The sequence below is a fragment of the Claveliimonas monacensis genome, from assembly GCF_014982975.1.
In the GTDB taxonomy this organism is placed as follows: domain Bacteria; phylum Bacillota; class Clostridia; order Lachnospirales; family Lachnospiraceae; genus Claveliimonas; species Claveliimonas monacensis.
Genome location: NZ_JADCKL010000001.1, coordinates 115,343 through 173,013, shown reverse-complemented (window position 1 = coordinate 173,013; position 57,671 = coordinate 115,343). Strand labels below are relative to the sequence as shown.

51 protein-coding genes (1 of these 51 cut by a window edge) are annotated in these 57,671 nt (G+C 52.5%); 9 read left to right on the top strand and 42 right to left on the bottom strand.

What is annotated here, in order from left to right; genetic code table 11:
* The first annotated feature begins 215 nt into the window (after positions 1-215).
* On the top strand, positions 216-1,970 hold the full coding sequence (locus tag INF30_RS00780; protein ID WP_226393923.1) for an IS1182 family transposase: 1,755 nt from the start codon (positions 216-218) through the stop codon (positions 1,968-1,970).
* A 179-nt stretch (positions 1,971-2,149) separates the two neighbouring features.
* Here INF30_RS00780 and INF30_RS00775 read toward each other — a convergent pair whose 3' ends face one another.
* The 7 genes from INF30_RS00775 to ylxM all read right to left on the bottom strand — a co-directional run bounded on the left by INF30_RS00775 (position 2,150) and on the right by ylxM (position 6,962).
* Positions 2,150-3,028, bottom strand: a complete 879-nt coding sequence (locus tag INF30_RS00775) for an RpnC/YadD family protein (RefSeq protein ID WP_076777609.1) — start codon at positions 3,026-3,028, stop codon at positions 2,150-2,152.
* A 229-nt stretch (positions 3,029-3,257) separates the two neighbouring features.
* Entirely contained in the window at positions 3,258-4,070 is an 813-nt protein-coding gene (gene trmD, locus INF30_RS00770; RefSeq protein ID WP_226394180.1) for a tRNA (guanosine(37)-N1)-methyltransferase TrmD, read from the bottom strand.
* Positions 4,070-4,582: a ribosome maturation factor RimM gene (rimM, locus tag INF30_RS00765; RefSeq protein ID WP_191383951.1), complete on the bottom strand. Its 513-nt coding sequence runs from the start codon at positions 4,580-4,582 to the stop codon at positions 4,070-4,072. Before rimM ends, trmD begins: the two co-directional genes overlap by 1 nt.
* Before the next feature lie 84 nt (positions 4,583-4,666).
* Positions 4,667-4,897, bottom strand: coding sequence for a KH domain-containing protein (locus INF30_RS00760; RefSeq protein WP_076777611.1), 231 nt, complete (start codon positions 4,895-4,897; stop codon positions 4,667-4,669).
* Positions 4,898-4,915: 18 nt separating this feature from the next.
* Positions 4,916-5,161, bottom strand: a complete 246-nt coding sequence (gene rpsP, locus INF30_RS00755) for a 30S ribosomal protein S16 (protein ID WP_033125421.1) — start codon at positions 5,159-5,161, stop codon at positions 4,916-4,918.
* 63 nt (positions 5,162-5,224) lie between these two features.
* The gene (gene ffh / locus INF30_RS00750) at positions 5,225-6,577 is read right to left on the bottom strand and encodes a signal recognition particle protein (protein WP_226393922.1); all 1,353 of its coding nucleotides are present in this window, start codon (positions 6,575-6,577) and stop codon (positions 5,225-5,227) included.
* A 40-nt stretch (positions 6,578-6,617) separates the two neighbouring features.
* A complete protein-coding gene (ylxM, locus tag INF30_RS00745) occupies positions 6,618-6,962 on the bottom strand; it encodes a YlxM family DNA-binding protein (protein WP_076777613.1) in 345 nt (114 codons plus the stop codon).
* Positions 6,963-7,103: 141 nt separating this feature from the next.
* Here ylxM and INF30_RS00740 point away from each other — a divergent pair, with 141 nt between their 5' ends.
* The 3 genes from INF30_RS00740 (at position 7,104) to INF30_RS00730 (ending at position 8,241) form a co-directional block, all read left to right on the top strand.
* Complete coding sequence (locus INF30_RS00740) at positions 7,104-7,343, top strand: chorion class high-cysteine HCB protein 13 (protein ID WP_076777614.1); 240 nt, start codon at positions 7,104-7,106, stop codon at positions 7,341-7,343.
* Between the two features lie 123 nt (positions 7,344-7,466).
* A complete protein-coding gene (locus tag INF30_RS00735) occupies positions 7,467-7,997 on the top strand; it encodes a hypothetical protein (RefSeq protein WP_226393921.1) in 531 nt (176 codons plus the stop codon).
* A complete protein-coding gene (locus INF30_RS00730; RefSeq protein WP_226393920.1) occupies positions 7,954-8,241 on the top strand; it encodes a hypothetical protein in 288 nt (95 codons plus the stop codon). The genes INF30_RS00735 and INF30_RS00730 overlap by 44 nt, the downstream gene beginning before the upstream one ends.
* 63 nt (positions 8,242-8,304) lie before the next feature.
* Here INF30_RS00730 and INF30_RS00725 read toward each other — a convergent pair whose 3' ends face one another.
* On the bottom strand, positions 8,305-8,769 hold the full coding sequence (locus tag INF30_RS00725; protein WP_226393919.1) for an acyl-CoA thioesterase: 465 nt from the start codon (positions 8,767-8,769) through the stop codon (positions 8,305-8,307).
* Positions 8,770-8,887: 118 nt separating this feature from the next.
* Between INF30_RS00725 and truA the strand changes: the two genes are divergently transcribed.
* Complete coding sequence (truA, locus tag INF30_RS00720; protein WP_076777618.1) at positions 8,888-9,628, top strand: tRNA pseudouridine(38-40) synthase TruA; 741 nt, start codon at positions 8,888-8,890, stop codon at positions 9,626-9,628.
* Here the strand turns inward: truA and INF30_RS00715 are convergent.
* The 3 genes from INF30_RS00715 to INF30_RS00705 are packed head-to-tail and all read right to left on the bottom strand — an operon-like array spanning position 9,622 to position 13,234.
* The gene (locus INF30_RS00715; protein WP_226393918.1) at positions 9,622-10,980 is read right to left on the bottom strand and encodes a YjiH family protein; all 1,359 of its coding nucleotides are present in this window, start codon (positions 10,978-10,980) and stop codon (positions 9,622-9,624) included. The two genes, truA and INF30_RS00715, sit on opposite strands and share 7 nt — an antisense overlap.
* A complete protein-coding gene (locus INF30_RS00710; protein ID WP_226393917.1) occupies positions 10,980-12,059 on the bottom strand; it encodes an iron-containing alcohol dehydrogenase family protein in 1,080 nt (359 codons plus the stop codon). The genes INF30_RS00715 and INF30_RS00710 overlap by 1 nt, the downstream gene beginning before the upstream one ends.
* Positions 12,056-13,234 (bottom strand): pyridoxal phosphate-dependent aminotransferase, encoded by a 1,179-nt coding sequence (locus INF30_RS00705; RefSeq protein ID WP_226393916.1) that lies wholly within the window; start codon positions 13,232-13,234, stop codon positions 12,056-12,058. The genes INF30_RS00710 and INF30_RS00705 overlap by 4 nt, the downstream gene beginning before the upstream one ends.
* Positions 13,235-13,334: 100 nt before the next feature.
* On the opposite strand from INF30_RS00705, the gene INF30_RS00700 reads away from it, so the two are divergent.
* Positions 13,335-14,195, top strand: a complete 861-nt coding sequence (locus INF30_RS00700) for a MerR family transcriptional regulator (RefSeq protein ID WP_076777622.1) — start codon at positions 13,335-13,337, stop codon at positions 14,193-14,195.
* A gap of 49 nt (positions 14,196-14,244) precedes the next feature.
* Here the strand turns inward: INF30_RS00700 and INF30_RS00695 are convergent, their stop codons facing one another.
* From INF30_RS00695 to garR, 6 genes are all read right to left on the bottom strand, one after another.
* Positions 14,245-14,991, bottom strand: coding sequence for a DeoR/GlpR family DNA-binding transcription regulator (locus INF30_RS00695; protein ID WP_076777623.1), 747 nt, complete (start codon positions 14,989-14,991; stop codon positions 14,245-14,247).
* Between the two features lie 32 nt (positions 14,992-15,023).
* Entirely contained in the window at positions 15,024-16,427 is a 1,404-nt protein-coding gene (locus INF30_RS00690) for a GntP family permease (protein WP_076777624.1), read from the bottom strand.
* A 30-nt stretch (positions 16,428-16,457) separates the two neighbouring features.
* Entirely contained in the window at positions 16,458-17,456 is a 999-nt protein-coding gene (gene pdxA / locus INF30_RS00685) for a 4-hydroxythreonine-4-phosphate dehydrogenase PdxA (RefSeq protein ID WP_076777625.1), read from the bottom strand.
* 51 nt (positions 17,457-17,507) lie between these two features.
* On the bottom strand, positions 17,508-18,812 hold the full coding sequence (locus tag INF30_RS00680) for a four-carbon acid sugar kinase family protein (RefSeq protein ID WP_076777626.1): 1,305 nt from the start codon (positions 18,810-18,812) through the stop codon (positions 17,508-17,510).
* A 236-nt stretch (positions 18,813-19,048) separates the two neighbouring features.
* Entirely contained in the window at positions 19,049-20,473 is a 1,425-nt protein-coding gene (locus tag INF30_RS00675) for a four-carbon acid sugar kinase family protein (protein ID WP_226393915.1), read from the bottom strand.
* 14 nt (positions 20,474-20,487) lie between these two features.
* Positions 20,488-21,375 carry a 2-hydroxy-3-oxopropionate reductase gene (gene garR / locus INF30_RS00670; RefSeq protein ID WP_076777628.1) on the bottom strand — a complete coding sequence of 296 codons (888 nt, stop codon included), beginning with the start codon at positions 21,373-21,375 and terminating at the stop codon, positions 20,488-20,490.
* 378 nt (positions 21,376-21,753) lie between these two features.
* Between garR and INF30_RS00665 the strand changes: the two genes are divergently transcribed.
* Positions 21,754-22,398: a GntR family transcriptional regulator gene (locus tag INF30_RS00665; protein ID WP_226393914.1), complete on the top strand. Its 645-nt coding sequence runs from the start codon at positions 21,754-21,756 to the stop codon at positions 22,396-22,398.
* Here INF30_RS00665 and INF30_RS00660 read toward each other — a convergent pair.
* From INF30_RS00660 to INF30_RS00650, 3 genes are read right to left on the bottom strand one after another with little or no spacing between them, the layout of a single operon-like run.
* On the bottom strand, positions 22,395-22,961 hold the full coding sequence (locus INF30_RS00660; RefSeq protein WP_311135984.1) for an HD domain-containing protein: 567 nt from the start codon (positions 22,959-22,961) through the stop codon (positions 22,395-22,397). The two genes, INF30_RS00665 and INF30_RS00660, sit on opposite strands and share 4 nt — an antisense overlap.
* A gap of 6 nt (positions 22,962-22,967) precedes the next feature.
* A complete protein-coding gene (locus tag INF30_RS00655; protein ID WP_076777631.1) occupies positions 22,968-23,372 on the bottom strand; it encodes a secondary thiamine-phosphate synthase enzyme YjbQ in 405 nt (134 codons plus the stop codon).
* 16 nt (positions 23,373-23,388) lie between these two features.
* Entirely contained in the window at positions 23,389-24,246 is an 858-nt protein-coding gene (locus INF30_RS00650) for a patatin-like phospholipase family protein (protein ID WP_226393913.1), read from the bottom strand.
* Positions 24,247-24,416: 170 nt separating this feature from the next.
* On the opposite strand from INF30_RS00650, the gene INF30_RS00645 reads away from it, so the two are divergent.
* Positions 24,417-26,051, top strand: coding sequence for an ABC-F family ATP-binding cassette domain-containing protein (locus tag INF30_RS00645; RefSeq protein ID WP_226393912.1), 1,635 nt, complete (start codon positions 24,417-24,419; stop codon positions 26,049-26,051).
* 55 nt (positions 26,052-26,106) lie between these two features.
* On the opposite strand, the gene INF30_RS00640 is transcribed toward INF30_RS00645, so the two are convergent.
* From INF30_RS00640 to INF30_RS00595, 10 genes are all read right to left on the bottom strand, one after another.
* Positions 26,107-27,579 (bottom strand): polysaccharide deacetylase family protein, encoded by a 1,473-nt coding sequence (locus tag INF30_RS00640; RefSeq protein ID WP_226393911.1) that lies wholly within the window; start codon positions 27,577-27,579, stop codon positions 26,107-26,109.
* Between the two features lie 176 nt (positions 27,580-27,755).
* Entirely contained in the window at positions 27,756-28,919 is a 1,164-nt protein-coding gene (locus INF30_RS00635) for a phosphoglycerate dehydrogenase (protein WP_226393910.1), read from the bottom strand.
* 2 nt (positions 28,920-28,921) lie between these two features.
* A complete protein-coding gene (gene serC / locus INF30_RS00630; RefSeq protein ID WP_076777637.1) occupies positions 28,922-30,004 on the bottom strand; it encodes a 3-phosphoserine/phosphohydroxythreonine transaminase in 1,083 nt (360 codons plus the stop codon).
* Between the two features lie 37 nt (positions 30,005-30,041).
* Complete coding sequence (ilvB, locus tag INF30_RS00625; protein ID WP_226393909.1) at positions 30,042-31,724, bottom strand: biosynthetic-type acetolactate synthase large subunit; 1,683 nt, start codon at positions 31,722-31,724, stop codon at positions 30,042-30,044.
* A 48-nt stretch (positions 31,725-31,772) separates the two neighbouring features.
* Positions 31,773-33,452 (bottom strand): dihydroxy-acid dehydratase, encoded by a 1,680-nt coding sequence (ilvD, locus tag INF30_RS00620; protein WP_076777639.1) that lies wholly within the window; start codon positions 33,450-33,452, stop codon positions 31,773-31,775.
* A 142-nt stretch (positions 33,453-33,594) separates the two neighbouring features.
* Positions 33,595-34,680 (bottom strand): 3-isopropylmalate dehydrogenase, encoded by a 1,086-nt coding sequence (leuB, locus tag INF30_RS00615; protein WP_076777640.1) that lies wholly within the window; start codon positions 34,678-34,680, stop codon positions 33,595-33,597.
* 183 nt (positions 34,681-34,863) lie between these two features.
* On the bottom strand, positions 34,864-37,917 hold the full coding sequence (locus INF30_RS00610) for a glucosaminidase domain-containing protein (protein WP_226393908.1): 3,054 nt from the start codon (positions 37,915-37,917) through the stop codon (positions 34,864-34,866).
* Positions 37,918-38,088: 171 nt separating this feature from the next.
* A complete protein-coding gene (gene yajC, locus INF30_RS00605; RefSeq protein ID WP_076777642.1) occupies positions 38,089-38,394 on the bottom strand; it encodes a preprotein translocase subunit YajC in 306 nt (101 codons plus the stop codon).
* A gap of 102 nt (positions 38,395-38,496) precedes the next feature.
* Positions 38,497-39,627, bottom strand: coding sequence for a tRNA guanosine(34) transglycosylase Tgt (tgt, locus tag INF30_RS00600; RefSeq protein WP_226393907.1), 1,131 nt, complete (start codon positions 39,625-39,627; stop codon positions 38,497-38,499).
* 22 nt (positions 39,628-39,649) lie between these two features.
* Positions 39,650-41,314: a L,D-transpeptidase family protein gene (locus INF30_RS00595; protein ID WP_226393906.1), complete on the bottom strand. Its 1,665-nt coding sequence runs from the start codon at positions 41,312-41,314 to the stop codon at positions 39,650-39,652.
* Between the two features lie 175 nt (positions 41,315-41,489).
* Between INF30_RS00595 and aroC the strand changes: the two genes are divergently transcribed.
* A complete protein-coding gene (gene aroC / locus INF30_RS00590) occupies positions 41,490-42,593 on the top strand; it encodes a chorismate synthase (protein ID WP_226393905.1) in 1,104 nt (367 codons plus the stop codon).
* Here the strand turns inward: aroC and INF30_RS00585 are convergent.
* The 12 genes from INF30_RS00585 to INF30_RS00530 all read right to left on the bottom strand — a co-directional run.
* Positions 42,588-44,258, bottom strand: a complete 1,671-nt coding sequence (locus INF30_RS00585; protein WP_226393904.1) for a nucleoside kinase — start codon at positions 44,256-44,258, stop codon at positions 42,588-42,590. The genes aroC and INF30_RS00585 overlap by 6 nt on opposite strands.
* Before the next feature lie 41 nt (positions 44,259-44,299).
* Positions 44,300-45,079 (bottom strand): Nif3-like dinuclear metal center hexameric protein, encoded by a 780-nt coding sequence (locus tag INF30_RS00580; protein WP_076777710.1) that lies wholly within the window; start codon positions 45,077-45,079, stop codon positions 44,300-44,302.
* A gap of 23 nt (positions 45,080-45,102) precedes the next feature.
* A complete protein-coding gene (locus tag INF30_RS00575) occupies positions 45,103-45,804 on the bottom strand; it encodes a tRNA (adenine(22)-N(1))-methyltransferase (RefSeq protein WP_076777711.1) in 702 nt (233 codons plus the stop codon).
* 13 nt (positions 45,805-45,817) lie between these two features.
* A complete protein-coding gene (rpoD, locus tag INF30_RS00570; protein WP_076777712.1) occupies positions 45,818-46,930 on the bottom strand; it encodes an RNA polymerase sigma factor RpoD in 1,113 nt (370 codons plus the stop codon).
* 39 nt (positions 46,931-46,969) lie between these two features.
* Complete coding sequence (dnaG, locus tag INF30_RS00565) at positions 46,970-48,745, bottom strand: DNA primase (protein ID WP_226393903.1); 1,776 nt, start codon at positions 48,743-48,745, stop codon at positions 46,970-46,972.
* Between the two features lie 84 nt (positions 48,746-48,829).
* Positions 48,830-49,837 carry a deoxyguanosinetriphosphate triphosphohydrolase gene (locus tag INF30_RS00560; RefSeq protein WP_076780896.1) on the bottom strand — a complete coding sequence of 336 codons (1,008 nt, stop codon included), beginning with the start codon at positions 49,835-49,837 and terminating at the stop codon, positions 48,830-48,832.
* On the bottom strand, positions 49,837-51,348 hold the full coding sequence (gene pap / locus INF30_RS00555) for a polyphosphate:AMP phosphotransferase (RefSeq protein WP_226393902.1): 1,512 nt from the start codon (positions 51,346-51,348) through the stop codon (positions 49,837-49,839). The genes INF30_RS00560 and pap overlap by 1 nt, the downstream gene beginning before the upstream one ends.
* Positions 51,349-51,472: 124 nt before the next feature.
* On the bottom strand, positions 51,473-53,125 hold the full coding sequence (locus INF30_RS00550) for an amidohydrolase (protein WP_226393901.1): 1,653 nt from the start codon (positions 53,123-53,125) through the stop codon (positions 51,473-51,475).
* A 2-nt stretch (positions 53,126-53,127) separates the two neighbouring features.
* On the bottom strand, positions 53,128-53,877 hold the full coding sequence (locus INF30_RS00545) for a gamma-glutamyl-gamma-aminobutyrate hydrolase family protein (RefSeq protein WP_226393900.1): 750 nt from the start codon (positions 53,875-53,877) through the stop codon (positions 53,128-53,130).
* Entirely contained in the window at positions 53,870-55,255 is a 1,386-nt protein-coding gene (locus tag INF30_RS00540; protein ID WP_076777717.1) for an APC family permease, read from the bottom strand. The genes INF30_RS00545 and INF30_RS00540 overlap by 8 nt, the downstream gene beginning before the upstream one ends.
* Positions 55,256-55,309: 54 nt before the next feature.
* On the bottom strand, positions 55,310-57,082 hold the full coding sequence (ade, locus tag INF30_RS00535; protein ID WP_226393899.1) for an adenine deaminase: 1,773 nt from the start codon (positions 57,080-57,082) through the stop codon (positions 55,310-55,312).
* 44 nt (positions 57,083-57,126) lie between these two features.
* Positions 57,127-57,671, bottom strand: partial view of an NCS2 family permease gene (locus INF30_RS00530; RefSeq protein WP_076777719.1) — the 3' portion only. Its footprint extends 781 nt past the window's final position; 545 of the gene's 1,326 nt are visible here — the last part of the coding sequence; the start codon falls outside the window, past its right edge; the stop codon is at positions 57,127-57,129.

Genomic DNA, 57,671 nt, shown 5'->3' with positions numbered 1-57,671 from the left:
ATTGATACCTTGCGGTTTATTTTATGAGTGTAACACCGCAAGGAAGCAAGACCGCAAAAGTATAAAAGAAGGGGCTGTCGGGAAATAGATAGTCCAAATCAGGGGCAGACGTGACTCGCATGAGTCACATCTGCCCCTGAAATTTATCCTCTAAAAAGAGAAAAAGATGGCTAACGACAACCATCTTCCTCTCCGCTCCATGTTATAATGGAACTATGCTAAAACAAGATTATTATAACGATTTTTTTGAGTTTGGGCAACAGAAAATTAACTTCAGTTTCTTCGAATTGAGTTTACCCGACGACGATCCAGTCTATACCCTGAAAAACGTGATGGAGGAGTTGGATTTTTCGGGCCTGCTGGCCTGTTATTCAGATAAGGGAAGAACCGGGTTTAACCCAATCATGCTGTATGCTGTTGTGACCTATGCAAACATGCGCGGAGTCAGGGCTGTTGACCGTATTGTTGACCTGTGTCAGCGAGACCTTGCATTCATCTGGCTGACCAGAGGGCAGAAACCCCAAAGGGATGTCTTTTACGATTTTAAAGGGAAAAAGCTGACAGGAGAAGTCCTGGATGAATTAAATTATCAGTTCATGCGCCGTCTGGAAAAGGAAGGCCTTATTACGCTGAAAGAGCTCTACATCGATGGGACCAAGATTGAAGCAAACGCAAACAGATATACGTTCGTCTGGCGGGGCAGCCTCAACTATCACCTTGCGGGGCTTCTGGACACCATAGATGCCCTTTATGCAAAGTACAATGCCTTTCTGTCCGAGAATGGGTATGGCCCCAGATATGACCTCGGGGATGCCCACATGTTCGTGATCGAAGGAATGGGGAAAGTCAGGAAAGTCATTAACGAAAACAGGAGACGGAAACTGACAAAGCATAAGAAGATATCCAATAACACCGTCATTGAGATCGATCACTGCTCTCCGCTTGAGATCCTGAAGCTGCAGAAGAACCTGGAACGGATTGCAGAAGGGGAAGGGATCGGATTCGTTTACGGAAAAGGAAAGCATAAACCGGAAATCCAGAAGCTCTACGAGGAACTGGAGGAATGCGGGATTCGTCTGATGGAATATAAGGAATGTTTTGAGATCATGGGGAAAGACCGCAACAGCTATTCCAAAACAGACCTGGAAGCGACATTCATGCGGATGAAAGAAGATCATATGATGAACGGACAGTTAAAACCGGCATACAATGTCCAGATCGCAGTAGAGAATTACTTCATCGTCCACGGATATGTGAGCAATGACCGGACAGACTATAATACGCTGATCCCGGTTCTGGAAAAGCACCAGAACGCGTTTGGGGATATGTTGGAAGCGGTGACTGCCGACAGCGGCTACTGCATCGAAAAGAACCTGCTGTATCTCAAAGAGAATGAGATCAAAAGCTTCGTCAAACTCCAGGACCATGAGAAACGGAAAACCCGTGCTTACAGAGAAGAGATCGGAAAGTATTACAACATGACATACGCGGTCTTTGAAGATGAGCATTATTACATCTGCCATGACGGAAGGGAGCTCCGCCATATCCAGACGGAAAGCAAAGAGCAGGACGGCTATACCCAGACGGTGGAGGTCTATGGCTGTGCGGACTGCAGCGGCTGTGAGCATAAATCCAGATGTCTTTACAGATACAATGCGGAAAAGGATTCCGATCGGAATAAAGTGATGAAGATCAACGAACAGTGGGAGGAGCTGAAGGAAGAGTCCCATGCGAACATCCAGAGTGAAGAAGGGATCATGAAACGGCAGACACGTTCAATCCAGACAGAAGGACACTTTGGAGATATCAAAGAGAATGAACACTTCCGGCGGTTTAACTACCGTTCGGGGGAAAAAGTGTATAAAGAGTTCATGCTGTATGTGATCGGTCGTAACATCTTGAAATACCATCGCTTTTTGCATCATGAAATCGAGAAATACGAAGGGAAAAAGGATCAGAAAGCCGCTTAAGAGATGGAGCGCTCCTCAAAATCCAAACAAGGGACTTTTGCGTCCTAAAATATGAAGAAGAAAAAGGAAGAGACAGTCTGACAGAGGATCGGTTCTTAAAAAAGGCCGAATTCTCTGGGATTGTCTCTTCCTTGCATGTCAGGGATTAAAATTCGGTATTAACCGACAACCCCTTTTATTTATCTGCAGTGTAGTTCTTCTATCAGCCTGGTGAGCTCACTCTCCTCCATCTCCAGATCCTCAGCAATCTCCGATATACTCTTTCCCCTGGATAGTTTCTTGCCAATCTGCTCCTTTAGTAAAGACACTCGTCCTGCTTCTCTTCCTTCCTCCCAGGCCTCCTGCCGCTCCTGGCGGATATGCTTTGCCTGGTCATATTCGTAGATACTCATTCTCTTCGCCTCCGCTCGGTTCTTCATCAGAAACTCTGCAAGGATCCCCTCCCGGATACATTCTGTGATCGCATTCTCAACTGCCTCTTCTATAGACTGCTCTTTTGCGTATCTTCGCACCCTGGATGTATAGGCAGCATAATCTGCCAGTGTTCTGCTGGCGTTCATCAGCTCCGGATTATGTCCCGCGTTAATGTTCAGCATCAACACAGTAAGCTCCAGCTTATGCTCGTCCTCCTCTGCCTCGTAGAGATCTGACATCTTAAGTATCTGCCTGTCCGGCTGCTCTTCCTCTCCATTATAAAAAATAATGAACTGAGGCGAAGGGATCTTTACTGCTTTCATTCCGTACAGATTTTCATCTCTTGTCATGTCCGCGTACAGATCCGAAAGATACAAAAGCATTCTGAGAGGGAGGTTGGGACTGTAGGTGGACTGGTGCTCATAGAGGGACAGCCGGGAGTCGATCACAAAGGACAGGTCATTCTTGATGGCCATGTAGATCGCATTCTCCAAAGTATTGATCTCCAAAAGCTCCGGATCCTTATAGTCGGTTCCTCTTACTGCATTATACAGCTCCAACAGTCTCTCTTTTTCGCTGAACAGCATCGTAAATATGGATGACTTGTAATTCCGGTTCGGAATCGGGTAGCTTCTTTTCCTCATATGTACCTCCTTCTTGTTAAGATCTGCAGGAGGTATCCTGCCTGGAAAGAAGCATTTTGCTCAGGAAACCTCTCTGCTTTGTGTAATGGAAACAAAAGCATTGAGATTTCTTTTGAATTTTGTAGAACTTCAGATGCGGCAGACGCCGTAAGAGAAAAACTGCCAGAAATATAATGCTTTACATATATACTAGCACATATTCCTGACAGTTTCCATAAAAATTTCTGTTTTATTCTTCCTCTTCTTCCATTTCCTTCTCCCTCAGGATCTCCGCCGCCAGCTTCTTCTCGTCCGCTGTCAGCTCCGCCTTCTCAAGAAGGTCCGGCCTTCTCCTGGCCGTGCGGATGACAGACTGCTCCCTCCGCCACTTCTCGATATTGGCGTGGTGTCCGGACAGGAGGATGGGGGGCACCTGCTTGTCGTGCCATACCTCCGGCCTGGAATACTGGGGATACTCAAGGAGGTTGTCCTGGAAGCTCTCAAATTCCGCGGACACGTCATTGTGAAGGACTCCCGGCACAAGGCGGGAGATGGTATCTACCATGACCATGGCGGGGAGCTCGCCGCCGGTGAGCACGTAGTCTCCGATGGAGACATAGTCTGTCACGATCTCCTCCAGCACCCTCTCGTCGATGCCCTCGTAGTGGCCGCACAGCAGCACCAGATCTTCCTCTTCTGCCAGCTCCTGGGCCATCTCCTGGCTGAATGTCTGCCCCTGGGGGGAGAGGTAGATAACCCTTGTCCTCTTAGGCTGGGCAGATGCGGCGCCTTCCGCTTCGTGCGCCTCCGTGTCTTCTTTTCGCTTCTGGATCTGCTCCTCAATGGCCTGGTAAGCCAGATATACCGGCTCTGCCTGCATCAGCATGCCGGCTCCGCCGCCGTAGGGATAGTCGTCCACGCTGTTGTGTTTATTGAAAGCATAGTCCCGGATGTTGACAGCCTCGATAGAGAGAAGGCCCTTCGCGATGGCCCGCCCGGTGATGCTGGTGCCAAGGCCGGCCATCACCATGTCCGGGAATAGTGTCATAATATGAAAATGCATCATGGCAGAAGTCCCTCCATCAGATGGATGTGCATCTCATTTTTTTCCGTGTCCACACGGAGGATGCACTGGCGGATGGCCGGGACGAGGACTTCCCCGTGCCGGTCCGAATCGATGATGTAGACGTCATTGGCCCCGGTCTCCAGCACGTCCCGAAGGACGCCAAAGTGCTCTGCCGGATCGTCCGTGTAGACGTCCATGCCGATCATGTCGCCGATGTAGTACTCGTCTTCGCCCAGGGGTGAGGCGTCCTCCCTGTCGATCATAAGGCTCTTCCCTTTGTATTTTTCTATGTCGTTTATGTTATCGATCCCCTTGAATTTCAGGATAGCGAACTGTTTGAAGAATTTTACATGTTCGATCTCCAGGGGGATCTGTTCTTTTCCTGTGTCAAGATATACTTTTTTCAGCTCTCTGAAATACTGTGCGTCATCTGTGGTGGGAAATACCTTCACCTCGCCGCGGATGCCGTGGGTGGAGGTGATGACGCCTGCCTGCAGTTGTTTTTCCATCTTTATTCTCCTTGTAAAGAAAAGCGTGTCCCGGAAGATCCCGACATACTGTCTCTTTGTCCCTTCCTGGACCCGCTCTTTTTCTTAGCCAGCGATATCTACTACCACTTTCTTATCTTCTTTTGAGGCTGCTGCTTTCACGACAGCGCGGATTGCCTTGGCGATACGCCCCTGCTTGCCGATGACTTTACCCATATCTGAGTCAGCCACTTTCACTTCCACTATGGTTGTGCGGCCTTCTTCCTTCTCTGTCACAACAACGCTCTCGGGATCATCTACAAGTGCTTTGACGATGACTTCCACTAGTTCTTTCATACTGCGCACCTCCCAGTATTATTTTTCAATGCCTGCTGCCTTGAAAATCTTTCCTACTACCTCTGTAGGCTGCGCACCGTTGTTCAGCCATCTCTTAGCGGCCTCCTCGTCTACTTTGAAGACGCTGGGATCCTGATTCGGATCGTAAGTGCCGATTTCCTCGATGAATCTGCCATCTCTTGGGGATCTGGAGTCAGCTACAACAATTCTATAGAAAGGAGCCTTCTTCTGTCCCATTCTCTTTAATCTGATCTTTACTGCCATTTTGTTTCACCTCCACATATTTATTAATCTATATGGCACATGCGCTGTACACGCCTGTGCTGGTTAAAAAGGTAATCTGAATTTTCCCTTTTTACCACCTTTTCCGATCATCTTCATCATCTTCTTCATCTCGTTAAACTGCTTGACCATGCGGTTTACCTCGCTGATGTCCACACCTGCGCCTTTTGCGATGCGGTGCTTTCTTGAAGGATTCAGAAGATCCGGGTCGCGGCGCTCCGCCGGAGTCATGGAATAGATCATGGCCTCCATCCGCGCCATCTTTTTCTCGGCCTCCTCGGCCTGGCTGTCATCTAACTGCATGCCCTTTTTACCGCCCATGGCGCCCATGCCGGGAAGCATGCTCATGATACCGGAGAGCCCGCCCATCTTCTTCATCTGCTTGGTGCTCTCCAGGAAGTCGTCGAAATCGAACTGGTTTTTTTTCATCTTGCGGGTCATCTCTTTGGCCTTCTCCTCGTCGATCTCGGCTCCTGCCTTCTCGATGAGGGTCAGCACATCGCCCATGCCAAGGATTCGGGACGCCATCCGGTCCGGATAGAACTGCTCCAGATCCGACAGCTTCTCTCCCATACCCACGTAGAGGATCGGCTTGCCGGTCACTGCCTTGACAGACAGGGCCGCACCGCCTCTTGTGTCGCCGTCCAGCTTGGTGACGATGACACCGTCGATGCCGATCTTCTGGTTGAATTCCTCCGCCACATTGACCGCATCCTGTCCGGTCATGGCATCGATCACCAGGATCGTCTGGTGTACTTCCACAGTCTCCTTGATCTCCTGGAGCTCTGCCATCATGTCCTCATCAATGTGAAGACGGCCCGCTGTATCCAGGATCACCAGATTGTTGCCGTTCTTGCGGGCATGCTCCAGAGCTGCCCTGGCGATGTCCGCCGGCTTGTGGCTGTCACCCATGGAAAAGACTTCCACTCCCTGCTTTTCTCCATTCACCTGGAGCTGTTTGATAGCGGCCGGACGGTATACGTCACAGGCCACAAGGAGAGGTTTCTTCCCTTTCAGTTTATATTTTCCCGCCAGTTTTGCGGTGGTCGTTGTCTTACCTGCCCCCTGGAGACCTGCCATCATAATAACAGTGATGGCGCTTCCGGGCTGGAGCTTGATCTCTGTGGTCTCGGATCCCATGAGGGCAACCAGCTCCTCATTGACGATCTTGATGACCATCTGTCCCGGGTTCAGCCCGTTCATCACGTCCTGCCCGATGGCACGCTCCTGCACATTCTTAATGAAGCTCTTTACGACTTTGAAGTTGACATCCGCGGCCAGAAGCGCCCGCTTGATCTCCTTCATAGCCTCTTTGACGTCGTCCTCTGTCAGCCGTCCCTTGCTCCGCAGATTGCGGAACACATTCTGAAGTTTTTCTGTCAGACTGTCAAAAGCCATTCTTAACTCCTCTTTGCCTCTCTATTACACATATTACAAATTACAACTCATCTATGATCTCTCTTGCTATCTTTCGGATCTCCCGGGCAAGCTGGCTGTCGTCCTCCGGGTCATACTGATCCAGCACCTGATCGATCCGGTGCACTTTCTCCCGGACTGCCAGGAATTTCTCCACCAGGTGGAGCTTGTCTTCATAGCCCTGGAGCGTCTTGTCGCAGCGCTTTACCAGATCGTGGACCCCCTGCCGGCTGATCCCCGCCGCCTGGGCGATCTCACTCAAAGAGAGGTCCTCCAGCACGGACTGTTCGTAGATCTCTTTCTGGTGACTGGTCAGAAGTTCTCCGTAGAAATCATATAACAATGTCTGCTTTAAAAAATCATCCATCTCAAATCACCTGTGTTATCATATAACAAAGTTTTCTTGCTGTCAAGCATTTTTTCTTGACACCACGCAAAATTTATTTTTCACACATCTCAGCCCCAAGCATATGATGTACTGTAAACAAAATATGTTGGAGGCAATCATATGAGCGACTTATCAGCAAACTGCGGATGCGGATGTGACTCTGGTGTACGTTCCGGCTGTGGATGCGGAAGCGGATTTGGAGGAAACAGCTGCCTGTGGATCATCCTTCTTCTGTGCTGCTGCGGCGGCTTCGGACGCAGCGGCGGCGACTACGGATGCGGATGCGGCAATGACAGCTGCCTGTGGATCATCCTTCTTCTGTGCTGCTGCGGCGGTTTCGGAGGAAACGGCTGCTGCTAATGGCAGATAGGAGGGCTGCGGCCGATGGACATATGCGTCTGTCGGGCGCAGCCCCTTTTAGGTGTCATACTTTTTTCTTTTTTTCCATATATATAGTTACAACACTCAAGACAGGTGGGCTGTATGGATAAACGCACGCCGCTTCCCATGACTCCTTTTGACACCCTCACATCCTCCGGGGAACTGCAGATGGTGAAGCTTTTACTCCCCTATACTCCCCCTGCCATTCAGAGGATGCTGGCCTTTTTCATCAAATTCACTGAGCTTCAGAACACGGTCCGCTACTTCGGCGTCTTCTCCCGCGCACCGGTGCGGGAGGAATTCCAGGGCTCAGCTCCCTCCTTTCCGGAAATACTGGAAGAGCTGAAGCCCTACATGGGGGAAAGCAGTGAGACTGTGGACAGCATCCTCTCCGCCATGAGTATGATGGAGATGATGAAGGACATGGATCTGTCCGGGATGTCTTCCCCCGATCTGTCCGCAGCCGACGGTGGAAATATGGAAGACATCTTAAATATGATGCACATGTTCCAGTCCCCACCTCCGGGCGGGGACACCCGGGAAGACACGGAAGACGGCAATGATCATAGCAGAAAGGAAATGAATGACAATGGCGCAGGAATGGATGGATCATCCGGCAATGAAACATATTGATCCTGTCAAACTGGAACTCATCAAGACAGCTGCCGCCCAGACTTCCGGCAAGAGCGGAAACAGCCTGGCAGCGGCCATGATGGCTCTCATCTCCTCCGCAAACAGGGAGGGCATCCGGTTCTCCCCGGAAGAGACATCCCTTATCCTTGAAATCCTGAAGGAGGGACGCTCCCCAGAGGAGAAAAAGCAGATCGACAGCATGGTCAGCCTTGTGATGGCCCAGATGAACCGCAGGAAAAAATAAGGCCGGCGCATAAGGGACCAGGTCCCCTTGCGCCGGCATGGGCATATCCGGGCGGGTGGCGGATCACAGTCTGTAGTGTTTCCGCATCTCCCGCCTTTTTTCTGCATTTCTCCACTCTTCTTTCTCTTCCTCTGTCTCCAGCTCCAGCCTGGGCACTCTGGTTGGATGGTCATTCTCGTCCAGCGCCACCATGGTAAAGTAGGCCCGGTTGATGAGGGTCCGGTTGCGATCCAGATCCTCCACGCAGGAGTCCACTTTTACTTCCATGGATGTATTTCCCACGTACGTCACCTTTCCCGTGATCACAACCACATCTTTCTGATAGGCGCCCCGCAGGAAGCTTAAGTTGTCCACGGAGGCGGTGATCACATTTTTTCTTGTATGCCGTTTCGCCACAAGCCCGGCCAGCTCGTCCATCCACTGCATGAGGATCCCTCCGAACAGTCGTCCCGCCGCATTGAGGTGGTTGGGACGCACCATGTGGACAGTCTCCGATACGGACTCTGATACTTTTCTGCTCTCTGTCATTTTGCAATCTCTCCTGTCTGTCATTTCTTTGTTCACTGGACAGTATATCAGATAATCTGCTATACTAAAACTGATTTTAGATGTTTTTGTGATTTCATATCGTGATAGGAGGAGAACCATGCGCAATATCAAGCTTACCATAGAATACGACGGCAGCCGCTACCAGGGCTGGGTCCGTCTCGGAAAAAACGAGTCCACCAACACCATCTCCAACAAGATCCTGGAGGTCATCCGGAAAATGACCGGCGAGGACGTGGAGCTCTTCTGCGGCGCCCGCACAGAGGTGGGTGTCCACGCCTACGCTCAGACCGCCAGCTTTAAGACAAACACGGACATGAAAGACTACGAGATCCAGCACTATCTGAACCGGTATCTGCCTATGGATATCGCCATCACCTCTGTGGAAGATATGCCGGAGCGCTTCCACGCCCAGCTGAACGCCAGGTCAAAGATCTACATCTACCGCGCCACCATCAGCGACGTGCCCAGCGTCTTTGACTTCAAGTACACCTACCACTGCTTCCGCAGGCCGGATATGGATGCCATGAAGGCGGCGGCACAGCTTCTTCTCGGAAGGCATGACTTTAAAAATTTCTCCACGGTAAAACACAACAAGTCCACCGAGCGGGAGATGTACCAGATCGACATCTACGATGACGGGGAGGAGATGCAGATCTCCATGCATGCAGACGACTTCCTTCACAACATGCAGCGGACCATCGTGGGCACGCTTCTTGAGATCGGCCTTGGCACAAGGAAGCCGGAAGATATCACCGCCATCTTTGCCGGTGAGCAGCCGGCCAGTGCGCCCTGCGACCCCAAGGGAATGTATCTGCAGGAAGTGCGGTACGATCAATAGATCAGATTGGCAAAAAGCACGATAAACGGTATAGCGATCAGGGTCCTCTCCATGAAGACAGCAAAGAGCTTCCAGAAGCCCATCGGCACTTCGCTCTTGATGACCACTGTTCCCACCTCGGTCAGATAGATGATCTGCACAAGGGACAGGACACCGATGATGAATTTTGTCTTTACAGCCACCTCGGTCCCCGCGATCAGGAGGGCCGGGATGAACATGTCTGTAAACCCGACCAGTGTGGCCGGCGCCACAGCAAATGCATCCTCCACGCCGAAGAGCTGCAGATACAGCCCCATAGGATAGGAGATCCAGTCAAAGAATGGTGTGTAGGTGGCAATGACCAGGGCCACAACACCCCAGGACGCCACAATGGGGATCAGATCAAAGAGGGTTCCCATCATGACTTCCAGACCATTGGTCAGCACGGTGTCCAGATGGAACTGGGACGCTCTCTTACAGCTGGACTCCAGGGCAAATTTCCACAATCCTTTTTCCTGGGGTCTGTCCTCAGCCACCTGCCGGCCTGTCACCTCCCGGTATGTATCCGGGATCGTGCGGATGGGCGGGATGCGCACAATGATAACCGCCAGGATGATGCCGATGACGCAGATGCAGAGATAAAAGACCGGGAAAATAGGGTCCAGTCCAATGGTGTTTGCCACCATCAGGCAGAAGGGCACGGACACAAGGGAGAAGTTGGTCATAATGTAGGCTGCTTCCCTCTTCGTGTAATACCCTTTCATATACTGCTCTCTTGTCAGGATGACCGCTGCATTGGCCGCTCCGAACCAGGATGCGATCAGGTCAACGGAGGCCCTTCCCGGCACGTGGAACAGTGGCCGCACCACAGGCCGGGCGATGACGCCCAGGAATTCCATGATCCCGCAGTCGGTCAGGAAAGGAAGGACAAAGCTGAAGGCGATCAGGATGCAGAACAGTGTTCCGCACAGGTCAATGATAGTCCCGCCTGTATCCGGGGAGACCACCACTTCCGGCCCCACACCTGTCACAACCATGACGCCCGCCACGGCTCCAATGATCTTGGACACAAGATACAGAGGCGTGGTGCAGAAAGCCTTGCTCAGGTAGCGGTTCTTCCGGATAAGATCCGGCTTTGCGAAAAAGTCATAGGTGCTGAGCACCGCGGACGCCACGATCAGCGTCACCACAATGTAGATCAGACTGCCCCCAAAGAGAGCCTGGAGCCACATTTTCACAAAGTCCAGCAGAGTCGTAAAAGAGGACTCATAGGGGATGGGCACCAGGAACATGAGCACGCCGAAGGCTGACCCGAAAATAAATTTCAAAAGATTCTTCTTATTTATATAAGTTTTTTCTGCTGTATTTTCCATTATTCTCCCAGCTCCTCCACTTCTCTCATGGCCTCAAAGATCATATCCTCCGTCACCGGGTAGGGAATATGCTCCATGTCAGGACCTGTCACCGTCTCCCTCAGGACCGCCGCCAGATACTCCCTGTCAAGGGGAACGCCCATCTCTTTCAGCGTGGAGGGAATACCCAGCTTTTCAAGAAACTTCTTCGCCTCCCCGAGGCGCTCTCTGTCCTGGTCCACCGCAAGCTGCACCAGAACGCCGTAGGCCACCACGTCTCCGTGGAGGTACTTCTCCTCAAAGCCCGGGAGGAGCACAAGCCCGTAATATACCGAGTGGGCGATGGCACAGTTGTAGTCATCCAGCACCATCAGGGACACCATGCCTGTGCTGACGATATTGGCCAGCACCGCCTGCTGCAGGGCAAAGGATGGCTCATGTCTTTTGCAGTCCGCAAGGGCCTGGACACCGTGTTCCAGGAGGGGGCCATAACACAGGTTGCTGATCTCCCTGCCCAGGGCAGAGCTGTGATCCAGCCTGTCTCCTCTGGCCGCGAAGTGACACTCAAAAAATTTACCCATCGTATCTCCCATGCCGGCCCGCAGATACTCCCAAGGCGCATCCGCAATGACGCGGGTATTGATAAAACAGTGCCTTGCCGGCTTGTCATAAAAGTAAAAGCTGTCAAAATTTCCATCTTCCCTGTACACCACAGACAGGGCTGTCGTTGCCGCACAGGTGGCTGCAATGGTTGGGAAGGTAAAGACCGGAAGTCCGGCTCTCTCGGCAGCTCCCTTTGCTGTGTCCAGCGCCTTGCCACCGCCCATGCCAAAGATCATGTCCGCTCCCAGCTCCTTCGCCCGGTCCGCCCACCGGTCAATATCCTTGTAGGTGCAGTCCGCTCCGAACTCCACAGACTCCAAAACGACAAGGTCCGTCCCTTTCAGGACCTCCTCAAGAAGCCCGCCTGCGGCGTCCATGGCTTTTCGCCCGCCGATCAGGAAGATCTTTGTTCCAAAAGGACGGCAGACCTGGGGCACCTGCCCGTAGGCGTCCTCCCCGATGGTGTAATTTGCAAAAAATACTGAATATGATCTCATGATAACAACTCCTGTAACTTTCCAAGGCGGCTGATCGCCTCGTCGATGGTCTCTTTTTCTCTGGCAAAATGCAGCCGGATCAGATGGTTCACTTCTTCTTTAAAGAAGCTGGAACCCGGCACAGCGGCCACACCGATATTTTTGATCATCCACTCGCAGAACTCCAGGTCCGTGCAGCCCGCAAATCTGGGCAGATCCAGGAATTTCTGTATATCGATCAGGACAAAATAGGTACCTTGTGGAACATTGTGAGCCAGTCCGATGCGGTCCAGCCCGGCCAGGAAATAGTCCCTCTTTTCTGTGTAGATCTTTTTCAGGTCTTCATAGTAGCTGTCCGGGAAGTTCAGCCCCGCCACAGCTGCCTCCTGGAGGGGCGCTGCCGCTCCCACCGTCAGGAAATCGTGGACCTTCTTGGCCGCTTCCACCACTTCCTCCGGCCCGATGAGATATCCAAGGCGCCATCCGGTGATGGAGTAAGTCTTGGAGAGGGAATTGCAGGTGATGGTGTGTTCATACATGCCCGGCAGGGAAGCCATACATGTGTGGTGATAGGGCTCGTACACCATGTGTTCGTACACCTCGTCTGTCACCACAAAGGCGTCATACTTCACAGCCAGCTCTCCGATGGCCATCAGCTCTTCCCTGGAGAACACCTTTCCACAGGGGTTGGAAGGATTGCAGACAATGATAGCTTTCGCCCCCGCCTTAAATCCCTCCTCCACAAGGGAGATATCGAAAGTGTACGCCGGCGGCACCAGGGGGATATAGATAGGATCCGCACCGGACAAGATAGCGTCCGCCCCGTAATTTTCATAGAAAGGCGAGAACACCATCACCTTGTCCCCGGGATTGCAGATGGTCATCATGGCACACATCATGGCCTCTGTGCCGCCGCATGTCACCACGATCTCCGTCTCCGGGTCAATGGCCCGCCCGATGGCTTTCTCCTGCTTTCTTGCCAGGGCCTGGCGGAAATTTCCCGCCCCGAATGTAATGGAATACTGGTGAGGTCCCTTGTAGGCCGCCTCTGCCAGGGCGTCCATGATCTCCTGCGGCGGATCAAAATCCGGAAATCCCTGGGATAAATTGATCGCTCCGTATTCATCGCTGATCCGGGTCATCCTGCGGATCACTGAGTCGGTAAATGTGCCCACTCTCTCACTTAATTTTGGCATAATCGTTTGTCTCCTCATCTATTTAAAATTGACTGTCCTGTCTATCCCGATTATAATAAAGTATACCGTTACGGTATAGTCAAGGAGGAAATGTATAATTATGCAAAAATTAGACATTCCATGCATAAAAACCGGGGAATTTGCCGCTCTGTGCGGCACCAACAAGCGGACCCTCTTTCACTACGACGAGATCGGCCTTTTCTCTCCCGCTCTCACAGATGAAAAAGGATACCGCTATTACAGCGAAAACCAGTGCGATGTCTTTTTCACCATCACCTGCCTGAAAGAGCTGGGCATGCCTCTTAAGAAGATCAAGGACTACATAGACCACCGCAGCCCGGACAGCTTAGAAAGACTTCTGCTCACACAGCAGGAAAAGGTGGAGGCAGAGCTGGCTCAGCTCCGGCGCATCCGCACCGTCATTGAGACAAAGCTCTCCCTTGTCAGACAGGCCAGAGACTTTCAGGATGTACAATGCCTCTCCCCTGTTCTCCTGGAAGAGCAGACAAAAAAAGAACTGCTGGTACTCAGCAGTCCTCTGTATACATCTGACCATGACAAAATCTTCTCCGTGCTCTGCAGCCACATCGGCCTGTGCAGCCGTGAACATCTCAACTGCGGCCACCCCTACGGCGCCATGCTCCCCACCCCGGCTCTGCAGGAGGGAGACTATGAGACTTATGCATATTTTTTCACCAAGACTTCTTTCTCCGTGGACGCACTCCCGCCGGACACACAGGTACACATCAAGCCGGCCGGCACCTATGCCGCCGTCTACCTGCGGGGCGACTACTACCGTTCCGAGGAAGCCTGCCGCCGGCTTCTTGCCTTTGCAGGGGAAAATGGCCTGTCTCCTGGCAGTTTTATCTACAAGGAAGCCGTGCTGGATGAGCTCTCGGCAGATGAGGAACACTATCTCACAAGAATTTCTCTATTATGCGGCCATAAAGAAAGGCAGTAAAAAACCGCTGTGAGGGCAGATCTGCCTCTGCCGCACAGCGGTTCACTCTTTACACATATATCAGCCGTACATCCGACTTTTCTGCTTTTTTCCGGTCTTCTGCGCTCAGCCTGCCTGTAGTGATCACAGCCGTATAATCCGCCAGATGGTTGACTTTTGTCACGGCCTGTTTTCCGAATTTGGATTCATCCACTACCAGATACGCCTTCCGGCATCTCTGGAGAGCTTTCCTCTTCAGAAAAGCCTTGTCTACCGTCGGTGTGAAAACCTCCAGCTCTTCATTGATGGATGCGGCCCCGAAAAAGCCCACATCAAATCGGAAATCTTCCAGCATCTGCGTCGCATAATAGCCCAGCATGCTTCCGGTACTTTTCTGTACCATTCCGCCGCACAGCAACAGCTCAGCCTGGCTGTTTTTCAGAAGTCCGGCAATCTCCAGGTCATTGGTCATGACCATGATATCTGGCACGTTCTGGATAGCTTTTGCAATTTCATAGGTGGTCGTCCCGGCGTCCAGATAAATGTTGTCTCCCGCCGAGACGAGGGGCGCGCACCTGGCGGCCAGTCTCACCTTGTCCTGCATATGGCTGGTACTCTTGTCTGCGTAAGTCACTTCCTGCTTTGCCACCGCACCTCCATGGCATCGCTCAAGTATATTGTCTTCCTGCAGTTTTTCCAGATCCCTTCTGATCGTCATTGTGCTGACTTTCAGGTCGTGAGCCAGGTCATCCACCTGCACACTCCCCTGCACTCTGATCAATTCCGCTATCTTTGCCTGCCTCTCTGCTGCCAGCATACAAATCACCTCTTAAGGATTATTGTACACGATTACATGAAAATACTCAATATCAGGACTTCAACAACTCCGATAGCCCATGCGATGGTGGATGTGACAGACCAGGTTATAAGCTGATCTTTCGCCTCTTTTACACCCAGTGTCCTGTTTACAACCCAGAAATAACTGTCGTTGAAGTATCCGAAGAACAGGGAGCCCACGCAGCATGCGATGGCGCCCAGTGTGGGATTCACACCTGCCGCGATAATAATCGGCGCAGAGATACTTGCAGCCGTTGTCATGGCAACTGTTCCTGATCCCTGGATGAAGCGCATCAGTGTGGAAATGATAAGAGGCAGCACGATGATCGGGATAGCAGTCTGCGCCAGTCCCTCTGCCATGTATGTGCCAAGTCCGGAGTCCTTGATGATCTGTCCGAGGGCTCCGCCACCACCTGTTACCAGCATGATGATACCGGCTGACTCCATACCTTTCTCCATCTCTGTCAGGGCTGTATGTCTGTCAAGCACCCTGCCCAGCGTAAAGATGGCAAGCACGAGTCCAAGGCCCACTGCGATAATGGGCTGCCCAAGGAAGATCAGCACCTCCATGATGCCTGTCGTTGCGCCAAGGGCTGTTGCAACTGTGTTGATAAGGATCAGCACGATAGGCAGAAGAAGCGGTGCAAAGGATGAAAATGTTCCCGGCAGTCCTTCTTCGTCCATGTGGAATGCGTTCTCATAGTCAGGCTCCTGGTAGGGCATGGAGATAAAGTCCCCATTGTCGTCCGGAATCTGAAAATACTTTTTGCTCAGATATAATCTGGAATAAGCGATACATCCGATAGCCATCGGGATACCCAGCACGATAGTGAGAAGGATAAAGGATCCTACATCAATGCCGAAGATACCGCACACACCGAGAGGTCCCGGTGTAGGGGGCACAAGGGAGTGGGTGATAACAAGACCTGCCGCCAGGGCCACACCCAGTCCGATGACTGATTTCTTCGTAGCCTTTGAAATCGCTTTTGCGATAGGTGAAAGAACCACGAAACCGGAGTCACAGAAGATCGGGATAGATACAAGGAAACCTGTCAGACACAGAGCTTCCTCCTCTCTCTTCTTGCCAAAAAGTTTCAGGAAGGTAAACGCCATCCGCTTGGCTGCTCCTGTGGCCTCAAATATCTGCCCCATCATAACGCCGAAGCCGATGATGATACCGATGCTGCCCAGGGTGCTTCCAAATCCTCCTGTTATGGAGTTGACAATACCCAATGTAGTGCCGTCATCCAGCGTCGTGTTCGAGAGCGGCATGCCACCCACAACGCCCACGATAACTGTACAAATGATCAGTGCGAGAAACGCCTGCACTTTTGTCTTAAGCACAAGGAAAATAAGTACAACGATACCGATCAAAAGTCCGATCAGCATCCTGTTGCCGTCCAGTCCTCCTATCATAACAATTTCCTCCTTTAGATATGTTTCTTTTTACTTTGTAAAATGAGGTGCGTATTTTGCGGCCAGCCGGATGGCTTCGATCATGCTCACGGCACTCACTTTTCCGGTGCCCGCTATATCAAATGCAGTGCCGTGATCCACGGATGTCCGCAGGATCGGCATTCCATTTGTAATCGCGATGGTTTTTTCAAAATCCAGTGTCTTTGTGGCGATGTGTCCCTGGTCGTGATACAGGGAGAGAACGCTGTTGTATTTTCCGATAGCCGCCTGGTGGAAGACAGAGTCAGCGCCCACAGGTCCTGCCACGTCGTAGCCCATCTTTTTCAGCTCCTCAATGGCGGGGATGATCTCCTCCACCTCCTCCCAGCCGAAGAGTCCGTGCTCTCCGCTGTGGGGATTTAATCCTGCGATAGCCATAGTTCCTTCCTTCACACCCAGCCTTCTTAAGGCTTCTGTACACCTTACCACATAGTCCACGATGCGGTCCTTCTTGATCATGTCCAGCATCTGCCGCAGGGACACATGCCTTGTCAGGAAAAATACCCGCATGCCGTTTGTCTCAAACATGGTCAGCGGATCTTCCGTGCCGGTCAGGGCTCCGAAGATCTCTGTGTGTCCGATAAAGTGAACATCCCCTGCCTTAAGGGCCTCTTTGTTGATAGGTGTAGTGGACACTGCGTCCACCTCCCCGGCATTGGCAAGCTCGATGCTCCTGGCAATGTAGTCATAGGCCGCTTTTCCGCACATGCCGCTGACTTTTCCGAATGCAAAAGCATCCATGTCCACATTGTCCAGATCGATCAGGTTCAGGATCCCCTTCTCGTACTGCCCCTCGGCCGGCTTCTGGATCACGTTGATCTTCAGATCCGCGCCCACAATGCGGATCGCGTTCTCCATACATTTTCTGTCTCCCACGATGACGCAGTCCGCCACGTCTGTGACCTCCTCAGATGCCAGCGATTTTGCCACGATCTCCGGGCCTACGCCGGCGGGATCCCCCATGGTCACTGCAATAAGCGGTTTACTCATATTCTCGTCCTCCTTTTTTTGTCTGCATGGTTGCTGTCTATACTGTACATCTTAGATGTACAATTTCTCCTTCAGATAGGTGATACACCGGTTGATGGCATCATTCTGTCCCTGGCTGCCGCCCTTGGTGATAATGTGGACGCCCTCGAACTCTCCTTTCAGGAACTGCCCGTAGGCTGCCAGCGGGAGCACTTCGTCCATCAGGCTCAGGCCCGCCGTGTCAAACTTGGCGCACACAGCTACTGTAATGTCTCCGCCGCTTGTGTAGAGCCCCTTGAATTCAGGCTCCGCTTTGAAGATCCGGTAGGTGATCTCTGCAAATCCGGAATTGATGCGCCCTGTCACATCGTCCATGGAGCAGTTGTACTTCTCCATGTAGGGCTTAAAGTCAATGCGGTTCTCCGGGTAGATGCCGTCCCCTGTCACTGTGGAGACTACATTCAGCTTACATTTTTTCAGGATCTCCTCCGTTACCCGGCTGATCTCTTTTTCCCTTCTCTCCTCGTCCTCCAGAAGTTCTTTTGTGTTCACAAATACATTGTGCGTCCTCTGGGAGAGCCACAGCTCCTCCATCTGGTTCTTTGTATTTGGATGCACGCTCCCGACCACTGCCAGGATACGGCTCTTTTCCTGCTTCTGGGAAGGTGTGATCAGCTTTCTGGCCAGGGTAGCTGTAAAGACGCCCGGATCCACTGCCACTACTTTCAGCTTGCTTGTGATCACCGCGTCTGCGATAAGATCCAGGTCTTCCTGGGTCACACAGTCAATGGTGAGGATCCTGCATCCTTCCGCCACATGCTTTTTCATCAGGTCCGCAAGATAATGCTTCCCGTGCATCAGATCCTTCATCAGGATGGATGCCACTTTGTACTTGCTCTGCTGTTCAAAGAGCACCGCGTCTTCTGATATAGTGACCGGTGTCTTTGGGTCAATGGCAATGTCTGTCTTGTGCAGCGGCAACCCGTTTACGAGCATGTAGCCGCCGATGACAATGCGTCCCGATGACGGGAAACAGGGTGCCACAATGGCCACATAGTCCTCGCCCAGACAGTCCAGCATAGCATCTGTCTCGCTTCCTAAGTTTCCCCGAAGGGTGCTGTCGATCCTCTTGGAATAAACCTTTACATCATCGTTTTTGAGCAGGCTGCAGACATTGTGTACACGGTTGTAGGCTATCTCCGGATCTACACCTCTGCTGTCCGTGGGATACAGTACACAGTCGCAGTCCTTCAGAGTGCTCAGTTCGATCCTCTCCGCATTCATGACCGTGTAGGCTGTATAGTTCATCTTCTTCAGAAGTACACCAGTGGCATTTGCCCCTGTCAGATCATCTGCAATTACAACACACTGAGGCATGTCTTGTTCCTCCTTTGCGCTTTGTATGTTCATTTCTGTTTATATTGTACTTCTGTTGTTCGTTTTTGTCAATTTAATCTAATTTTTATCAATATAGTTATACAAAACTAACAAATAAAATGTTTGTTTTCGTTGTTTTTTACGTTTGTTTTCGTCTATTATGCCTTTAAAAAAGAAAGACCTGCCCAGAGCCAGGCCTTTCCCTTTCTTTTCCCGTTATATATTTGTCAATCCGCTTATTTCCCGATCAGAATCTCCACAGCCTCTCTGAGAGTCTCGTCATCTCCCACGTTGCCCGGGAAGATCACGTAAGGCGTCAGTGGAAATCTGCTCTCATCTCCCGTCTGCCACACCGGGATACCGGGACGGATCTGTCCCAGCACATTGGCGCGTTTTACAGCCAGCGCCTTTGTGCCCACATCGCTGGAGGTGATGCCTCCCTTAGCGATGACAAAGGCAGGTGTCACAGACAATCTTCCCACCAGGGACTGGACCGCGTCGGAGATCTTCACGGAGAGACGCAGCTCGTCCTCCTTGTCCCCTGTGTCCGCTGTGATGAGCGCTCTCGTGGTGTAGCAGCACACGGTCCTGCCGCTCTTTATGCAGGCCTCTTCCTTTTCAAGGCAGCGCTGCACTTCCGCTTCAAATGCCGCATCATCCTTTACCAGAGTGGCGTCAAGCTCGATGAACTCGATCTCTTTCAGCTCTTTTAAAGCCTCCACCTGGCGGGTGGTCTTCTCGGTGTGGGAGCCCACCACGATAATGCCGCCGTTCTCTGTCTCCTTCACCACCATCTGCTCTCTTGTAAGGAGGGGCTGGCTTGTAACGCCGCCCATGACCTTGACAATGGCAGCCGCTGTGCGCATCATGTAGACTTTTCCTTTTCTCATGGCGCGGTAGAGGGCCACGCAGAACACCTTCACGTCCACATAGTCCACTGCGTTGACAATGATCTTGTTGAAATCATGCACAGCCAGGAGCTGCTCCTCGATCTTGTCGATCTCCATGTTGTGGATATCTTCCAGGGAGATGCAGGTTACGTCCTCTTTCTTGTACGCTCCTTTTGTCTTTTCCTCCACATACTCCGGCATGGTGGCCGCCGTGTACCCGAAGGTCTTGTCTTTCGCGAACTCGGTCTCGTTGGCAGGAACCAGCTCATCGCCGTATTTGACATAGTGGACATTTTCTATGGTGAACCTTCCGCCCTCTTTGAAGAAGGGGCAGAGGATCTCCCCGTCTATCACCTTGCCGGTGTTCTTTTCATAGTCCGCTTTCAACAGCTCGGTCTCCAGCGGGTAGTGTCCCCGCAGGGTGCTGTCGCTGCGGCTGATAAAGATATACTCTTTTCCTGTCTCCTTTGCCACCTCGTCTACCACAGCCGCGATCTCATGGTGCGCCTTTGTGGTCTGCTCCGCCGTAAATCCTCTGGAGTTGGTGAGCACGTAGAACAGGCTGTTTTCCTCGTCAAAGCCTGCCCGGATGCTGTCCTTATCCCAGCTTGTGTAGACAGAGATATCGTGGACCGTCTGCACGCCGGTGGGGTCGTCGTCCAGGACTACGATCTTTTTGTTGCTGGCTTTGATCTCCGCCTCCAGAAGGCTGTCAATGTAAGCCTCGTCTATCTTTTTATAAGAAGTGATCACATCTGCACTGATGGACATATGTCTTTCCTCCTCTAATCCACTTTCTTTACTTCCACATCTGCCAGTTTCTCAAAGTACTGTACAATGCCGCCGTGATCGTCCTCCATATGCCCGTGGATCTTCAGTGTCTGCATGATCTCGTAGAGCTGCGCTGTGTAGGGAATGGGCACGTCAATGGCGTGAGCTGTATTGACAACATTCTTGATATCCTTGTGATTGATGCGGATCGGTCCGCCGGGTTTGAAGTTGCGCTCCACGATCATAGGGATCTTGGCATCCAGCACGGCGCTGCCTGCCAGTCCGCCGCGGATGGCCTCGTAGACTTTCACCGGATCTGCCCCTGCCTTCACAGCCAGGACAAAGGCCTCGGACACAACAGCGATGGTATTGTTTACAATGATCTGGTTGGCCAGCTTGGTGACGCTGCCGCTGCCTGCCTCGCCGATGAGAAGAGCAGAAGATCCAAGGATATCAAAGTAAGGCTTCAGGGCCTCGAAATCCTTCTCCTCGCCTCCGGCCATGATAGCCAGCGTGCCTGCCACAGCTCCCGGCTCTCCGCCCGACACGGGAGCATCCACAAAACCTACGCCCTGTTTTTTCAGTCTCTCATAGCACTCTTTTGACTCCACAGGTGTGACGGAGCTCATGTCGCACACGATACTGCCCTCTTTAATGGTGGATGCCACACCTCCCTCATCGAAGAGGATGGATTTTGTAATATCACCGTTGGGCACGATAATGAACACTGTACTGCACTCTTCTCCGATCTGTGCGTAGCTGGCTGCCTTTGCACCGGCTGCCACCACATCTGCCACAGCCTCTTTATTGAGGTCTGTCACCAGAAGCTCCACGCCTGCCTTCAGAAGGTTCTTTGCCATGGGACGTCCCATGATCCCAAGTCCGATAAATCCTGCTTTCATACTTCGTTCTCTCCTTTACATATGTTTTTGATTGTTTTGCACAAAAAGTCACACATTATCCGTACATATTTGTTACTTTTTGTTCCTTATGCTTACACTTTACTACATACCGGTATACCGGTCAATCCCCTAAATTTCTTTCTCTGTTTTTGCCAATTCAGGCCTTTCAAATTTGGGCAGAATCCCCATAAACACTGAATTTGTGCGTTATTTTATTAACACTCCATCCCACCTGTGGCGGATGGATAAAAAGTGGATTTTTCACAGGTTTCTATTGGATTTTATACAGGAAACAGTGTACAATAGAACTAGATTTTTTTAGAATTTGCATCTATCTTTGACAAAACATAAACGATTGCCAAAAAGGAGCCCTAAGACATGATGACATTGAACGAACAAGCCTATGAACATTTAAAAAAGATGATCACGGAAGATCAGCTCTCCTACCAGGAGATCTACTCGGAGACAAAACTTGCGAAAGAGCTGGGCATCTCCCGCACCCCATTCCGGGACGCCATCCACAGGCTGGTGCAGGAGGGTTACATCGACATCATCCCAAGCAAGGGATTCCGCCTTCACCAGCTCACAAAGCAGGATGTGACAGAGACCTTCCAGGTCCGCTCCGCTCTGGAGACCTACTGCACCATGGAGATCACCCGCACCCACACCTCCAGGAAAGCAAAGCGGCTGTTCAGGGAGCTTTGCTTCAATATGGAAGAAATGAAAGAAATCCTGGACACAACACAGTCTATCCAGGATTTCTGTACCTACGATTTTCAGTTTCATGTGGCGGTGGTCCGCTATCTGGAGAACCAGCAGTTCTCCGCTATATTTGACACCTTTATGTACCGGATGCAGCGGCTGGCCCAGATGTCCCTCTCCCACCCGGGACGTATGGAGGACACGTACAACGAGCACCTCGCCATCCTGGAAGCCATGGAGGCCGGGGACACAGCCCATATCTACGACATTACCCTGCGCCATATGGATGTGCCAAGGGGCATCAACCTGGAGGATCTCTAATCCTCCTTTTTTATTTTCTCCACCGAGTCCCGGTTCACCCTCTCCCGAAGCGCCGCCATCCAGGGGATATCCCTCGTCTCCTTCTCCCCGTAGGTGAGCTGCAGGTCGTACTCCAGGGGCAGCCAGGTGGAAAGGTCCGCCTCATTGTGCTGGATCAGCGCCTCCAGCTTGTCCATGGCGTTCACAAGCCGTGCCTCCGGCGTCTGCTTCTCCCGGACCTCCCGGAAAATTTCCCGCAGCTTTTCCCCGCGGGGGCCCGGCAGAAGGCCGGCAATCTCTTCCTGCGCCTCTCCTTCCGTCTTTTCATCCTCCCCGGTCTTTTCAAAGGCAGGGATGTCCCCTGTGACCGCCTCCCCCATATCGTGAAAGAGGGCCAGCTCCATGACCCGGTTCATATCCACATCCGGGAACTCATCCCTCACAAGCCAGGCAAAAACCATGAGGCGGTATACATGCTCCGCCACACTCTCATGGCGCCCGCTGCTTGTCCAGGAATGGCGGGTGCGGCATTTCAGCTTTTCCGCCAGTCCAAGGAACCCAAGCAATGTATCGTGATCCATCATGCTGTTTTATCCTTCCAGTATCTTAACGTAGTATGTCCGGTTTCTTGGGCCGTCAAAGTCGCAGAAATACAGGTCCTGCCAGATCCCCAGGATCAGCTCCCCGCCGCTTAAGATCATGGTCTGGGAGGGGCCGAACAGGGTGGTCTTCATGTGGGCGTGGGAATTGCCCTCCGCGTGTCTGTAATAGTCCGTCTTTGTGGGGAAGGCTTTCTCAAAGCCCTGGAGCATGTCCCGCACCACATCCGGATCCGCGTTCTCATTGATGGTAAATCCTGCTGTCGTGTGAGGGGAGAAAACTACCACGATGCCGTCTTTTACGCCGCTCTTCTCAATGTCCTCCCTCACCATGTCCGTCACCTTGGTCATCTGCTGTGATCCTCTCGTGGAAATGTGATGTTCAAACAAATGCATATCTTTGTCCTCCTTATTATTTCTCCAGAAATCTCATGAGCTCATCGTACTGTTTTCTCATCAGTCTGTAGCCGTGCTCATAGAAATGCATCAGGGCGTCGTAGTCCTTCTCCAGCCTGGACACCGTGGGGATCAGAGGCCTAAGGACAAAGATCTTCCCCTCCGCCTCCTGCTGCTCCAGAAGTTTCATGGTCCTGTTGTACACAATGCTCCTGTTCACGATGCTCCGGATCAGGTTTGGATATTTTTTGTAGGCTCTGCGGTAGAGCTGTACAGTGGCCCGGGAAGGCATCTTCTTGCGGTAGCCCGGGTTTCTCGTAAGGATCACAATACTCTTTCCGTTGCCGATCTCCATGGCCCTCTCTATGGGGATGGAGTCCGCAAGACCGCCGTCCAGGTAGGGGATACCGTCCACGTTGACCATAGGGCAAATGAGGGGCATGCTGCAGGAAGCCCGGCAGATCTTCATCAGCCTCTGTTTGTCTGAATCCTCAGTCATATACTCTGCACGCCCTGTCACGCAGTTGGTTGTCACGATCTCGCACTCTATGTCCGAGGCAAAGTATGTGTCATAGTCAAAAGGATAGATCTCGTTGGGATAACGGTCAAAGACCATGTCCATATCCATCAGGCTTTTTTCTTTGATAAATTTTCTGAATCCGTAGTAATAACTGTATTCCTTATCCTTCTGGATCATGCAGTCCCTTGTCCTGCCGGGCTGTTTTGACACGTAACCCACCGCATTGCAGCTTCCGGCCGAGACGCCGATAACGTAGGATGTATAGAAATCCTTTTCCATCAGATAGTCAAGAGCTCCCGAGGTAAATACTCCCCTGGTGGCTCCGCCTTCCAGTACCAGTGTTGCTTTTACCATATTGTCAGCCTCCTTTTCAACCTATATTATATACGGATTTTTTCCGGTTGGAAACCACTGTTTTTTGTTTTGTCAAAGCCGCTTTTCTCCTTGCTATTTCCGCCTTTTTTTGCTAATATAGGCTTTGTATGTAAAAAACCTTGTAAACAGATTGATAAGGAGCAGGATTTATGATCAGTACAAGTAATGTGACACTGCGTGTCGGTAAAAAAGCATTGTTTGAAGATGTAAATATTAAATTCACGGAAGGAAACTGCTACGGCCTGATCGGAGCCAACGGAGCCGGAAAATCCACCTTTCTCAAGATCCTTTCCGGACAGCTTGATCCAACAAGCGGCGAGGTCATCATCACACCCGGTGAGCGCCTTTCCTTCCTGCAGCAGGATCATTTTAAATATGACGAGTTCCCTGTGCTTGACACGGTCATCATGGGAAATGCAAGACTCTATGAGATCATGAAGGAAAAGGAAGTGCTCTACGCCAAAGAGGATTTCACAGACGAGGACGGCATCAAGGCCAGCGAGCTGGAAGCTGAGTTCGCCACCATGAACGGCTGGGAGGCCGAGTCCGACGCTGCCTCTCTCTTAAACGGTCTTGGCATTGACACAGATATGCACTACAAACTGATGAAGGACTTAAACGGTCCCGAGAAGGTGAAGGTCCTTCTGGCCCAGGCACTCTTTGGCAACCCGGACATCCTTCTTCTGGACGAGCCTACCAACCACCTGGATCTGGACGCCATCGCCTGGCTGGAGGAGTTCCTCATCGGTTTTGAGAACACGGTCATCGTGGTATCCCACGACCGTTATTTCCTGAATAAGGTCTGCACACAGATCGCGGATATCGACTACGGAAAGATCAAACTCTATGCCGGAAACTATGATTTCTGGTACGAGTCCAGCCAGCTTCTCATCCGCCAGATGAAAGAAGCCAACAAAAAGAAAGAGGAAAAGATCAAGGAGCTGCAGGAATTTATCTCCCGGTTCAGCGCCAACGCCTCAAAATCCAAGCAGGCTACATCCAGAAAGCGTGCTCTGGAAAAGATCCAGCTTGACGACATCCAGCCATCCAGCAGAAAATACCCCTACATCGACTTCCGCCCCAACAGGGAGATAGGAAACGAGGTGCTCACTGTGGACGGCCTCTCCAAGACCATCGATGGAGAGAAAGTGCTGGACAATATCTCCTTCACCCTGAACAGGGAGGACAAAGTAGCTTTTGTAGGCGGCAATGAGCTGGCAAAGACCACCCTCTTCCAGATCCTTATGGGAGAGATGGAGCCGGATGAGGGAACATACAAGTGGGGCGTGACCACCACCCAGGCTTACTTCCCTCTGGATCACGGCAATGAGTTTGACAACGACTACACTATCGTGGAGTGGCTGACCCAGTACTCCGAGGAGAAGGATGCCACCTATGTGCGCGGTTTCCTTGGACGTATGCTCTTCTCCGGCGACGACGGCGTGAAGCGTGTGAAGGTTCTCTCCGGAGGCGAGAAGGTGAGATGTCTTCTCTCCAAGATGATGATCTCCGGTGCAAACGTACTTCTTCTGAACGAGCCCACCAACCACCTGGATATGGAGTCCATCACCGCACTCAACAACGGAATGATCAAATTCCCGGGCGTCATCCTCTTCTCCTCCAGGGATCATCAGATCGTACAGACAACAGCAAACCGGATCATGGAGATCGTCCCCGGCGGAAAGCTCATCGACAAGATCACCACATACGACGAGTATCTTGAGAGCGACGAGATGGCCAGAAAACGCCAGACTTACACTGTCGTGGAAGGCGATGACAACTAAAGATCGTAGCAAAAAGAGAAGACTCACATCGGTCTTCTCTTTTTTGTCTGTCTTTTTATTTATTGAAGTCTGTGTACGTCTCTCCTGCCTTCATGTTGATGCCCCTTGCCTGAGCCATCTCGGACACAGTCACAAGCTGGTACCCCTGATCCACCAGCTTAGGGATCAGCTGCAGGGCCGCATCCACGGTGGTGCTGTGTATATCGTGCATGAGAACAATGTCTCCGTCATCAGCATTCTGGAGCACGGAATTGATCACAGACTGGGTGTCTCCCTTCCAGTCCAGTGTATCCACATTCCACAGGATCATGGGCATACCCACATTCTTTTTCACTGCATCGTTGATAGAACCGTAGGGCGGGCGCATGAGCGTAGCCCCCTCCCCGCAGGCATCTTTGATCAGATCATCAGTAGTACCGATCTGGGATCTGATATCCGCATCGCTGATCTTTGTCAGCTCCGGGTGGTTGTAAGAGTGATTGCCAAGCTCACAGTCCGCCTCCAACATCCGCGCAATAAGGCTCTCTCTTCCCGGAATGCTCACCCCCTGCATAAAGAAGGTAGCGTGGGCGTCATATTTCTCCAGCATATCCAGAAGCTCTCCGGTCCTGTCGCCCGGTCCGTCGTCAAAGGTCAGTGCCATCATGGGCTTGTCCGGATCAATGCTGCTTTTCTGGGATTCCAGCTTCCCATCTTCCGAGAAGACACAGTCCAGGGTACCGACCCGTTTTTTCCCGGTAACCATCTCCCCTTCCTGGGTAAAGTAGTAGGTGGCCCCATCCAGGTCAAACCACCCGGCCGCCGCCTTGCCATCCGACTGCAGATAGGCCTTGCTTTCTCCTTTGTCCAGCCACATATCGGTCTGCATGACCCCGTCCTTGTCAAAATGGTAGTATGTAACGCCTATCTCCTTCCAGCCCGTCACCTTAACGCCGTCTTCTCCAAAGTAGTAAGTCTTCCCCTTGGCATTTACAAAATCGTTCTGCACATAGGTTCCGTCCCACTTTTTGAATTTATCTCCATCCCATTTCCCCACCTGGTTGAGTACCTGGAAGGTTCCCTCCTCGATGTGAAGTGTCACTTTCTTTTTCCAGCTGCCTTTATCTTCCAGCTTTTTCTTCAGCTCCCCGTCCAGCTCGATGCGTATCGGGTACTTGCCCTCTGTCACGCCGTCACTGTCACAGAGCAGCTGATAAAGTTTTCCCGCTTTCAGATCTTCCACAAGATTCCATGCTGTATAGCCGGTCTTTTTATCCAGCACCTTCTTTTTCAGTTTTTTCTCTTTCTTATCACAGGACACCTCAGCCTGCAGAGCCGGCATCTGCTCCCCCTGCTTTATCGATACAGACTGTACCTTCAGCGTGATATCTGTCATGGCAGCCCTTGCTGCCGCTGTCACAGTCACTACCCCGGCCACTATGATGAGAAGCAAGATCAGTGCCCCGAGTATCCTCCTTCTTCTCAGCCTGTGGACGAGCCATCTCTTCCTGGCATTCATAGACCGGATATTTCTACTCCTCTTTGACATATGTACCCCTTCTGTCCGGCAATCTTTCTCTTTTGTCTCTATTTGCCGAAAAATACAAAGAATTGTTTTATATTGTAGAGAATAACACTATATACAGTATCCTGCAACAAAAGTGACGAAGATGTAATATTTATTATCTTTCATGTAACAGTTTGTTAATAAAAAAGGGTTCTGATCTAATTCAGAACCCTTACTTTTAAAACACCCTTAATATTTCTCAGATCCCGCTCCACGTTTGCAGGGATATCTGAGTCAATGTCGATCATCGTGTAGGCGTAGGCGCCTTTGCTCTTATTGGACAGATCCGCGATATTCATATTGTCGTCCGCCAGGATCTTGGTAAACTGTCCCAGCATGTTAGGCTTGTTGTAATGCAGGAGTACGATACGCTTGTTGTCCCCCGGCATTCCCATATCGCAGTCCGGATAGTTGACAGAGTTTTTGATATTGCCGTATTCCAGGTAATCCATCAGCTCACGCACTGCCATCCTGGCACAGTTGTCCTCCGACTCCGCCGTAGAAGCTCCCAGATGGGGGATTACGATGGCCCCCTTCACCCCGGCTATGACAGGGGTTGGAAAGTCGGACACATAATGCTTGACCTGGCCGCTCTCCAGCGCGTCGATCATGTCTTCCTCATTGACCAGGACATCCCTGGCAAAGTTCAGCACAACTACGCCTTTTTTCATAAGCCCCAGGGAATTTTTGTCGATCATCCCCCGGTTGCTCTCCGTAGCCGGCACATGGAGCGTGATGTAGTCGCAGTTCTTGTAGAGCTCATCCACGGTCTTGGCATGATGGATATTGCGTGACAGCCTCCAGGCCGCATCCACGGACACATAGGGATCGTATCCGAAGACTTCCATGCCCAGGTGGATGCCTGCGTTGGCCACCAGGCCGCCTATGGCCCCCAGGCCGATCACACCCAGCTTCTTGCCCTCCAGCTCACAGCCGGCAAAGGCCTTCTTGGCCTTCTCCGTATCCTTGGCAATGTTGCCGTCCTCCTCGTTCTCCTGAACCCAGTTGATACCCCCGATAATATCTCTGGAAGCCAGGAGCATGCCGGCAACCACCAGCTCTTTCACACCGTTGGCGTTGGCCCCCGGCGTGTTGAACACAACAATGCCTTCCTCTGCGCAGCGCTCAAGGGGGATATTGTTGACGCCGGCACCGGCCCGGGCAATGGCTTTCAGCTCCGGTGAAAATTCCATATCGTGCATGCCGGCGCTGCGGACAAGAAGTGCATCTGCCTTCTTAGGATCACTAACAGGTACATAATTTTCAGTCATAGCATCTATTCCCACTTCGGAAATAGGGTTGAGGCAGTAATAGTGATACATGATTATAAGTTCTCCTTTTCAAATTGTGCCATAAAGTCTACCAGTGCCTGCACGCCCTCGTAAGGCATTGCGTTGTAAATGCTGGCTCTCATGCCGCCAACTGTGCGGTGTCCTTTCAGGTTTTCAAGTCCCGCTTTCTTCGCTTCCTCCACAAATTTTGCGTCCAGCTTTTCATCTCCTGTCACAAAGGGCACATTCATAAGAGAGCGGTCTTCTTTGCGGACGGTGCCCTTGAACAGGCTGCTCTGGTCCAGGAAATCATAGAGAAGAGCCGCCTTTTTCTCATTTCTCTCCTTCATCGCCTCCAGGCCGCCCTGGACCTTCAGCCATTTGAACACCTTCCCGCAGATGTAGATGCCGTAGGCAGGCGGCGTATTGTAGAGGGACCCTGCGTCCGCATGGGTCTTGTACTTCAGCATCGTGGGTGTCCCCGGGAGCACGTCATCTGTGATCAGATCTTCCCGGATGATGGCAATAACGACGCCGGCGGGACCGATGTTTTTTTGCACGCCTCCGTAGATCAGGCCGTATTTTGTCACATCTACCGGCTCAGAGAGGAAGCAGGAGGACACATCTGCCACCAGTGTCTTTCCCTTTGTGTTGGGCAGGGTCTTGAATTTTGTACCGTAGATGGTGTTGTTCTCACATATGTACACATAGTCCGCATCCGGGGATACAGGCAGATCCGAGCAGTCCGGAATATAGGAAAATGTCTTGTCTTCCGATGAGGCGATCTTATTCACTTTCCCGTACTTCTGGGCCTCCTGGTACGCCTTTTTCGCCCACTGCCCGGTGACAATGTAATCCGCCACCCTGTTTTTCATCAAATTCATGGGGATCATGGCAAACTGCTGGGATGCCCCTCCCTGCAGGAAGAGGACCTTGTAATTGTCAGGAATATGCATCAGCTCCCGCAGGTCCGCCTCTGCCTCCTGGATGATCCCGGCAAAAGCCTTTGAGCGGTGACTCATTTCCATCACGGACATCCCCGTTCCCCTGTAATCTAACATCTCGTCTGCTGCTTCTTTGAGGACTTCTTCCGGCAGCACAGCCGGTCCTGCTGAAAAATTGTACACTCTGCTCATTGTTGATCCCTCCGATTTCTTTTTTGTTCTCTTGATTCTAGTCAGCTTTTTTCTTCATGTCAGCCTCGTCAAAGGCGTCCCGAATCGCCGCGCCGGGAGCCACCATGGGCCAGACTTTCTCATCTTTATCGATCTGGCAGTCAATAAGCACGGGCCTGCCAAGAGTGAGGGCTTCGGCGAATGCCTTCTGGAACTCCTCTCTTGTCTGGGCTCTGTATCCTACAGCCCCCATTGCCTCCGCCAGTTTGACAAAGTCCACCGCATCGTTCAGCACAGTCTGGGAATACCTCTGCTCATAGAACAGATCCTGCCACTGGCGCACCATGCCAAGCACATGGTTGTTGATGACCACCTCAATGATCGGTATATTGTTTCTGGCCGCTGTGGCGATCTCGTTCATGTTCATGCGAAGGCAGCCGTCCCCTGCAATATTGACTACTGTCTTATCCGGGCGTCCCATTTTGGCTCCGATGGAGGCTCCCAGGCCATATCCCATGGTTCCCAGTCCTCCAGATGTAAGGAACGTGCGGGGCTCTGTGAACTGGTAGAACTGGGCAGCCCACATCTGATGCTGTCCCACCTCTGTCACCACAATGGCGTCTCCCTCTGTCTGGCGATAGATCTCCTCCACCACCCAGGGGCCGGAAAGTCCTTCTGCCGGATAAACCAGCGGATATTTTTCTTTGTAGCTGTTGATCCTCTCTTTCCACTGCGTGTGATCCTGCTGTTCCAGCCTGCTGTTCAGCTTCTCCAGGATCACTTTCAGATCACCGATCACTCCTTCGGTGATCAGTACATTTTTATTCATTTCCGCCGCATCAATGTCAAACTGCAGGATCTCTGCATTTTTCGCAAATTCATTTACATTGCCGGTGACTCTGTCGCTGAAACGGGCGCCCGCCACGATCAGGAGATCGCACTCATCCACGCCGTAGTCTGACGCCTTGGTTCCGTGCATGCCCACCATGCCCGTGTAGAGTTCATCTGTCTCCGGGAAGGCGCCGTGTCCCATCAGCGTATCTGTCACAGGAGCGTCCACCTTCTTGGCAAATCTGTAAAATTCCTCTGCCGCATCGGACAGGATGGCACCGCCACCCACACAGATAAAAGGTCTTTCGGACCTGCGGATCATGGCAAGAGCCGTCTCCAGATCCCTCTCGTCTATATCGCTGGAGGGCATCACCTGAACAGCGGGCTGAGGCGTATACTCTGTCTTCGCTGCTGTCACATCCTTGGGAATATCGATCAGCACCGGGCCGGGACGTCCTTTCTTGGCAATAATAAAGGACTTGCGGATGGTGTCTGCCAGCTGATTTATATCCTTTACAATATAATTATGCTTTGTGATGGGCATGGTGATGCCCGCTATATCGATTTCCTGGAAACTGTCTTTTCCAAGGAGGGACACACCTACATTGCAGGTGATAGCCACAAGCGGGATGGAGTCCATGTAGGCAGTGGCTATCCCTGTCACCAGGTTAGTCGCACCCGGACCGCTTGTGGCAAAGCAGACGCCCACTTTGCCTGTAGCCCTGGCATATCCGTCCGCCGCATGGGACGCTCCCTGCTCGTGGGAGGTGAGAATATGCCTGATTTCATTACTATGCTTATACAGCTCATCATATACATTAAGGATGGCGCCGCCCGGGTATCCGAACACAGTGTCAACGCCCTGCTCCTTCAAACATTCAACTACAATTTCTGCACCTGTTAACTGCATAAATCTCTCTTCCTCTTTTCTATGATTATTCCATCCTTTTACAGCTCTTTACTGCTGGCTGCTCTTCGGAACCTCCAGGACAGCTCCTCTGTTGCCGGATGTGACCATAGCGGCATATCTTGCGAGATAGCCTGTGGTGATCCTGGGCTTGCGGGGCTGCCAGTTGGCCTTTCTCTTGGCCAGCACTTCGTCCGGAACATCCAGCTCGATCTTCAGTGACGGAATATCGATCTTAATGATATCCCCCTCTTCTACAAGAGCGATGGGGCCGCCCACTGCTGCTTCCGGCGATACGTGTCCAATGGAAGCGCCGCGGGATGCACCGCTGAAGCGCCCGTCTGTGATGAGGGCCACGCTGGAGCCAAGTCCCATGCCCGCAATGGCAGAGGTAGGATTGAGCATCTCCGGCATACCCGGACCGCCTTTGGGTCCCACATAGCGGATGACAACCACATCTCCCTCTTTGATCTGGCCTCCCTTGATGGCTGCAATAGCATCTTCCTCACAGTCAAACACTCTGGCAGGGCCTTCATGCACCAGCATCTCCTCCACCACGGCGGAGCGTTTTACCACGCTTCCGTCCGGTGCAAGGTTGCCTTTCAGAACAGCCAGGCCGCCTGTCTGGCTGTACGGATTGTCAATGGGCCGGATGACTTCGGGGTTTTTATTGACAACGCCTGCTATATTCTCTCCCACGGTCTTTCCTGTGACGGTCAGACAGTCTGTGTGGAGAAGATCCTTCTTGTTCAGCTCCGCCATGACAGCGTACACACCGCCCGCCTCGTTGAGGTCCTCTATGTAGGTGGGGCCAGCCGGCGCCAGGTGGCACAAGTTCGGTGTACGCTCACTGATGCCGTTTGCGAAATCGATCTCAAAGTCCATGCCGATCTCGTGGGCAATGGCCGGAAGGTGGAGCATGCTGTTTGTGGAGCATCCAAGAGCCATGTCAACTGTCAGGGCGTTTAAGATGGCATCCTTTGTCATGATATCTCTTGGGCGGATATCCTTGCGCACAAGCTCCATAACCTGCATACCGGCATGTTTTGCCAGACGGATGCGTTCAGAGTACACGGCCGGGATGGTGCCATTTCCCCGAAGTCCCATACCCAGCACCTCTGTCAGGCAGTTCATGCTGTTTGCTGTGTACATTCCGGAGCAGGAACCGCAGGTGGGGCAGGTCTTATTTTCATATTCCAGAAGCCCTTCGTCGTCCAGAAGGCCCGCCGCGTTGGCTCCTACAGCCTCAAACATGCTGGAGAGACTGGTCTTCTTTCCCTGTACCCGGCCAGCCATCATGGGGCCGCCGCTGACAAAGATCGTTGGAATGTTGATCCTTGCGGCTGCCATCAGAAGTCCCGGCACGTTCTTGTCACAATTGGGCACCATGACCAGTCCGTCGAACTGGTGGGCCATGGCCATGGCCTCTGTGGAGTCCGCGATCAGGTCTCTTGTCACCAGGGAGTACTTCATGCCGATATGTCCCATGGCAATGCCGTCACAGACTGCGATAGCCGGGAACACGATGGGCGTTCCGCCTGCCATGGCAACTCCCATTTTTACAGCCTCCACGACCTTGTCCAGGTTCATGTGACCCGGCACGATCTCATTGTGGGAGCTGACGATGCCGATCAGCGGTCGGTCCAGCTCCTCCTTCGTAAGTCCTAACGCGTTAAATAAGGAACGGTGGGGCGCCTGCTGGGCCCCTTTCTTCACATTGTCACTTCTCATATTGTTCTACCTCCATCTACAATTCACACAATTCCACAGGGATACATGTAAGTGGGGACGTAACCCTCTTTAAAAGTATTACGTCCGGAATAAAAATACTCCTGTCACATTGTGTGTGATCAAACAAACTATTCTGACTACATTACGCAATATGCGCAGCAATCAGGTCTCCCATCTTTTCTGTACCCACCTGGCTCTTGCCGTCGGACATGATATCGATGGTCCTCCATCCTTCTCTCAGGACGTCTGCCACTGCTTTTTCTATGGCATCTGCCTCTGCGTCCAGGTCAAAGCTGAACCGGAGCATCATGGCTGCGGAGAGGATCGTGGCGATGGGATTTGCAATGCCCTTTCCGGCAATGTCCGGCGCTGACCCGCCGCTTGGCTCATACAGTCCAAACTTTGTCTCGTTGAGGCTGGCGCTGGCCAGCATTCCGATAGAACCGGTGACCATGCTCGCCTCGTCGGAGAGGATGTCTCCGAACATGTTCTCTGTCAGGATGACATCAAACTGCTTTGGATCCTTCACAAGCTGCATAGCACAGTTGTCAACCAGCATATGTTCCAAAGTCACTTCCGGATACTCCCCGGCGACCTCCTCTACGACTTTTCTCCACAGTCTGGAAGAGTCCAGTACATTTGCTTTGTCCACACTTGTCACTTTTCTGCGGCGCTTCATAGCTATGTCAAATGCCCGCTTCGCGATCCGCCGGATCTCGTTCTCATTGTACGTGAGAGAATCATAGGCTGTCATCACCCCGTTTTCCTCCACGGTCCTGCGCTCTCCGAAGTAGAGACCTCCTGTCAGCTCACGCATGATCATCATATCAAACCCGCCTTCTGTGATCTCTTCTTTCAACGGACAGGCGCCTTTCAATTCTTCATAGAGAACAGCGGGCCGCAAATTGGCAAAAAGATTCAGCGCTTTGCGGATCTTCAAAAGTCCTGCCTCTGGCCTCTTGTCCGGCTCCAGCTGATACCAGGGAGAGGTCTTTGCATCTCCTCCTATCGATCCCATAAGCACTGCGTCACACTCCTTTGCTCTGCGAATCGTGTCATCTGTGAGCGGCACGCCGTGCACATCGATGGATGCTCCGCCCATAAGCAGCTGATCGTAATCCAGTGTATGTCCGTATACTTCTCCCACTTTATCTAACACTTTCATGGCCTCTGTGACAATCTCCGGTCCAATGCCATCCCCTTTGATAACTCCGATCTTGAGGTTCATATGCTTCTTCCTTTCTATGTACAACAAATTTAACTATTTCATAATCATATCGCATTTTTATCAGTGTTTCAACCCTTTACTCTGTAAAAGCGCAAAAAAATAGAGCGTCCTCTGTTTTGCGCAGGTACAAATGGCAAAAAAGGATACCACCGCCTAAACGGTGATATCCTTTATCCTAAAAATCTATTTTCTGATTTTTTTGATGACAACAGCTGCAATGATCACCGCTACTGCGGCAATGACAAGCACGATCCAAAGTACCGGAGAAGCTGTATCTCCCGTTCTCGGCGCTGCTGTCACCTGACTGTTGTCTGCGTTCTTTGTATCAGTCTTATTTTGGCCAACCACATTTGTTGAAGCTGCTGCTCCTGTGGTCTTTCCTGATGTGCCGGATGACTGGCCTGTGCCTGTTCCTCCTGACACATCTGCGGGATCCGTTGTTTCAGATCCGCCTGTAGCTGCCGGATCCTGCACAACCGGATCTTCTGCGGTTCCCGGATCTTCTGTTGTCCCTGGAGTTTCTGTAGTTCCCGGATCTTCTGTTGTCCCTGGTTCTTCGGATGTTCCCGGATCCTCCGGCACGGCGGGTTCACCTGTATCTCCAGTCTCCCCGTTGTCCGGTGTCTGTCCGTCGCCAGCTTCGTCCCCGGTGCTCTCCTCATTCAGTGCAAGAACAAAAGGTGAGAAGCTGTCCACTTCCACTGTGATACTGCCATCCTGGGCGGTCATCTCATATCTCTCAATGTAAGAGACACCATCCTTTTCAGGGAAATGAAGGATCAGAATACTTTTTCCATTGTACTGCTCATCCAGGCTGAATGTAACCTGTATAGCGCTTCCCTCTTTTGCGGATCCGTTCAAGGACAGGTCAAACACTCCAAGAACAGGCTTTCCGCCCACTTCTTTCACAAGGGTCTGGTACACTTCTGTCTCTTCCCCTACAGGCGTAACTACAAGCTCCGTGCCCGCAGCAAATTCGCCGCTTGCACTGACGCCCTCTGTCTCTGCCTTCAGCTCCATAGACTGGTACGCTTCATCGGAGCCGTCCGGTTCTGTCTGTCCGTCATCCTCTCCCGGCTCCTCTGTATCCGCGTCAGATCCTTCCTGGCCTGTGCCAGGCTCCTCGGCATCAGGCTGTGAAGGCTGCTCTTCGTCCGGTTCCTCACTGGCTTTCTGCAGAACCGTCACCACCGCCTGCGCATACTGGGATGGGTCCACGGCCGACTGGGCTTTTACCGCAAGCTGCTGGGTCGACTCGTCTGCCCCCACAGTCAGTTTTCCATTTCCATCGATCACTGTCTGGCTGCTGAAAGCGCCCTCCACTGACCACGTTACATCCTGAGACGGATCCCCTGTACCCTGAACAGATACGCCAAAGGTCTTTACATCGCCAGGATAAAGATCAATTTCAGAGGGGTTGATCATAACTCCTGTAACGACTGCCTTTGCTTTTACCTGTACATGCTGGGACGCTGTCTTTGTCACGTCTCCGCTTGTGTAGGAGATTTCCACAGCTGTCACATCTGCTGTGAGCGGATCCGTTGTATAGCTGATTTCTCCAGTCACATCGCTGGCTGAGCCGTCACTCCAGTTTGCCTGCACCGACATACCCGTGGGATCGAAGCTCTCTCCCTCCGTATAAACGGTCTTGGACGGCGCTGCTGCAATGGTTATGGAGTCCAGCGTCACTGGTACCGGCTCTGGCTCCGGTTCTGGCTCCGGCTGCGACACAGTTCCCTGGTTTACGATCTGCACATAGTCCGCCGAAATGTAGGCATACATATTATCAAAACTGTAAGACCCACTGCCCTTGACCATGGAGGTCCTTCCACTGTCCAGCACCGCGTCACTTTGGATTCTGTAAAATCCATTTTCCGAAGTGCTGTTTTTGATCAGGACAGAGTAATTGGATGCCCGCCCTGTAGTGTAGAGCACTGTGGACGATGTGTTGCTTTCATTTCTCACGTTCACGGTCTGATGGCTGGAGGCCAGGGTGTCTTTCACACCGATAGTATACAGACCGTAATCCGCGCCGCCCTGGGCCGCGTCAAGAGCGTAGGCGACATTGGCCGCCTTCTCGCCCCAGTACGGGTCCGAAGCATATTTTACGTTGATACCGCTTGCCTTATTTCCAAGGAATCCGCCGTTATATCTGCTGTCCGCGGGATAGAGATATCCTCTGGACATCCAGCCATTTGCAAAATCATTGATACATGCCTCCACGCTGGCAAACGTGCTGGCGCTTGTTCCCGGAGAAGAGTCCACCGCATTCAGCCCGAAAAGATTGTTCTTGTTCCGGGCAATGCTGCTTGTCCCCCAGGCGCTCTCGTTTGCTGCTACACCGGTCATGAGAAGCGCATTGACGCCATATGTATTCTGACTGTCTATAAAAGCGCTTCCTTTGTTCGCCATCAGAGATCCTGCCGACGCTTTGCTGCCGATCATAGCGTTCAGCGCGTCCGCACTGTAGGATGTACTGCTCCTGAGCGGAAGATACTGGTAATAGTTATAGTACGGATTGTCCGGATTGACAGAATTTGCACGGGTATTGTTCTGATAGTCAGAGATCATCACCCCGTAATCTGTGTAAAAATAGTGGCCGTCATAGCTGTAGTATTTGACTCCTGCGCTCAGATAAGAGGGCGCCGGGCCGTTATCCAGCCTTGTCCTGTAGCCGGGTGTGGCCATCGTGTACACGATACCGTGGAGAAGTCTCCCATTCTCTACCTCATAACCGCTCACTACAGCGGCCTGCGACAGGTCAATGACCTCCACCTCCGATGCGTTGACCCAGCCGATCACGCCGGACATCATAAATTTTACTTTTCCACCGCTGGTCCCAAGGTAGGCGGCATCAGCGCCGTAGTCACCGTTTGTGTAACCGGCGGCTCCTGTGCCGTCCTCTGTGTACTCTGTGACCGCGTTGTTCTTCGTGTTGAAGTTCACCACCTTGACAGATGAAACTGCCGCACGGGATGACCTTGCATATGTAGAAATGCTGCCGGAAGACACCTCGTCTCCGTCTGTCATACTTCCGTCGGAATCACCCACCTCAGTGATATTTCCATTTTCATCCATAGCCGTGACATTCTCTGTCCGGTATGGATTTTCATCCTGCAGTTCCGAATACGCGTCCCCTCCCTGCGCACTCTCTTCTGCTTTGCTTTCCATGGCCGGCAGTCCTGTGAGCACCATGCACATGAAAAGCAGGAGTATCAGCAACTTGCTTTTTCTCATTGGTTTGATTTCCTCCTTCCCCTTATTCAATTATTTATATAAACTGATACAGAATAACCGTAACATACTTTTCCCTTTTCTGCAAGGAATAACCTCTTTTTACTTATTTTGCCAGTTTGAGACAAAAAAAGAACCGGTCGCTGGACCGGCCCTTCTTCAGGTCAATGTCTCTTACTCCGCATCCGCTTTCTCTACCTGTGCGATAGCTGCCTTCTGCATCGGAATACGGCAGTTCTTGTTGCTTCCAAACTCCACGATCACATCGTCGTCTGTGATATCAATGATCACTCCGTAGAAACCGCTTGTTGTGAGAACTGTATCGCCCACTTCCATGTCTGCGATCATGGCTGCAATCCTCTTTTGCTCCTTCTTCTGCGGACGCATCAGAATAAACCAGAAAGCGCCGATGATCACAGCATATAAAAGGATCAGCCCGATGGGACTGTTCAAAAAGCTGCTAGCTGCTAAAGTATACATAAATATTTCCTCCTAAATCACTCACTTTTTGACACTATTGTAATCATACACAATATCCGGGTTTTCATCAAGAGTTTTTTTTCGGTATTTGACTTTTTGCAATTATTTTCCGCCCTGCAGGCCCTCTAATGTCTTCTTTTTATACTCTTTATAGTTTCCTTCCTCGATGGCCTGACGGATCTCCTCCATCAGATGGTTATAGAAATACAGGTTGTGGAGCACACAGAGACGCATCCCCAGCATCTCTTTGGCTTTCAGGAGATGCCGGATGTAGGACCGGGAATACCTGCGGCACGCCGGGCACTGGCACCCCTCCTCGATGGGTCGGTCATCCATCTCGTATTTTGCGTTGAAAAGATTCCTCTTCCCCTGTTTTGTATACACATGTCCGTGGCGTCCGTTTCTGCTGGGGTACACACAGTCAAAAAAGTCCACGCCCCGATCCACTGCCTCCAGAATATTGGCAGGCGTCCCCACGCCCATCAGATAAATGGGCTTCTCCTGAGGCAGCTGGGGAACTACAGCATCCAGTATGCGGTACATCTCCTCGTGGGACTCTCCCACAGCCAGACCGCCCACAGCATACCCATCCAGATCCATGGAAGCGATCTCTTTTGCGTGGAGGATACGGATATCCTCATAGACACCGCCCTGGTTAATACCAAAAAGCATCTGATGACGGTTGATGGTATCCGGAAGGCTGTTCAGCCTGTCCATCTCTTTTTTGCAGCGCTCCAGCCACCTGGTAGTGCGGGCCACAGACCGCTCCATGTACTCTCTGTCCGCCACACTGGAGGGGCACTCATCGAACGCCATGGCAATGGTGGAGGCCAGATTGGACTGAATCTGCATACTCTCCTCAGGCCCCATAAAGATCTTTCTTCCATCTATATGGGAGTTAAAATAGACGCCCTCCTCCTTGATCCTTCGAAGGCCTGCCAGGGAAAACACCTGGAACCCGCCCGAGTCTGTGAGGATAGGCTTCTCCCAGGACATGAACCTGTGGAGACCTCCCATCTTCTTAATGATCTGGTCGCCCGGCCTCACGTGCAGGTGATAGGTGTTGGACAGCTCCACCTGGGTGCCGATCTGCTCCAGATCTTCTGTGGACACAGCCCCCTTGATCGCGGCGACTGTTCCCACATTCATAAATACAGGGGTCTCAATGACCCCATGTACTGTGTGGAGCCGGCCTCTGCGGGCCGCTCCGTCTCTTTTTAAAAGTTCATACATTCTTATAAATTCCTCATCTGTCTTAATAGTGGCATACAACCGGTGTGCCGGCCTGAATATTATTGTATACTGTTCCGGCCACTGACGGGGGAAGGTTTACACAGCCGTGAGATCCCCCGCCCTGGTAGATATTCCCGCCAAAGGCAGAACGCCAGGGGGCATCGTGAAGTCCGATCCCTCCGTTAAAAGGCATCCAGTAGGTTACCGGCGACTCCCACTCATAGGTCCCGTCCGGCAGCTTCGGTCCCCGAAGAGTTGTGTTCATCTGCTTGTAGGCGATGGAGTAAACGCCCTGGGGCGTGCCGTTGCCCTCCTGGGGATTTCCTGTGACGCAGTCTGTCTCAACGACGCACTGGCCATTTACGTATACCCACACATGCTGGTTCGTCAGATCGATTTCCACATAGCTGCCGCCGTAATCATTTCCCTCGTGGGAAGCGGCGCGCCGCGCATACTGGGGCTCTCTGGTCACTGTCTCCGCATTCTGGATGTTAGCGATCAAGGCATTGTACTCTGCCTCCTGATCGATCTGCCAGCCGTAAGATCCGCCGGAGACCTCCACCGTGTTTCCGCGGCTTGTGACAATGGTCCTGTTCTTTCCGTATGTGTCATATTTATTTGCAAGCTCCTGGATATAAGCCCGCACTGCATCCTGGTTAAAGGTCACATTCATGCTGTCGTCAACCGTCACCCACTGCGAGATGACCGCAGAATCCACCACCTCCGTGTAAGGACTGAAGTCATAGGTAATGCTGGCTCCCAGATAACTGTTCATGGCATCTCTTGCTGCCGCCACTTCCGGCGCATCAGCAGTGAATGCAGGCAGCACATAGCATTCTTCCGCCTCCATGTCCAGGGTGGACTGAAATCCGCTGATCGCTTCATTGACGGCTTCCGTGAACTTCTCTGTGTCGATCTGTGAACCGACCACCTCGTCCTGGATCACAAATTCTGTCTCCTGAAAGACCGGGCGGGCTGACTGGGGCGCCACCTGCTCCTCCGCCTGCATGCATTTCAGTCCTGCGATCACTTCATTCAGCTTGTCCGCGTCATATTCCACGCCCACAGGAGCCTCGATATCCGGGTGATCCCAGAGAGCTGTGATCCACAGAAGAGGGTTCTGATCCTTCAAAAGGTCATCCACTTCCTTCCCGTCCACATAAGTCAGGTCTATGTCGTCACCGACAATGGTCTCCGTACCCCCGTCAATCTCTTCCAGCGTGAGCTCGTACCCCTCCACCTGCTCTTCCATATAACTCTCCACGGCGCTGACAGTCTCAGCAGAAAACTCCGTGCCGTTTATCTTTGTATAGAAAAAGAAATGCTTTGTAAAGAACAAAGCTGTTCCAAGATAGGCCAGCACGAGAACACCGAGAATGACAAGCAGAACAATCAGCGCTTTCTTCTTCCCACGCTTTTTTCCGCTCTCCTCCTCTTCCTCGTCCAGCTCATCCTCTTCTATCCCATCTTCCTCGGACAAATATGCATCCTCTTCGTCCTCTGCCCTGTCATAGAATTCCTCGTTGTCGTCGAGCCGGATCACGCCGTCATCTTCTTCTGATGAAGCATTGGAAACATCGTCCTGGGATGAACTCTGCAGGTCATCACGGATCTCCCGCATGGTCTCCTCGAGAATTTCTTCTGAAGAGCGCTCGATATCCTCCCTGCTGTTTTCGCTATTACTCATAAAAATCTGCTCCCTGTTTATATTATATATACTTATAACTACACTTTTCGTAATACGTAGTAATTATAGTGTCCAGGCTTTCTCTTGTCAATAATCCGCCTCTTGATTATAATAAATCTTAATATATCTTAACAGGATTTAACACATACTTCACAAAATAAAGGAGCGATACAACATGGCAGGTTCTACATTGGGAACACTTTTTACCGTCACCACCTGGGGTGAGTCACACGGAGCCGCCCTGGGCGCTGTCGTGGACGGATGCCCTGCCGGCCTCTCTCTGTGCGAGGAGGACATACAGAAATATCTGGACCGCAGAAAACCCGGGCAGGGGAAATACACGACAGCCAGGAAGGAGGGCGACCGGGCGCAGATCCTTTCCGGCGTGTTTGAGGGAAAGACGACCGGCACTCCCATTTCTATTATAATAGAGAATGAAGACCAGAGATCCCGGGACTACAGCGCCATCAAAGACTGCTGCCGTCCGGGGCATGCAGATTACACCTTCGACCAAAAATACGGCATCCGGGACTACCGGGGCGGCGGACGCTCCTCCGGACGGGAGACCGCCGGGCGGGTGGCTGCCGGCGCCGTGGCTGCCAAGATGCTGGCCGAACTTGGCATACACTTTACAACCTACACAAAAGCCATCGGAGATATCTCTATCCCCGATGGCGCATATGATTTCAGCCAGATCACAGAAAATCCTCTCTATATGCCCTCCCGTTCCCACGCTGAGTTGGCGGCCGCTTTTCTGGAAGAGTGCATCCAAAAGCAGGACTCCGCAGGCGGCGTCATCGAGTGCAGGATCGACGGCCTTCCTGCCGGTATCGGCGAACCGGTCTTTGGCAAGCTGGACGCCTCCCTGGCGGGTGCCGTCATGTCCATCGGCGCTGTCAAAGGCGTAGAGATCGGCGACGGCTTTGGGGCAGCCCGGTCTTTTGGCAGCCTGAACAATGATCCGTTCTATGCAGACGGCCCAGCCGTGCGGAAAAAGACCAACCACGCCGGCGGCACACTGGGCGGCATCAGCGACGGCAGCACGGTCATCCTCCGGGCTGCTGTCAAACCTACTCCCTCCATCTCCAGGGAGCAGGAGACCGTGGACAGGAACGGAAACAATGTCCGGATTTTCATCCACGGCCGCCACGATCCTGTCATCGTCCCCAGAGCCGTGGTGGTCGTTGAGGCCATGGCCGCTCTCACTGTGGCAGACCTCCTCATGGTGAACATGAGCTCCAGACTGTCTGGCATCAAAAAATTTTACAGAGATCTATAGTTGAAAGCATCCTCCGCCGATAAATTCCCGCAGCAGGGAATTAGCCGGCACGAGGGTGCTTTCAATTCCCACAAAATAGTCCAGGAATTTCAGCAGCCTCTTCGCCTCCAGATATTCCCGGCAGTCTTTTTCTATTCCGAAAAGCAGGGGTTCCACGTACTGCTTCAGCACCGCCAGCTCATAGACCAAAGCCGAATTGAACATGACGTCCGCCTCCTCCTGGTAGGGGAAGATATTCTTCTCCTCCCCCCTTCGCACAGAAGGCCACATGGCTATGGTCCTCCGGGCCGAGGAGCCTCTCGTACGGGCATCCCTGACAAGCCGCCGGATCAGGCGGCCGTCTGTGGTAGGGATCCGGTTGTGCTCATCTATGTTGAGCTGGGTGAGAGCGCTGATGTAGATGCGGAACTTGTTCTCATCCGGCAAAGAGAGGGTCAGCTTCGGATTGAGGCAGTGTATCCCCTCAATCACAAGCACGTCCTCTGGCCCCAGTTTCTTTGGCTTTCCCTCAAACTCTTTGTGCCCTGTCTTAAAGTTAAAGACAGGCAGGACCACTTCCTGGCCCTCCAAAAGCCGGTTCATCTGCTCATTGAAGAGGTCTGTGTCCACCGCCTTAAGGCACTCGAAATCATAGTTGCCGTTTTCGTCCTTGGGATTATCCTCCCTTTCCACAAAATAATTGTCCACAGAAATCGGATGAGGCACCATGCCTGCCGCCCGAAGCTGAATGGACAGCCTGTGGGAGAAGGTGGTCTTCCCGGATGAGGAGGGTCCGGCAATGAGCACAAATTTGGCCTGTTTTCTCCCCGCGATCTCCTCTGCGATCTGGGCAATCTTCTTCTCCTGAAGGGCCTCCTGCACCAGCACCATATCCCGCATATCGCCGCCCTTTGTGATCCGGTCATTGAGTGCGCCCACCGTCTCGATCCCCTGCATGTCTCCCCACTTGGTGGACTCTTTCATAACCTGGAAAAGCTTATTCTTGGGCGCAAAGGCGGACAGACTGCGGGGATTTTTCCTCGAGGGCATCTGGATGACAAAGCCCTCATCATAGAGATACAGGGCAAAATACCGCAGATATCCGGCTGAGGGCACCATGTAGCCATAATAGTAATCTTCAAATTCGTTCATGCTGTAGATATTGACCTTGGAAACCCTGCGGTACGCAAAAAGTCTCTCCTTATCGTACATGCCATGTCTGCGGAACAGATCCACCGCCTCATCTGTGTGTATGGACCTCTTGCGCACCGGCATATCTTCTTCCACCATAGCCCGCATCTTCGCCTCCACCCGGGCAAGGAAATCCCGGGTCAACGGAAAATCCGCATCCATGGTGCAGTAATAGCCATCTCCAAGAGAATACTGTATACGCACCTTGCGGATTCCTTCATGGTGGGCGGCATCGTAGATGGCTTTGACCAGCATAAGGCACATGCTCCTTTTGTAGGTCGAATGTCCAATGTCATCTCCCGTCGTCTCAAAGACGAGACGGCAGTCATGGCTCAGTGTCTTGTGGAGCTCCTGCAGCTTGCCGTCCACAAAGACAAGCACAATATCATTTTCATGGTTTTTCTGGAAATCCCCGGCGATCACCCTGTAGGGCGTGCCCTCCGGGTATTCTCTTGTCTCTCCGTCGGCCTCGATCCGGTACATCTTCTGCTCCATGTCTTACCTCCTGTCTGACGTCTCTGCGACATCTCTTGCTGTCACACGATCTGGAAGGGGTGGCGGACCGGCGCAGCCTTCACCTCCACGCCCTCCAGCTTTTCTTTCAGGTACTCTTTGACATCTTCTATAAAAATGTGCTCGATCCCGTAATGTCCGGCGTCAATGACAGCCAGCCCCTGTGCCACGGCGTCGATGCCGGTGTGATGATCGATGTCCCCCGTAATGAGGACATCCGCTTTCTTGTCCAGCGCAGCCTTTATCATGCTCTTGCCGGAGCCCGGTGAGATAGCAATCCTTGAAACAGGCTGATCCATATCCCCAAAGACTTTCACAGCCCCCAGGTGAAAACGGTCCTTCACAGACCAGCAGATTTCCCGAAGGGGCGCCGGGCTGGCCAGATCTGCCACTCTCCCAATGCCCTCCGGCTGTTCGCCGTCTCTCGTCACTTCCAGCACTTCCGGGTCTTCCAGGGACATTTTTCTCCCGGAGAGCTCCGCCATGCCCAGCACATCATAGTTGGTGTGCATGGCATAGTAGGAAATGTCGTTTTGTACCAGCTTCAGGATACGCGCTCCAATAAAGTCCAGATTGTTGATCCTCTTCAGCCCGGAGAAGATCATGGGATGGTGGGTCACCAGCATATCTGCCTTCCACCGGACTGCAGCCTCGATGGTCTCATCGTCCGCGTCCAGCGCCACATAGATCCGCCTCACTTCCTTGTCATCTCTCCCTACAAGAAGCCCTACATTGTCCCAGTCCAGCGCATAGTCTGCCGGGTAGTTCTCCTCCAGTATATCCATTACCTCTTTGCAAAGCATTGTCTACTCCTCCTTTCCCTGCCTTACTGGCAGGCGTATCTGCCCAGAGCCTCCCGAATCCTGGCCAGCTCTCTTTCCACATCTTCCTGCCTCTGGACAGCCCCCGGCGTTCCCGCCCGGCGCAGCCTCTCCAGGATGTCCTCCCGGATACGCTCCTCCCGCAGGAGAAAATCTCGCAGCACCGGATGCCGGCGGCGCAGAAGATCCCTCCCGTACAAAAGCTCCACTTCGGAGTAGGGGATGATCTCCCTCCTGTGCACTGCCTTCATCATGGGGTAGTACTTTCCATCCTCTTCCACCATCTCTTCCCGCACAATGGTGTAGCCTTCTCTCTCCAGATAAGCCCGAACCCTCTCGATCTCAGACTGGGGCTGGAGGATGAATTCCTGCACCGAGTCCGTGACTGCAGGATTCGCCTCCAGGATATGTATCACCAGTCCGCCTCCCATGCCCGCTGCAATAATCGTATGCACTTCCCCGGGATCTAATGCAGAAAATCCGTCTGACAGCCGCAGATCGATTCTGTCCGACAGCCCCTCCGCCAGGATGTGCTCCCTGGCCCTCTCAAGGGGACCTTCATTGACATCCATGGCGATCAGCTTTACAGCCGGATCCCTTTTGGCCAGCCAGATGGGTATGTATCCATGATCCGTGCCTATATCCGCGACAGAGGCGCCCTCTGTCACAAGACCTGCCACGGCAGATAGTCTTTTTGATAGTTCCATAGGCGCCTCTTTCTTAATCCAGATAATCTCTCAGTTTTCTGCTGCGGCTTGGATGCCGGAGCTTGCGGAGCGCTTTCGCCTCGATCTGACGGATACGCTCTCTTGTGACGTCGAATTCTTTTCCCACTTCCTCCAGGGTGCGGGCCCGTCCGTCGTTCATGCCAAAACGAAGCCGGAGCACTTTCTGCTCTCTGTCTGTCAGTGTGTCCAGCACCTCATCCAGCTGCTCTTTGAGAAGGGTGGCAGCTGCTGCCTCAGCCGGAACCGGCACATTGTCGTCCTGAATGAAATCTCCCAGATGGCTGTCCTCCTCCTCGCCAATGGGCGTCTCCAGGGACACCGGCTCCTGAGAAATCTTCAGGATCTCACGCACTCTGTCCACAGGCATGTCCAGCTCCTCCGCGATCTCCTCCGGGGTGGGTTCGCGCCCCAGCTCCTGGAGCAGCTGTCTGGAGACACGGATCAGCTTGTTGATGGTCTCCACCATATGGACAGGAATACGGATGGTCCTTGCCTGGTCTGCAATGGCGCGGGTGATAGCCTGACGGATCCACCATGTGGCGTAGGTACTGAACTTAAATCCCTTTTCATAGTCAAATTTTTCCACTGCCTTGATAAGGCCTAAGTTTCCTTCCTGGATCAGGTCAAGGAAGAGCATACCTCTTCCCACGTAGCGCTTGGCAATGCTCACAACCAGACGCAGGTTTGCCTCCGCCAGACGCTTCTTGGCATCCTCATCTCCATCTGCCATCCTCTTGGCCAGCTCCACTTCCTCCTCGGCAGACAGAAGGGGCACCTTGCCGATCTCTTTTAAATACATGCGCACCGGATCCTCAATGCTGATACCGTCGGGGACGGACAGGTCGATCTTCTCCATATCCACCTCATCTTCGTCTGTCAGCATGAGATCCGCATCGTCCGGTCCCTCATCGTCATCTCCTATCCGGAGCACATCGATATTGTTCGCCTCCAGATACTCGAAGACTTTGTCCATCTGATCGGAATTCAGATCCATGTCAGCAAAAAAATCATTGATCTCTGTGATCTCAAGCACATTTTTTTTCTTTCTGGCAAGAGCCTTCAGTTCATTCAGCTTCTCCGTAAATTTTATCATGTTCTCGTCCATGCAGTGTCCATCCTCTCATTGCTTGTTTATATTTTATCCTTAATTAATAGAAATATGCAGTTTGTCCGGGGCCTGCAGCGCCCGCTTCTCCTCCATCAGTCTCTGGAGTCCGGCAATATCTGTGGGGGCCAGCTTCCTGGCTGCCTCCTCTATGCTGTTCTCTTTCACCCGGAGGATCGTCTCCCTCAGAGCCTTCTCCTGCTCCTTCACAGTGGGGAGCTCACGGATCTTTGTGTTGAAAAGTTCCGCCACCCGGCGGTGTTCCTCCTCGTCTGTAAAAAAGTTGATGATCCGGGCCGGATTCACATCTCCCTCTTCATACTGCTGGTACAGCTTTTCCGCCACTGTGCGCAGCAGATCCTCCGTAAAGTCCGAAGGAGAGATGTACTTTTTGATCTGCCGGAAGATGTCCTCCCCCTCCAGCATCCAGGTGAGCAGGATCTTCTGGGATTTCAGGTGCCTGTCCTCCTTCTCTTTCTCCCGGTCGCCGCTTGTCCTCGGCCGGGAGGCCGGTTTTGCCAGTCCCCCCTCCACAGCCATGCGGGTCACCAGTTTCCGCAGATCCTGACTGCTGACTGCGTAGGCCTTTGCCACAGCGTCTATGTAATTGCCTCTCTCGATCTCCTCGTCAAAGGTGGTCAGACGCCGGGCCGCCTCCTTCAGAAATCCTGTCTTTCCCTCCGGGCTGATCATATCGTAGTCCTTCTCCAGCACCTCCAGGTCAAACATGAAGCTGTTCCTGGCGCTGCGGATCCTCTCCTCGAACGCCTCCGCCCCCAGATTTTTGATGAATTCGTCAGGATCCTTGTAGGGATCCATCCGGATCACCCTGGCTGTGATGCCGGCTGCCCGCAGGATCGGCGCAGCCCGCAGGGCCGCCTTTGTCCCCGCCTCGTCGCTGTCATATGTGAGATAGACTTCTTTCACATACCGCTTGATCAGGGAGGCATGTCCCGCTGTCAGAGCAGTCCCCAGGGAGGCTACCGCATTGGTAAATCCGGCCTGGTGCAGGGAGATCACATCCATATACCCCTCGCAGAGGAGAAAATAGGGCTTTCTCGATGTCCGGGCCCTGTGCAGTCCGTACAGGTTGCGGCTCTTGTCAAAGACAACTGTCTCCGGAGAATTCAGATACTTGGGCTTGGCGTCTCCCATCACCCGTCCGCCAAAACCGATGACACGGCTGTTGGCGTCCATAATGGGGAACATGACCCTGTTCCAGAATTTGTCGTAGGGGCCATGCTTCTCATCTATGGAGATAAGCCCCGCCTGGGACAGGAGCTGGTCCGTGTACCCCTTTGTCTTCAGATACCGGTACAGGTCATCGCTGTACTTGTTGGCGTATCCAAGGCCAAAGGCCACGATCGTCTCGTCTCCCAACTCTCTCTTTTTCAGATAGTCATATGCCGTCTTTCCCTGGGGCGCCCTGAGCTGGGCGTAAAAATACTTGGCCGCCAGCTTGTTGACCTCCAGGATCCTGGACCGCAGGTCCGCCTTCTGTTTTGCCTCCCTGGAATACTCTTCCTCGGGGAGTTGGACCCCTGCCCTCTCCGCGAGAAACTTCAGAGCTTCCACAAAAGAGAAATTCTCGTACTCCATCAGAAAGGTAAACACGTTGCCTCCGGCTCCGCAGCCAAAGCAGTAGTACATCTGCTTGTCCCGGCTCACTGAAAAAGAGGGGGATTTTTCGTTATGGAAAGGGCAGAGACCAAAGTAGGAACTGCCCTTTTTCTGTAATTTTATGTAGCTTGATATCACATCCACAATGTCATTTCTTGATCTGACTTCCTCAACCACTTCATCCGGATAATACATCAGCTGTCGTCATCCTCTTCTCATTTTTTTGCGGCTTTCCAATTGCCTACATTTATAATATTCGACAAAACTTCTTGATTTCCTTTAATTTTTCCATGATTCCGGGATAAAATATTCCTGAAATTTTTTTACGGCGTAAGAGTCTGTCATCCCTGCTATATAATCGCAGACCACTCTCTCCTTTGCAGCTATGCCCCTGTCCACCATGTCCAGATACTGCTGGGGGATCAGTTCCATATGATCCAGATACCAGCCATACAGGTTCTGGATCATACCGATGGCCTTCGTCTCCTCTCCCTTTGCCACCGGATTCTGATACACATTCTCAAAGAGAAATCTGCGCAGTCCCATTGTCGCTGTCCGGATGCGCTCGGACATGATGATCTCCGGCCTGTCCATGCTGTGGGTCACTACATCGTGGATCATCGTATTTAATCGCATCCTGGTGCTGTGTCCCAGCACATCTGTATACTCCGCCGGAAGGTCCTGCTCGGTCAGCAGGCCTCCCCGGATCGCGTCGTCTATATCGTGGTTGATGTAGGCGATCTTGTCTGAGAGACGGACAATCTGTCCCTCCAGTGTGTGGGGTGTACCGCTGGACTTATGGTTCCGGATACCGTCCACCACTTCCCAGGTCAGGTTGAGCCCTCTCCCCTGCTTCTCCAGCAGCTCCACCACCCGGACGCTCTGCTCATTGTGGCGGAATCCTTCCGGGCACACCTGATTCAGAGCCCGCTCTCCGGCGTGTCCGAAGGGGGTATGGCCCAGATCGTGGCCCAGGGCTATGGCCTCCACCAGATCTTCGTTGAGCCGCAGCGCCTTGGCGATGGTCCTGGCGTTCTGCGACACCTCCAGCGTGTGGGTCAGCCTGGTACGGTAGTGATCTCCTTTTGGCAGAAGAAATACCTGCGTCTTCTGCTTCAGCCTGCGAAAAGACTTACAGTGCAGGATGCGGTCCCTGTCTCTTTGGAATACCGGTCGGATGTCACACTGGGGTTCCGGCCGGTTTCTCCCTTTGGATCTGCTGCTGAGAGTGGCGTAGGGGCTTAAATTGGCTTCCTCCCTGGCCTCCATCTCCTCCCGAATGTTCATCATGCTCTCTTCCCTCCACTTTTGATCCTCTCCTCAATGGCCACAACCACTGTCCGCAGGACTTTCAGTCTCGCATAGTATTTGTCGTTGCCTTCCACCACGATCCAGGGGGCATTGACTGTGGAGGTGCGGATCAGCATCTCATTGACAGCCGCCTCGTACTGATCCCACTTCTCCCGGTTCCGCCAGTCCTCCTCCGTGATCTTCCACTGCTTTTCCGGATTTTCCTGTCTCTCCCTGAATCGCCGCTCCTGTTCGTCCTTATCAATCTGCATCCAGAATTTCAGCACCAGAACACCCTCCCTTGTCAGGGTCCGCTCCATGTCATTGATCTCCCGATAGGCTCTGCGCCACTCATTCTTCGTGCAGAAGCCCTCGATCCGCTCCACCATAACCCGCCCGTACCAGGTCCGGTCAAAGATAGTGATATGGCCTGCCTTGGGCATGTCCTTCCAGAACCGCCAGAGATAGTGATACTGCCGCTCCACCGCATTGGGGGAGGCTGTGGGGTGGACCACATACCCTCTGGGATCCATCTTGGCGGTGAGCCGCTTGATGGCTCCCCCTTTTCCTCCGGCATCCCATCCCTCAAATCCCAGCACAACAGGGATCCTGCGCCTGTACAGTTCTCCGTGGAGCTCCTGGATGCGGCTCTGCAGCTCTTTTAATTCTTTTTCATACTCCTTCCGGCTGCAGGACAGGCTCAGATCCGCCTTGCCAAGGATGGACTCCATCAGCTCTTTCGTCTCCGCCGCATCTGCCTCCGGTGCGTCCGCTCCTTCCTCTGCCAGGGAAAGTTCCGCTTTCTCAATCTGCCTTGTCAGCATCTCCTCCACGATCGAGTAGATCTTCACGGTGGCAAAGCGCCGGTCCACCGCCTCCACAATGTGCCAGGGGGCTTTCTCTGTGTCTGTGCGCGCAAGCATCTCCTCGTTCATTTCCAGGTACTTGTCAAATTTCTCATTCCGCTTCAGGTCGTCCTCTGTCACCCGCCAGGCCGTATCCTTAGAGGAGAGCAGCCTGTCAAATCTCTTCTTCTGCTCCTTCCTGTCAATGGCAAGGAAGAGTTTAATGATCACCATCCCATCCTCTGTAAGCTGGTCTTCAAAAGAGAGGATGGACTCATAAGCGTCCGCAAGCTCGGACTTCTTTATCTTTTTGTCAAAACGGTCTGTGAGGACCCGCCTGTACCAGCTTGTGTCGTAGATGGCAATGCGCCCTTTCTCCGGGAGTTTGGTCCAGAACCGCCACAGGAAGGGATGCATCTTCTCCTCCTCCGTCTCACTCTTCACCGCATACACCCGGAATCCTCTCGGATCCAGAGACTGGATCAGCTTGCCGATCTGCAGTCCTTTCCCTGCAGCCCCAAAGCCTTCAAAGGCAATCATAACCGGAATGTTCAGCTCCTTGCATCTTCTCTGCAGCTTTCCCAGATTTTTCTCCAGATGCTCCATTTTCTCCTTATACTCTTCTTTTTCCATCTTTTTCGTGAGATCCAGTTTTTCCAGCATGATTTTCCTCCCTTCTGCTTTTTCAGAATATTTTTCTCTTATTATACATCATTTTCTATAATTTAACATACAAAAAACGCCGATATCACACAATTTTGCGTGTATCGACGTTTTTGTTTTCCTGTCAGGCCCGCTGATATACTTTTTCTCCGTCTATATAGGTGGCAAGGATTTTAGCTTCTTTCAGCTCCTCCTCATCTGCCAGGGCAAAAAGATCCCGGTCCGGAATGATAAAATCCGCCAGCATCCCTTCCCGGATCCTGCCCTTCACATCCTCCTCGCCGGAGGCGTAGGCGCCCTCAACCGTGTAAGCCCTTACTGCCTCGTAGACAGACATTCGCTCCTCCGGCCTGTAAGTCTGCTGCTCCTCCCCCGTCAGATTGCGGCGAGTCACAGCTGTATATATGTTGGGGAGCGGCTCGCAGGACTCCACCGGACAGTCTGTGCCAAAAGAGACGCGCACGCCCTTGTCCACCAGAGTCTTCCAGGCATAGGATGTATCCGCCGCCTCTCCTACCCGATCCCTCACAATGTGCATATCATAGTCAATGAAGATCGGCTGCACGAGCGCCATGACCTGCTGTCTTTTGAAACGCTCCAGGAGCTCCCCGTCTGTGATCTGCACATGGACGATCCCGTCCCGGTAAGTCTCTCCCGCCTTTCTGTTCTTTTTGTCCCTCTCCAGCGCGTCCAGCACCATCTCAATGGCGCGGTCCCCGATGGCGTGGACCAGAACCGGATACCCCAGATCATGGGCCGTCTTCACCAGCTCATCCAGCTGTTCTTCCGTGAAGATGGTAAGGCCGCAGGTGGAAGGATCATCCGCGTAGGGCTCTCTGAGGCCGGCGGTCCTGGCTCCCAGAGAGCCGTCCTGCAAAAGCTTGATCCCGGTGATGCGCAGGTGATGGTCCTCCCCGCCGTACCGAAAACCATCCTCGTAATACTTTCCGATCCGCTCCGGCGTCTGCCTGAGGCTCTGCTGGCAGATGCGGATCTTCAGCTTGCCGCTCTCCAGAAGATCCCGGTAAACGGAAAAGAGCAGCTTGTAATCCTCGTCCGGCATAAAGCCGATGTCGTCTGTCTGGATCGTGGAAAGACCGTAGGAGAAAGCCTCCTCCTGTGCTTTCAGGAGGATGTCCTCCAGGATCTCCCGGTTCAGCGTGTGCACCTGGCTTCGGATCCGATCCAGCACTCGCTCCTTGAAAATGCCCAGAGGCTCTCCCGCCTCATCTGTGAGGGCAAAGTCTCCCAGCCCCCGGACAGACTCCCTGGTCAAACCGAGAAGACGCATGCCCGCGGAATTAACAACACCTACATGTTCACACACACGCAGGGCGATGACAGGCCGATCCCCCGTCACTTTATCCAGATCCTTTGCTGTGGGAAATCTTTTCTCTCCCTCTGTAAAATAGTCCTGGTTCCACCCCGTAGCTTCCAGCCAGGAGCGGTCATCCGGGCCGCACTGGCTGAGCCTGTCCCGGAAGCGCTGCTGCATCATCTGTATGCTGGTGCAGCCGTTCAGATCCACATTGATAAAATGTTTGGCAAAGCCGACAAAGTGCATGTGGGAGTCCTGAAAGGCCGGGAGCACGCTCTTTCCCTTAAGATCGGTAAAAATCACGCTCTCCTGTGCTGCCTTAAGTTCGCCGGCCAGCTTCCGGGCTTCCTCCTTCGTTCCCACAAAAGTGAACACGCCGTCCCTGACGGCAAAAGCCTCCGCTTGCGGCCGCTCCTCGTCCATGGTTGTCACATCTCCGTTTATAAATATCTCTGTCATTTTTACTGCTCGCTTTCTCCCTGGGAACATCTGCGTACCAGTTCCTTAAAAATGCCCAGCTGCTCCGCATTTCCACAGGAGGCCATCATCTCCGGGTGCCACTGCACGCCCATGATGAACTGGCCCTCCTCCATATACTCGGCAGCCTCCACAACACCGTCGGAAGCCACAGCCGTCACGGTCAGCTTTGGGGCCACGTCCTTGACAGCCTGGTGGTGCCAGGAATTGACAAATGTGCCGTCCGGCAGGAGACCATGGAGAACACTGTCCTCCTTGATCCGGATCTTGTGGGTACCCTGGTAGCGCTCCGTATTCTGGGTGTGCTTGATACAGTGCTCTCTCTGGGAGGGAATATCCTGGTAGAGAGTCCCTCCGAAGCAGATGTTGATGATCTGTAATCCCTTGCAGATGCCAAGGACCGGTTTCTTCTGCTCCAGAGCCGCCCGAAAGAGCTCCATATCGTAGACATCGATCTCCCGCATGGAGTAACCCTGGCCCTGAATGCCCTCCTCTCCGTAGAGAATAGGGTCCACGTCCGCCCCTCCCGACAGGATGATGCCGTCGCAGAGCTGCGCGTGTGCGCGGATCACTTCCGGGTCATCGCTGACCGGCAGAAGCAGCGGGGTACCCCCCGCCCGCTCCACGCTGGACGTGTAATCCGTGTGGATATACTGCCGCAGATTTCCTGTAAAAACTCCGTCATTTTCAATAGGGATCAAATTCCCCGATATTCCGATCACCGGCCTACGCATGTTCCTTCTCCTCCCCGCCGTATTTCTTTTTAAAGTAGAGATAGAAGAAGATGCCGATCACCGGAACGATCAGACCTGTCAGTGCTGTCACCGGATCTTCCATCAGATTGTTGATCATCAGCCCCACAAAGAGGATGACTGTGACGATGACAGATACCGGGTAGAGCCATACTTTGTAGGGTCTCTCCAGGTCCGGATACTTCCTCCTGTAGACAAATACCGCTGTCACTGCAAGACAGTTGAACAGCATACCGCAGAATACCACAAGAGATGTGAGCTGATCCAGGTTCCGCAGACACACAAGGATGATGGAAATAATCATCTGGGAGATCAGGCTTGCAGCCGGAACTCCGTTTTTATTCAGTGTGCCCAGCTTTTTGAAGAAGATCTTCTCAGCAGACATGGCATAGTAGATCCTTGAGAAGGCCAGCACCATGCCGTTCAGGCAGTTGAACATAGCCAGCAGCATGCCGATCAGCACGATAACCTTTCCGGCCACGCCGAAGAGCCGCTCGGCCACAGTCGTTCCCAGGTACAGGCTTCCGCTCTCGATCAGGCTCTTTGCCTCATCCAGCGGGATCACCCGCATCAGGGAATAGTTGAAAAGTGCATAGAAAATAGCCACGCCGCCGATGCCCAGGATAATGGCAAGGGGCAGATTTCTCTTTACATTCTTGATCTCCTCTGCCACAGCATTCAGGTTGGTCCAACCCTCATAGGCCCACAGTGACGCCACGGTGGCAAAGGCGATCATGCCAAAGACAGAGCCTGCCGTCAGCGGTGATCCGTCTGGCGCAGAGGCGGGAACCGGACTTAAATCCGGTGTCTGGTTTCCCAGCACAAGCGCTCCGATCATAATAATGAAGATCGGGAGCAGTTTTGCTACCATAAAAAATGTCTGCAGATTGGACGCCCCCTTGACTCCCCGCAGATTAAAGAGCGTAAGGAGCACGATCAGGGCAATAGCGATCAGTTTGATGTGAAGCTGGGTAAGCCCCGGGATAAAATCTACCAGGGCTGTGGGAATAGCCACGGCAATGGCTGCAATAGAGCCTGAGCTGGCCAGTATCCACTGGGTAAATCCATACATAAATCCCAGCACGGGATGGTAAGCCTTGCTCAGATACACCAGCTGGCCTCCCGCTTTCGGGTCAGAAGCTCCCAGCTCTGCAAAACAGAGGCCTCCAAGCAGGGACACAAGTCCTCCGAGGAGCCAGCAGATCAGGGCCAGTCCAAGGCTATAGCCCGACCTCTGGAGCACATAGGACCCCAGATAAAAGATACCGGAACCTATCATGATACCACAGATGACGCTCATGCCGCCAAACAGGCCGATCTCTTTCTTAAATTCTCCGCTTCCGGATTTTTGCTGTTTCATAGTCGTCGATTCCTCCAATAACTATCATTCTCTATGTTATAAGGTACAGACTGATCACACAAACAGGGGGATCAGTTCTTTTTTCAGCACATCCACCATCCCAAGGTCAGACATCTTCACTTTCGGGATAACGGGAAGGGCCAGCGTCACAATACGAAGGAGCGGATTTTCCAGACCGGTAAGGCCCAGCTCCCTGTTGGCCTCCTTCATCAGCTGGCTGTCTTTTGCCAGCTCTGCTGCGTCTTTCAGGGAGATCAGCCCTGCAAGAGGCAGCTCCAGAACATGGAGCAGCCGACCATCCCTGACTGCACTCATACCGCCGCCGCACTGGATCAGCGCCTCTGCAGCCATAAGCGCATTCTCTGCCGTATCATAGACAACGGTCAGATTGTGGCTGTCGTGGGACACGGTGGATGCCAGGGCACCGCAGGTCGTTCCAAATCCCTTTACAATGCCAAGACCAATGGTATCATGGCCTTTATGCCTGTTCACAACTGCCACGAACTTCAGGTCCTCTCCCTCCAGGCATACATACCCGTCTTTTACCGGGACTTCCGCAGTTGTCAGCACAGTGGAGGAGAGGAGAAGATCCGGGTACTCCATCACGTTGACTGTGACTGTACCGGTCTCCACCGGCGCCTTGATCCGGAAATCTTCCGCCTTCAGATCCTTCACATACATGGTATTGACCTTTTCCAGCGGATACTCTCTTGCTTCTATGGGCACAGTCATATGGCCTTTTTCTGCCACCAGCCTGCCGCCGAAGAATACCAGGTCCGGTTTCAGCTCTTCCAGGTCGCCCACAAGGAGCATATCCGCCACATATCCCGGGGCAATGGCGCCCAGATTCTCAATATGGATCTCTCTTGCCGTGTTTAAAGTGGCGCTCTTGATCGCTGTCACCGGATCCATGCCGCTGCGGATGACTGTGCGAACCACATCATTCATATGTCCCACGTGAAGGATATCATCCGCCTCCCTGTCATCTGTGCATAGGCAGAAATGGTCATAGAACTTCACGCCTTTTACGCCTTCATAGATCTCCTCCACATTTTTCGTGATGGAGGATTCCCTGGCATCCACATACATGCCGCTTCGAAGCTTCTCCAGCGCCTCATTTCTCTCCCTGGACTCATGACAGGTATTGGGGCCGCCGCACAGATAGGCAGACAGCATCCTGCCGGACACAGAGGGCGCATGGCCTTGCAGATAAAGTCCTTTTTTGTCCATCACATCAATAATATCCATCATCCGGTCTTCCCCGTGGATCACTGCCAGGAAGTCCATCACCTCAGCAAGGCCGATCACACGGTCCATGGAAGCGAGTTCTTCTATCTCTTTTGCAAAGAACTCCGCGCCCGCATTTTCCAGCCCCGGAACCGCCGGTACACAGCTGGGTACATCGATGAGCTGCCTCATAGGCAGATCCTCTCCTGCCTCATGCATGTAGCGCACACCCTCCATGCCGCACACATTGGCAATCTCGTGGGGGTCTGTGACAACAGTCGTCGTGCCGTGGGGGATCACTCCCTTGGCAAAATTCCTGGGAGTCATCATGGAACTCTCAATGTGTTCATGGGCATCGATGAAGCCGGGGATCAGATATTTCCCTTCTCCGTCGATGACCTCATTTGCCTTGTCCAGTTCAGTACCGGGATTTTTGTATTCCACATGGGCGATCATCCCGTCATAGACGAACACGTCCGCCGGGTAGATCTCACCGGTGATCACATTGACAAGCTGTACATTTGTGATGGCGAGATCACTTCTGATCTCGCCCAGCGCTGCCTTGAGCAGCTGTTTTTTATCATTCGGTTGGATTTTCATTGTATACCGCCTTTCTGCAGACCCTCAGATCTGCCGGAACTATTTTATGAAAGGAAATACAGGATCAGCGGAATGCACAGAACATAAAGGAAAGGATGTACCTCTTTTGCTCTGCCTGTAAGCAGCTTGATGAGCCCGTGAGCGATGATGCCTGCAGAAATACCGCCTGCGATAGATCCTGTGAAGATCGTGAACATGATCATGACAAAAGGACCAAAGGCCTCAGTAAAGTCAGAAAAATCGATGTTCTGAATGCCCTGGATCATCAGGAATCCCACAAAGATCAGAGCCGGTCCTGTAGCCGCGTTGGGAATCATCAGCACAAGAGGTGAAAGGAATACCATCAACCCGAAAATGAGAGCTGTGATCACGCTGGCAAATCCGGTGCGTCCGCCCGCCTCTACGCCGGCGCTGGATTCTACAAAGGTGGTCACAACTGTGTTACCTGTACATGCACCCACGCAGGTACCGATAGCATCTACAAGGAACGGTTTCTGGATATTTGGCAGGTTTCCATTCTCATCCAGCATACCGGCCTTGGCTCCCACACCCAGAACAGTTCCCAGAGTGGAGAAGAAGTCACCGCAGA

Coding starts and splice junctions, on each gene's coding strand:
- ilvB (WP_226393909.1), bottom strand. CDS start 31,724: ATGCAGTTAACAGGTGCAGAAATTGTAGTTGAATGTTTGAAGGAGCAG.
- INF30_RS00650 (WP_226393913.1), bottom strand. CDS start 24,246: ATGGTAAAAGCAACACTGGTACTGGAAGGCGGAGCCACCAGGGGAGTA.
- INF30_RS00575 (WP_076777711.1), bottom strand. CDS start 45,804: ATGGAACTATCAAAAAGACTATCTGCCGTGGCAGGTCTTGTGACAGAG.
- rpoD (WP_076777712.1), bottom strand. CDS start 46,930: ATGGACGAGAACATGATAAAATTTACGGAGAAGCTGAATGAACTGAAG.
- yajC (WP_076777642.1), bottom strand. CDS start 38,394: ATGTATACTTTAGCAGCTAGCAGCTTTTTGAACAGTCCCATCGGGCTG.
- trmD (WP_226394180.1), bottom strand. CDS start 4,070: ATGCATTTTCATATTATGACACTATTCCCGGACATGGTGATGGCCGGC.
- INF30_RS00580 (WP_076777710.1), bottom strand. CDS start 45,079: ATGCTTTGCAAAGAGGTAATGGATATACTGGAGGAGAACTACCCGGCA.
- INF30_RS00690 (WP_076777624.1), bottom strand. CDS start 16,427: ATGATAGGAGGACTGGACGGCAACAGGATGCTGATCGGACTTTTGATC.
- INF30_RS00735 (WP_226393921.1), top strand. CDS start 7,467: ATGGATAAACGCACGCCGCTTCCCATGACTCCTTTTGACACCCTCACA.
- INF30_RS00740 (WP_076777614.1), top strand. CDS start 7,104: ATGAGCGACTTATCAGCAAACTGCGGATGCGGATGTGACTCTGGTGTA.
- tgt (WP_226393907.1), bottom strand. CDS start 39,627: ATGTATGAACTTTTAAAAAGAGACGGAGCGGCCCGCAGAGGCCGGCTC.
- INF30_RS00725 (WP_226393919.1), bottom strand. CDS start 8,769: ATGACAGAGAGCAGAAAAGTATCAGAGTCCGTATCGGAGACTGTCCAC.
- ffh (WP_226393922.1), bottom strand. CDS start 6,577: ATGGCTTTTGACAGTCTGACAGAAAAACTTCAGAATGTGTTCCGCAAT.
- INF30_RS00680 (WP_076777626.1), bottom strand. CDS start 18,812: ATGCCTCAGTGTGTTGTAATTGCAGATGATCTGACAGGGGCAAATGCC.
- INF30_RS00760 (WP_076777611.1), bottom strand. CDS start 4,897: ATGAAAGAACTAGTGGAAGTCATCGTCAAAGCACTTGTAGATGATCCC.
- INF30_RS00675 (WP_226393915.1), bottom strand. CDS start 20,473: ATGTCCATCAGTGCAGATGTGATCACTTCTTATAAAAAGATAGACGAG.
- dnaG (WP_226393903.1), bottom strand. CDS start 48,745: ATGTATTATCCGGATGAAGTGGTTGAGGAAGTCAGATCAAGAAATGAC.
- INF30_RS00710 (WP_226393917.1), bottom strand. CDS start 12,059: ATGAGATCATATTCAGTATTTTTTGCAAATTACACCATCGGGGAGGAC.
- INF30_RS00545 (WP_226393900.1), bottom strand. CDS start 53,877: ATGCGTAGGCCGGTGATCGGAATATCGGGGAATTTGATCCCTATTGAA.
- INF30_RS00560 (WP_076780896.1), bottom strand. CDS start 49,837: ATGAACATTCGGGAGGAGATGGAGGCCAGGGAGGAAGCCAATTTAAGC.
- ilvD (WP_076777639.1), bottom strand. CDS start 33,452: ATGAGAAGTGACAATGTGAAGAAAGGGGCCCAGCAGGCGCCCCACCGT.
- INF30_RS00595 (WP_226393906.1), bottom strand. CDS start 41,314: ATGAGTAATAGCGAAAACAGCAGGGAGGATATCGAGCGCTCTTCAGAA.
- pap (WP_226393902.1), bottom strand. CDS start 51,348: ATGCTGGAAAAACTGGATCTCACGAAAAAGATGGAAAAAGAAGAGTAT.
- INF30_RS00700 (WP_076777622.1), top strand. CDS start 13,335: ATGCAAAAATTAGACATTCCATGCATAAAAACCGGGGAATTTGCCGCT.
- truA (WP_076777618.1), top strand. CDS start 8,888: ATGCGCAATATCAAGCTTACCATAGAATACGACGGCAGCCGCTACCAG.
- serC (WP_076777637.1), bottom strand. CDS start 30,004: ATGAGCAGAGTGTACAATTTTTCAGCAGGACCGGCTGTGCTGCCGGAA.
- INF30_RS00660 (WP_311135984.1), bottom strand. CDS start 22,961: ATGATGGATCACGATACATTGCTTGGGTTCCTTGGACTGGCGGAAAAG.
- INF30_RS00645 (WP_226393912.1), top strand. CDS start 24,417: ATGATCAGTACAAGTAATGTGACACTGCGTGTCGGTAAAAAAGCATTG.
- INF30_RS00715 (WP_226393918.1), bottom strand. CDS start 10,980: ATGGAAAATACAGCAGAAAAAACTTATATAAATAAGAAGAATCTTTTG.
- garR (WP_076777628.1), bottom strand. CDS start 21,375: ATGAAAGCAGGATTTATCGGACTTGGGATCATGGGACGTCCCATGGCA.
- INF30_RS00655 (WP_076777631.1), bottom strand. CDS start 23,372: ATGCATTTGTTTGAACATCACATTTCCACGAGAGGATCACAGCAGATG.
- rpsP (WP_033125421.1), bottom strand. CDS start 5,161: ATGGCAGTAAAGATCAGATTAAAGAGAATGGGACAGAAGAAGGCTCCT.
- INF30_RS00705 (WP_226393916.1), bottom strand. CDS start 13,234: ATGCCAAAATTAAGTGAGAGAGTGGGCACATTTACCGACTCAGTGATC.
- INF30_RS00585 (WP_226393904.1), bottom strand. CDS start 44,258: ATGGAGCAGAAGATGTACCGGATCGAGGCCGACGGAGAGACAAGAGAA.
- INF30_RS00550 (WP_226393901.1), bottom strand. CDS start 53,125: ATGACAGAGATATTTATAAACGGAGATGTGACAACCATGGACGAGGAG.
- INF30_RS00780 (WP_226393923.1), top strand. CDS start 216: ATGCTAAAACAAGATTATTATAACGATTTTTTTGAGTTTGGGCAACAG.
- INF30_RS00695 (WP_076777623.1), bottom strand. CDS start 14,991: ATGCTGGCAGCAGAGAGGCAGGCAAAGATAGCGGAATTGATCAGAGTG.
- aroC (WP_226393905.1), top strand. CDS start 41,490: ATGGCAGGTTCTACATTGGGAACACTTTTTACCGTCACCACCTGGGGT.
- ylxM (WP_076777613.1), bottom strand. CDS start 6,962: ATGGATGATTTTTTAAAGCAGACATTGTTATATGATTTCTACGGAGAA.
- rimM (WP_191383951.1), bottom strand. CDS start 4,582: ATGGAAAAACAACTGCAGGCAGGCGTCATCACCTCCACCCACGGCATC.
- INF30_RS00640 (WP_226393911.1), bottom strand. CDS start 27,579: ATGTCAAAGAGGAGTAGAAATATCCGGTCTATGAATGCCAGGAAGAGA.
- INF30_RS00540 (WP_076777717.1), bottom strand. CDS start 55,255: ATGAAACAGCAAAAATCCGGAAGCGGAGAATTTAAGAAAGAGATCGGC.
- INF30_RS00775 (WP_076777609.1), bottom strand. CDS start 3,028: ATGAGGAAAAGAAGCTACCCGATTCCGAACCGGAATTACAAGTCATCC.
- INF30_RS00730 (WP_226393920.1), top strand. CDS start 7,954: ATGGCGCAGGAATGGATGGATCATCCGGCAATGAAACATATTGATCCT.
- INF30_RS00665 (WP_226393914.1), top strand. CDS start 21,754: ATGATGACATTGAACGAACAAGCCTATGAACATTTAAAAAAGATGATC.
- pdxA (WP_076777625.1), bottom strand. CDS start 17,456: ATGAGTAAACCGCTTATTGCAGTGACCATGGGGGATCCCGCCGGCGTA.
- INF30_RS00610 (WP_226393908.1), bottom strand. CDS start 37,917: ATGAGAAAAAGCAAGTTGCTGATACTCCTGCTTTTCATGTGCATGGTG.
- INF30_RS00635 (WP_226393910.1), bottom strand. CDS start 28,919: ATGTATCACTATTACTGCCTCAACCCTATTTCCGAAGTGGGAATAGAT.
- leuB (WP_076777640.1), bottom strand. CDS start 34,680: ATGAACCTCAAGATCGGAGTTATCAAAGGGGATGGCATTGGACCGGAG.
- ade (WP_226393899.1), bottom strand. CDS start 57,082: ATGAAAATCCAACCGAATGATAAAAAACAGCTGCTCAAGGCAGCGCTG.